This window comes from Burkholderia sp. AU44665 (assembly GCF_030504405.1).
Classification (GTDB): Bacteria; Pseudomonadota; Gammaproteobacteria; order Burkholderiales; family Burkholderiaceae; genus Burkholderia; species Burkholderia semiarida.
Map to the genome: position 1 here is coordinate 225491 of NZ_JAUJRI010000005.1, position 55976 is coordinate 281466.

Genomic DNA, 55976 nt, shown 5'->3' on the forward strand with positions numbered 1-55976 from the left:
TATCGGCCACGGCGATCGCCAGCGCGCCGCCCGAACCGCCCTCGCCGATCACCGTCGTGATGATCGGCGTCTTCAGCTCGGCCATCACGTACAGGTTGCGACCGATCGCCTCCGACTGGCCGCGCTCTTCCGCGCCGATGCCGGGGTACGCGCCCGGCGTGTCGACGAACGTGAAGATCGGCAGCCCGAACTTCTCGGCCAGACGCATCAGGCGCTCGGCCTTCCGATAGCCTTCCGGACGCGGCATCCCGAAGTTGCGCGCGGCGCGCTCCTTCGTGTCGCGGCCCTTCTGGTGACCGATCACCATGCACGGATGGCCGCCGAAGCGCGCGAGACCGCCGACGATCGACAGGTCGTCCGCGAACGCGCGATCGCCATGCAGTTCGTGAAAATCGGTAAACAATTCCGCGACGTAATCGAGCGTGTACGGACGCTGCGGGTGCCGCGCGATCTGCGAAACCTGCCACGGCGTCAGGTTCGCGTAGAGGTCCTTCGTCAGTTGCTGGCTTTTCTTCGACAGCCGCTCGATTTCTTCCGAAATATCGACAGCCGAGTCGTCCTGCACGAATCGCAGCTCTTCGATCTTGGCCTCGAGTTCGGCGATCGGCTGTTCGAAATCCAGAAACGTGGTCTTCATGTGTTCGAATCCTTGGGTCTTGCGGCAGCGCGTATTCTACCCGCGCGAGCGGCGCGCAAAACCGGCTCTCAACTATTGATGTTCAAAATTCGATAGCCTGCACTCAGGCGTCGACGTCGGGCGCATCGAGGCTGCGCCACATGTACCAGGTCGCGACGGTGCGCCACGGCTCCCAGTTGGCCGCGACCTCGCGCGCCTCGCTGCGCGTGACGGGTTCGCCGCTGAAGTAATTGACGCTGATCGCACGGATCAGGCCCGGGTCGTCGAGCGGCAGCACGTCCGGCCGCGACAGGTTGAAGATCAGGAACATCTCGGCGGTCCAGCGGCTGATGCCGCGGATCTGCGTGAGTTCCGCGATCACGTCCTCGTCGTCCATCGACGTCCATTTGTCGACGTGCAGCGCCCCCGACACGAAATGCTGCGCAAGATCGAGGATGTATTCCGTCTTGCGCTTCGACAGCCCGCACGCGATCAGCCTGTCAGCGCCGAGCCGGATCACCGGTTGCGGCGCGAGCTTCGGGCAGGCGTCCTCGATGCGCGCCCACAGCGACTGCGCGGACGGCACCGAAATCTGCTGGCCGACGACCGAGCGCGCGAGCGTGACGAACGGGTCGCCGCGTTTCACGAGATGCGCGGGACCGAACTTCGGAATCAGCTTCTTCAGGATCCGGTCGCGCTTGACGAGGTCCGCGCATGCCTTGTCCCAATAGGCGGGACGCACGACGACCTCCTCGCCCTCCGCTTCGGACGCACGTGTCTTGCGGGCCGCGTCGGCGGCCGGCGGCGCGGCCGCCGGCTGCGCATGACCGTTCAGCGCGCCGTTCGGCACGGCGCGCGTCGCGTCCGCCTTCGCCGCCGGTACGCGCTTGGCTGCCGGACGCGCGGCGACCGGGGTCGCGCGCCTGACCGGCGCTTTTCTGGCCGTTGCCATCTTGCCTCCTACCTGACGGATCGGTCAGTGGAACGCACCGCGCTCATACGCGACGCCATTCGGTCGATCCGCCCGGTTTGTCTTCAAGTGCGATGCCGGCTTCGAGCAATTCCGCCCGGATCCGGTCCGCTTCGGCATAGTCCTTCGCTTGCTTCGCCGCGACGCGCGCGGCGATCTTCGCTTCGATCTCGTCGGCCGCGAGCCCGCCCGCCTGCGCGGCGCCGGACGCCTGCTGCAGGAACGCGCGCGGTTCGCGGCCCAGCAGGCCGAGCAGGCCCGCCAGCTGTTTCAGTTGCCGTGCGAGCGACGCGTCACGCGTGCGGTTGACTTCACCCGCCAGCTCGAACAGCGTCGCCACCGCGACCGGCGTGTTGAAATCGTCGTTCATCGCGGCCGCGAAACGCTGTGCGTGCGCCTCGTTCCAGTCGAGCGCGAGCGTGTCGGGCTCGACGTCCTTCAGCGCGGTGTACAGACGCGTGAGCGATGCGCGCGCATCGTCGAGATGCACGTCGCTGTAATTGAGCGGCGAACGGTAATGCGTGCGCACGATGAAGAAGCGCATGACTTCCGCGTCGTAACGCTCGAGTACTTCCCGGATCGTGAAGAAGTTGCCGAGCGATTTCGACATCTTCTCGTTGTCGACCTGCACGAAGCCGTTGTGCATCCAGTAATTGACGAACGTCTCGCCGGTCGCGCCCTCGCTCTGCGCGATCTCGTTCTCGTGGTGCGGGAATTGCAGATCCTGCCCGCCGCCGTGGATGTCGAAATGATTGCCGAGCAGCGAGCAGCCCATCGCCGAGCATTCGATGTGCCAGCCCGGACGGCCCATCCCGTACTTCGACGCCCACGACGCGCCTTCCGGATCTTCCGGCTTCGCGCGCTTCCACAGCACGAAGTCGAGCGGATCCTGCTTCGCATCGTTCGCGGCGACGCGCTCGCCCGCGCGGAGATCGTCGAGCGACTTGCCCGACAGCTTCCCGTAGCTCGCGAACTTGCGCACCGAGTAATTGACGTCGCCATCGGCAGCCTGATACGCGTAGCCGTTCGTCTCGAGCGTCTCGATCATGCCGAGCATCTGCGGGATGAACTGCGTCGCGCGCGGCTCGATGTCGGGCCGCTGGATGCCGAGCGCGGCCTCGTCCTCGTGCATCGCGCCGATGAAGCGATCGGTCAGCGACTTGATCGTCTCGCCGTTCTCGACCGCGCGGCGGATGATCTTGTCGTCGATGTCGGTGATGTTGCGCACGTACGTGACCCGGTAGCCGATCGCACGCAGCCAGCGCTGGACGAGGTCGAACACGACCAGCATGCGCGCGTGGCCCACGTGACAATAGTCGTAGACGGTAATCCCGCATACGTACATCCGCACTTCGCCGGACTGGCGCGGCACGAAAACTTGCTTGTCACGCGCGAGCGTGTTGTAGATGCGCAGTGATTCCATAGAGATGAACCGTGAGCCGAAGGAAACCGCCCTGGCGAAGCTCGCCCAGCATGTGAAACGGACGGACCATCTGCTGCGGCGCCGGGCCGCGCGTCCTCGTTATCACATGGGGCGGTCAGGCTGCAAGCACAGCGGTGACGGCCACGAGAGGCTAAGAAAGACTGTCTGCCGCTCGCCGGAACGCGCAGACGTTTTGTTAGAATGGCTCGGAGTATAACATTCCGATTTACGCCTATGAAACCTCATCGCGGCCGCGCGCCGAGCGCTGCGACCCTCGTTGCGACCACCGTCATGGGCGTCGCGCTGACGCTTTTCGCGGCACCCGCGGCGCATGCGCAGAAAGCCCCGGCGGTCGCCGACGGCACGCCCGAAATCGACGCGTCGATCGGCGGCAAGCAGTGGAAGCAGGCGCTCGCGCAGCTCGACGCGCGCATCGCGTCGAACCCGCACGACGTGCAGGCGCAGTTCAAGCGCGGCACCGTGCTGGCCCGCCTGAACCGCGACGACGACGCGATCCAGCAGTTCGTCGCGATCACGCAGGCGTACCCCGAGCTGCCCGAGCCGTACAACAACCTCGCGGCGCTCTACGCGAAGCACGGCCGCTATGACGAAGCGCGCACCGCGCTCGTCACCGCGACGCAGTCGAACCCGAGCTACACGCTCGCGTACGAGAACCTCGGCGATCTCTACCTGCGCCTCGCGGCCGAATCGTACAAGCGCGCGCAATCGCTTGGCCGCACGAGCGGCGCGACCGCGCAGCGCCTCGCCGATCTGCAGAAGATCGTGTCGCCGTCGAAAGCCGCGCCGAACGCGCGCGCGACGACGCCCGCCACGCGCGATTACACCGAGCGCGCCGCCGCGAACGTGAGCACCACCACGCTGCCGATGTCGCCGACGTTCCAGTTCAGCGGTCCGTCGGGCGCACTGGCGGCGCCGTACGTCGCGCCGTCGCGCTAAGCGGCGCGGCCTTCCTTCCCTCCCAACCTGAGGATCGCAATGAAACGTCTGTTGCTGGCGCTTGGCGGCGCCGCCCTTCTCGCGACCGCGCCCGCATTCGCGCAATCGGCCACCGCGCACCCCGTCGTGCAGCTGAAGACCTCGCAGGGCGACATCCGCGTCGAGCTCTACCCGGAGAAGGCGCCGAAGTCGGTCGCCAACTTCCTCGATTACGTGAAGGCCGGCCAGTACAACGGCACGATCTTCCATCGCGTGATCAAGGGCTTCATGATCCAGGGCGGCGGCTACAAGACCAACTTCGAGGAAAAGCCGACCCGCGCGCCGATCCCGCTGGAGAGCCGCAATGGTCTGAAGAACCTGACGGGCACGATCGCGATGGCCCGCACGAGCGATCCGAATTCGGCCACCGCGCAGTTCTTCATCAATACCGTCGACAACAGCGGCCTCGACTACCCGAACCCGGACGGCAACGGCTATGCGGTGTTCGGCAAGGTCGTGTCGGGTCTCGACGTCGTGAAGAAGATCGAAGGCGTGGCGACGACCTCGCGCGGCCCGATGCAGGACGTACCGGCGCAACCGGTCGTGATCGAATCGGCGAGCATCGTCTCGAAGTAAGCACCTGCCGGCACGTCCGGCGCCTCACGCGGCCGCGTCGCACGACCGGCCGCGTGCCATTTAAACTGCCTCACCGAAGGAATTCATCATGGTTGAACTGCACACGAACCACGGCGTGATCAAGCTCGAGCTCGACGCCGCGAAGGCACCGAAGACGGTCGAGAACTTCCTGAACTACGTGAAGAAGGGCCATTACGACGGCACCGTGTTCCATCGCGTGATCAACGGCTTCATGATCCAGGGCGGCGGCTTCGAGCCGGGCCTGAAGCAGAAGCCGACCGACGCGCCGATCGACAACGAGGCGAACAACGGCCTGAAGAACGACAACTACACGATCGCGATGGCGCGCACGAACGATCCGCACTCGGCGACCGCCCAGTTCTTCATCAACGTGAACGACAACGACTTCCTGAACCACTCGTCGCCGACGCCGCAGGGCTGGGGCTACGCGGTGTTCGGCAAGGTCGTCGAAGGCCAGGACGTGGTCGACAAGATCAAGGGCGTCAAGACGGGCAACGCCGGCTTCCATCAGGACGTGCCGACCGACGACGTCGTGATCGAAAAGGCCGTGGTGGTCTGACGCACCCGCCGTTACGGAGGCACTTCGATGTTGCAGGAGAGTCCGCCGCGAAGCGTCTCCGCGGGCGTGCCGGGCGAGCGCGAGTACGCGCAAGCCGCACGCCCGTTCCTGTTTCTGTCCGATCTGCACCTGAGCGAGGCGATTCCGAAGACGGTCGCCGCGTTCGAGCATTTCGTCAAATACACCGCCGACAGCGCCGATTCGGTGTTCATCCTCGGCGACCTGTTCGAATACTGGATCGGCGACGACGTCCTCGACGACGATCCGTTCGCCGCACGCATGGCCGCGCTGATGCACACGTTCTCGGAACGCGGCATCGCGCTCTACGTGATGCACGGCAACCGCGATTTCCTGCTCGGCCGGCGCTTCATGAAGGCCGCCGGCGCGATGCTGCTGCCCGACCCTTCGCTGATCATGGCGTTCGGCCAGCGCATCGTGCTCGCGCACGGCGACGCGCAATGCACGGCCGACCGCGGCTACCAGGTGTTCCGTCGCTTCGCGCGCAACCGCGTCGCGCAATGGCTGTTTCTCGCGTGGCCGTTCCGGTGGCGCCGCGCGCTCGCGCAGCGCATGCGCTCGAGCAGCGAAGCGGGCCGCATGCGCCCTGCGTCGGCCGTGTACGACGTCACGCAAGAAGGCGTGGCCGCGCTGTTCCGGAAGAGCCGCGCGAGCGTGATCATTCACGGCCACACGCACCGCCCCGCGCGCCACGCCGAGCCGGGCGGGATCCGCTGGGTGCTGCCCGACTGGGATCTCGATCACGGCACGCCGCGCGGCGGCTACCTGCGCGTCGACGCGGAAGGCATCCACGCGATGCCGCTCGACTGACGCCGCCGCTGCCGTCGCACTGACGGCAGCGACCGGCGTCGATCGCGTTCGTTACGTCTGGCGTTCGACCGTCTTGCCTTCGAGCACCGCCGACAGCCTGCGCAGGTCGAGGCGCGCCGCGTCGGCGCCCTGCAGCGTTTCCAGATGCGTGCCGAGCCGCTCGAGCGCCGCGACGATCTCGTCGACGCGGCGGCTTTCCTTCGCCGCGTGATCGATCAGACCGTGAATCGCGAGCGACATCGGATCGTCGGCGTTCGGCGTGATCCCGTATGCGCTGAACGCCGCACGCTCGGCCTGCGGCTTCGGCTGCGCCGGCATCACGATGCGCGCCGGATTGCCCACCGCCGTGCCCCCCGCCGGCACCGGCTTGACGACCACCGCGTTCGAGCCGATCTTCGCGCCCGCGCCGACCGTGAAACCGCCGAGCACCTTCGCGCCGGCACCGACGATCACGCCGGCCTCGAGCGTCGGGTGGCGCTTCGCGCCGCGCGTGAGCGACGTACCGCCCAACGTCACGCCCTGATAGATCGTGCAATCGTCGCCGATGATCGCCGTCTCGCCGATCACGACACCCATGCCGTGATCGATGAACACGCGCCGGCCGATCGTCGCGCCGGGATGGATCTCGATTCCGGTCAGGAACCGGCCGGCCTGCGACACGAACCGCGCGAGCCAGTAACGTTTCGCGCGCCAGCATGCGTGCGCGAACCGGTGCAGCACGAGCGCGTGCAGCCCCGGATAACAGGTCAGCACTTCCCACGCACTGCGAGCGGCGGGATCCCGCTCGCGAATCGTTGCAACGTCTTCGCGCAGTCTCGTGAACATGATGTGATCTGGGAAAAGGCCGGCGCGCATCGCCGGCAATGCCGGCCGTTATCGCGCCGGGTCATTTGCTTATGACGTCCGGCGATTGTAGGGCCAGTCGCGCCCGGCCGCACGCGGCCGCGCGTTCACCCCGCCGTCGGCGCGGGTATTCGACCGGGACGCTTGCCGTGGCGGCGTTTGCAGGGTGTGTCGGTCGGGAGAAATAGAAGCTTCGACGCTTCCGGTGGGTCGAGGCACGGCCTGCCACCGGATTCCCCGCGCCCGGCAATCGGAGCGTCGGCCGCTTACGCGTCGCCGCCCGGCTGGTTCGACTTCAGCAGGATGTGCTTCGCGATGCCGCGCAGGATGTTGACCTCCTCGCGCTCGAGGCCGGTGCGCGCGAACAGGCGCCGCAGCCGCGGCATCAGCTTCTTCGGATTGCGCGGATCGAGGAAGTCGAGCGCGATCAATGCGTTCTCGAGGTGCACGTACATCCGCTCGATCTCGTCGCTCTGCGCGAGCGTGCCGGCTTCGGCCGGCGGCTGCGCCGACGGCTCGCTCGCCTGTTCGAGAAACGCGACGCGCAACTCGTATGCGAGCACCTGCACGGCCTGCGCGAGGTTCAGCGAACTGTAGGCCGGGTTGGCCGGAATATGCGCGAGCGCGCTGCACTGGTCGACATGCTCGTTCGCGAGACCGGTGCGCTCGTTGCCGAACACGAGCGCGATGTCGCCCGCGCCGACCTGCGCGCTCGCCTGCGCGGCGGCCGCGCGCGGTGCAAGACGCGGCGGCCCGTATTCGCGCGTGCGCGCGGTCAGCGCGATCGACCAGTGAACGCCGGACAGCGCTTCGCCGAGCGTCGGCACGACATGCGCGGACGCGAGGACGTCGTCCGCGCCGCTGGCCATCGCGATCGCGTCGGGGTCGCGCTGCACGTGCGGCACGCGCGGCGCGACCAGCACGAGGCGCGAGAAGCCCATCGTCTTCAGCGCGCGGGCGGCTGCCCCGACGTTGCCGGGGTGGCTCGGCTCGACGAGCACGAAGCGGGTGGACGTGAAGCCGCCGGACGGCGGCGCGGACGAGGCCGCGCCCGATTCGGACGGCGCGGCGGTGTTCTGCGGGGTTTCCACTAAGATACGACTCGGTTCATCAGAATGGCCGTATGGTATCGCCATCGCCCCCGCAAACCCACTCGTCCGGACGGCCAGTGGGGGTTTCCCCGCATGCAGATCGCCTGAAACCGCCGAAAATCGGGTAAAATCATGCCTTTACGCGTTGCGCCCGGCGCAGCGCGGGTCGTACCCCGCTCTTTGTCAATTCGCGTCTCACCTCGCCCCGGCACGCTTGCGCCGTTCCGGGCGGTTGTCCCACTTCGTGGCGGCCCGTGCCGCCGGCTACAGGATCCAGGCTCATGCATCCCATGCTCAACATTGCTGTCAAGGCTGCGCGCCGCGCCGGACAGATCATCAATCGCGCGTCCCTCGATCTCGACCTGATCGAGATCCGCAAGAAGCAGCAGAACGACTTCGTCACCGAAGTGGACAAGGCCGCCGAAGACGCGATCATCGAGACGCTGAAGACCGCCTACCCCGATCACGCGATCCTCGCGGAGGAATCGGGCGAATCGGAGAACGAATCCGAATTCAAGTGGATCATCGATCCGCTCGACGGCACGACCAACTTCATCCACGGCTTCCCGTACTACTGCGTCTCGATCGCGCTCGAGCACAAGGGCGTCGTCACGCAGGCCGTCGTCTACGATCCGAACAAGAACGACCTGTTCACGGCCACCCGCGGCCGCGGCGCGTACCTGAACGACCGCCGCATCCGCGTCGGCCGCCGCGACCGCCTGTCGGACGCGCTGGTCGGCACGGGCTTCCCGTTCCGCGAGAAGGACGGCCTCGACGCCTACGCACGCCTCTTCACCGAAATGACGCAGGCCTGCACGGGCCTGCGCCGCCCGGGCGCGGCGGCGCTCGATCTCGCGAACGTCGCGGCCGGCCGCCTCGACGCGTTCTTCGAGCAAGGCATCAACGTGTGGGACATGGCGGCGGGCAGCCTGCTGATCACCGAGGCCGGCGGCCTCGTCGGCAACTACACGGGCGACGCCGATTTCCTGCACCGCCACGAGATCGTCGCCGCGAACCCGAAGATCTACGCGCAGATGATCCCGATCCTGAACCGCTACAGCCGCGTGCATCCGGCAGCGGAGTAAGCCCGGGCCGCGCCCGCGTGGCGCGGCTTTCGCGCAAACCGCTCGCGCGACATCGTCACGATAGCGCGCCGATCGTCTGGCGCACGGATAAATCTTCCGTGCACACGGATCGCTTCGTGCGCCTATCCTGAAGTTGCTCGCGTGGCGCGTGCCGGTCGGCGTGTTGCCGCTCGCTCCGCTTCTGCCGCAACGACGGCGAATGGTTTGCGTCCGGCATGCCCGCGCGGCGAACGAGGCCGCCGGCATGCCGGCCCCGCCTGTATCAACACCGCCACGGCGCCGTGGCAATCGCATCCGAGTCCCCATGTTACGGCTAAGCGAAATCAAACTCCCCCTCGACCACCCCGAGAGCGCACTCGAGGCCGCGATTCGCGCGCGCCTCGCTGAGCTCGGCGTGGCGCCAGACGGGTTGCTCCGTTACACCGTGTTCCGCCGCGCGCACGACGCGCGCAAGCGTGCCGACATCAAGCTCACGTATATCGTCGACGTCGAAGTCAAGGACGAGGCGGCCGCGCTCGAGCGCATCGCCGGCAAGCCGCATTGTGGCGTGACGCCCGACATGACGTACCACTTCGTCACCAAGGCGCCCGAGCACGCCGATTTCCTGCGCCCGGTCGTCATCGGCATGGGTCCGTGCGGGCTGTTCGCGGGGCTGATCCTCGCGCAGATGGGGTTCCGTCCGATCATCCTCGAACGCGGCAAGGCCGTGCGCGAGCGCACCAAGGACACCTTCGGCCTGTGGCGCAAGAGCGTGCTCAATCCCGAATCCAACGTGCAGTTCGGCGAAGGCGGCGCGGGAACGTTTTCCGACGGCAAGCTGTACAGCCAGATCAAGGATCCGAACCACTATGGCCGCAAGGTGCTGGACGAATTCGTCAAGGCCGGCGCGCCCGACGACATCCTGTACCTGAGCCGCCCGCACATCGGCACGTTCCGCCTCGTCAGCATGGTGGAAAAAATGCGTGCGTCGATCCACGAGCTCGGCGGCGAAGTGCGCTTCGAAACCCGTGTCGACGACATCGAAATCGACCAGGGCAAGGTGCGCGCGCTCAAGCTGTCGAACGGGGAAACATTGCGGTGCGACCGCGTGGTGCTGGCCGTGGGCCACAGCGCGCGCGATACGTTCCAGATGCTGCACGACCGCGGCGTCTATATCGAAGCCAAGCCGTTCTCGCTCGGGTTCCGGATCGAGCATCCGCAAGGCGTGATCGATCGCAGCCGCTTCGGCAAGTTCGCGGGCCACAAGCAGCTCGGCGCGGCCGACTACAAGGTGGTCCACCACGCAAGCAACGGGCGCGCGGTCTACAGCTTCTGCATGTGCCCGGGCGGCACGGTGGTCGCCGCGACCTCGGAGCCCGGCCGCGTGGTCACCAACGGAATGAGCCAGTATTCCCGCGCCGAGCGCAATGCGAACGCGGGCATCGTCGTCGGCATCACGCCGGACGACTATCCGGGCGGCCCGCTCGCCGGCATCGCGTTCCAGCGTAAATGGGAAACGCGCGCGTTCGAACTCGGCGGCGGCGATTACCGCGCGCCCGGCCAGCTGGTCGGCGACTTCATCGCGGGCCGGCCGTCGACGTCGCTCGGTGCGGTGGAGCCGTCGTACAAGCCCGGCGTGACGCCGACCGATCTCAGTACCGCGCTGCCGGACTACGTGATCGAAGCGATCCGCGAAGCGCTGCCCGAGATCGACAAGAAGATCGCCGGCTTCGCGATGCACGATGCCGTGCTCACCGGCGTGGAGACGCGCACGTCGTCGCCGATCCGGATTCGGCGCAAGGACGACTACCAGAGCATGAACGTCGAAGGCCTGTATCCGGCCGGCGAAGGCGCCGGCTATGCCGGCGGCATCTATTCGGCGGCGATCGACGGTATCGAAGTCGCGCAAGCGGTCGCGCTCAGCCTGACGTCGGGGCACGCGTCCTGATTAGCGGCACGGGGTCGGCGCGCGCAGGCTCGCCAGCCGAGCGCCGCCGGGCCTGCCCCGCTCGTTGCAACGCTTCGGAAGGGCGAAAGACGCGCCGCCCACGGCCATGCGCCCTTCTTCGGTGCCTCGTGGCAAGCGCTCGCGAGCGACCGCGCGAATTCGGCTGCCACTGCACGACAGCGCCGGCAGTCGACCAAACGGCCAACTTCGCGCGTTCACGTCGATGCCACTGGTAAACTCGGGCAACCCAAGCAACAACTTCATGCCTGACCTATGACCACGCTGTCGCCCGAAGCCTTCGCAGGCCACACTCCAATGATGCAGCAGTACCTGCGCCTTATCTGACGCGGGTCAGCGAAAAAACCTACGCCAAGACTTACGCCTGCTGTTTTGAGAAGCCATTAGCTCAGTCCATCAAGAATCTAGATTCTGGACAAACCCACGGCCGGCCATTACCGATGAAGAAGATGTAGCGAGTGCCTTGTTCTGAAATCGAATTTCTAGCATCCGGCCTTCGCAAGAAACGAATTTTAACCGCCTTAGCAACAACACCCACCTCTGCTTTCAGGGTTGCACTTTCCGGGCTTCCTTCGACTGCTTCAAGGCGACCAAATCTGTATCCAATTGCCATGTAGAAGTGGGCAACCGCGACAACGAATAAGCAAATACCCGCGCCCCCAAACGCTATTCCTCCTACTGAATCACCAGTGATGCCAAAGTACGCAATAGCGCGCTCCAATGCATAGCTACCCAGCAAGGTAGATCCCAGGCCCATGATCGCGTAAGCATTTGCGCGTGACTCTGGTCTCATTTGTAGCCTCACTGAACCGTGATTGATAATTTCAAGAAGCACACCGCCCCCTGATGCGTCCCTGGCTATCGACGAACCCAAACAGTCATAATCTAGGCGATCTAGTAGAGTCGTCCAACGGGAAGTGGTCGCGTTGCGCGTCGTCGCCCCCCGTTTCACTCGGACACGTCCTCGATAGCCTTCAAAATTATTTGCTGGTCGTCAATTACACTCTCATCTCCGGAAAAGCGGGACATTTCCATATGTCCATCGTCGAACACGTCGATCTCGATACGCTCACCGGGCACAGTTATCGAGATCAGAATGGTGTCCGGGCGATGCCAGCCCAATGTATAAAAGAGGCGGCGTTCGTCCAGGTTGCTAAGCAATTCGTACAAAGGATGCGTCATATATCCTCCGTCACGGTCAGCAGATCACGACAAAGCCGAAAATGACGCGGTAGATCGATTCGTTCACGTAGCGGTCTCCGGTCGACATATCGAGGAAATGGACAGAACGTCCGATGCTCGATCAATGAACCCCTACAGTCACAATCTAGACTGTCGACCGCAACTGGCGTGTCGGGGTTAGCACTATGTGGCGGGTTGTGCCCGCAGCGCTACGCGCGTGAGGCAGGACAGGCCCCTGACGCTGCCGAGTCCCCCTACAGCTGGCCAAACGGCCAACTTCGCGCGTTCACGTCGATGCCACTGGTAAACTCGGGCAACCCAAGCAACAACTTCATGCCTGACCTATGACCACGCTGTCGCCCGAAGCCTTCGCAGGCCACACTCCAATGATGCAGCAGTACCTGCGCATCAAGGCCGATCATCCGGACACGCTCGTCTTCTACCGGATGGGCGACTTCTACGAGCTGTTCTTCGAGGATGCGGAAAAAGCGGCACGCCTGCTCGATCTGACCCTCACGCAGCGCGGCGCGTCGGCCGGCACGCCGATCAAGATGGCCGGCGTCCCGCATCACGCGGTCGAGCAATATCTGGCGAAGCTCGTGAAGATGGGCGAATCGGTCGCGATCTGCGAGCAGATCGGCGATCCGGCCACGTCGAAGGGCCCGGTGGAGCGCAAGGTCGTGCGCGTCGTCACGCCCGGCACGCTGACCGATGCCGCGCTGCTGTCCGACAAGAACGATGTCTACCTGCTCGCGATGTGCACCGGCCACAACAAGCGCGGCGTCGCGGTCAACATCGGCCTCGCGTGGCTGAACCTCGCGAGCGGCGCGCTGCGGCTCGCCGAAATCGAGCCCGAGCAGCTCGCCGCCGCGCTCGAACGCATCCGGCCGGCCGAAATCCTGACGCCTGACGGGGCAACCGACGCCATTCCCGCCGGCGCGGGCGCAACCAAGCGCGTGCCGGCCTGGCACTTCGACATCGCATCGGGCACGCAGCGTCTGTGCGACCAGCTCGACGTCGCGAGCCTCGACGGTTTCGGTGCGCATTCGCTGACGAGTGCGTGCGGCGCGGCCGGCGCGCTGCTGCTTTATGCCGCGGCCACGCAAGGCCAGCAACTGCGGCACGTGCGCAGCCTGAAGGTCGAGAACGAAACCGAATACATCGGGCTCGATCCGGCCACGCGCCGCAATCTCGAACTGACCGAGACGCTGCGCGGCACCGAGTCGCCCACGCTGTATTCGCTGCTCGACACCTGCTGCACGACGATGGGCAGCCGCCTGCTGCGTCACTGGCTGCATCATCCGCCGCGCGCATCGGTCGCCGCGCAGTCGCGCCAGCAGGCAATCGGCGCGCTGCTCGATGCGCCGGCCAGCGCGAGCCTCGATGCGCTGCGCAGCGCACTGCGCCAGATCGCCGACGTCGAACGGATCACCGGGCGGCTCGCGCTGCTGTCCGCGCGCCCGCGCGACCTGTCGAGCCTGCGCGACACGTTCGCCGCGCTGCCGGCGCTGCGCGAGCGCATCGGCGCGATCGTCGCGAACGCGGATGCGCTCGCGCGCGTCGACGCGGCGCTCGCGCCGCCCGCCGAATGCCTCGACCTGCTGACGAGCGCGATCGCCACCGAGCCGGCCGCGATGGTGCGCGACGGCGGCGTGATCGCGCGCGGCTACGATGCCGAGCTCGACGAGCTGCGCGACATTTCGGAGAACTGCGGGCAGTTCCTGATCGACCTCGAAGCGCGCGAGCGCGCGCGCACCGGCATCGCGAACCTGCGCGTCGAATACAACAAGGTGCACGGCTTCTACATCGAGGTCACGCGCGGCCAGACCGACAAGGTGCCCGACGACTACCGCCGTCGCCAGACGCTGAAGAACGCGGAGCGCTACATCACGCCGGAACTGAAGACCTTCGAGGATAAGGCGCTGTCCGCGCAGGAACGCGCATTGGCGCGCGAGCGCGCGCTGTACGACTCCGTGCTGCAGGCGCTGCTGCCGTTCATCCCCGAATGCCAGCGCGTCGCCTCGGCCCTCGCCGAGCTCGACCTGCTCGCCGCCTTCGCCGAACGTGCACGCGCGCTCGACTGGGTCGCGCCCACCTTCACCGACGAGATCGGCATCGAAATCGAACAGGGGCGCCATCCGGTCGTCGAAGCGCAGGTCGAGCAGTTCATCGCGAACGACTGCCGGTTCGGCCCCGAGCGCAAGCTGCTGCTGATCACCGGGCCGAACATGGGCGGTAAGTCGACGTTCATGCGGCAGACCGCGCTGATCGCGCTGATGGCGTACGTCGGCAGCTACGTGCCGGCGAAGTCGGCGTGCTTCGGCCCGATCGACCGGATCTTCACGCGCATCGGCGCGGCCGACGATCTCGCAGGCGGCCGCTCGACCTTCATGGTCGAGATGACCGAGGCCGCGGCGATTCTCAACGACGCGACGCCGCAAAGCCTGGTGCTGATGGACGAGATCGGCCGCGGCACGTCGACCTTCGACGGCCTCGCGCTCGCCTGGGCCATTGCGCGCCACCTGCTGGCGCACAACGCGTGCTACACGCTGTTCGCGACGCACTACTTCGAGCTGACGCAACTGCCGGCCGAATTCCCGCAAGCGGCCAACGTCCATCTGTCGGCGGTCGAGCACGGCCACGGTATCGTGTTCCTGCACGCGGTCAACGAAGGCCCGGCGAACCAGAGCTACGGTCTTCAGGTCGCGCAGCTCGCGGGCGTCCCGGCGCCGGTGATCCGCGCCGCACGCAAGCACCTCGCGTATCTCGAACAGCAGTCGGCCTCCCAGCACACGCCGCAACTCGATCTCTTCAGCGCGCCGCCGGCGGCCGTCGACGATCTCGAATGCGCGGATGCGCCGGCGCTGCCCGACACGCCGCATCCGGCGCTCGAAAAACTGCGCGACATCGATCCCGACGATCTCAAGCCGCGCGAGGCGCTCGACCTGCTGTACGAACTGCGCACGCTGGTCCGGTCGCACGATGCCGACGGGCACGCGTAAGCGCATTGCGCGGGGCGTGCCGGCCCGCGCCGCCACCGCGCTCGTCGCGGCGGTTGTTGCGTTCGCGCAGGCCGGGGCGCTGGCCGCGCCGCCCAAGCGCAGCGCCGCGCCCTACTCGTTCGCGGTCGTGTCGGGCGTCATCAACGCCCCGGCGGACGAACCGGCCGCGCAGCGGCTGCTCGATGCGATCGCACGGGAGCGCAACCTCGCGTTCGTCGTCTATGCGGGCGATCTCAAAGGCTCGAAGGAAGCATGCCGCGACACGCTGTATTCGCAGCGCGGCGCGATCCTGGATTCGGCGCGCGTGCCGCTCGTGTTCATTCCCGGCCACGACGACTGGATCGCCTGCAACACCGCGGCGGGAGGCGGCTACGACCCGGTCGAGCGGCTCGATTTCCTGCGGCAGACGCTGCTCGCCGATTCTGCTCTGCCCGACCCGCGTGCGCTGCAGATTACGCGGGAGAGCGAAGTCGCACGGTTCAGGCCGTATCGCGAGAACGCCCGCTGGATGCGCGACGACATCGTCTACGTCGCGCTCAACGTGCCGGCGCCGAACAACCATTATTTGACGGCGGGCGGCCGCAACGGCGAATTCGAGGACCGCGTGATCGCGAACAGCTTCTGGATCGACCACGCGGCCGAATATGCGAAGCGGCGCGAAGCGCGCGCGATGGTCGTGATTTTCGAAGGCGATCCGCAGTTCGAACGCTATGAACGCGCGGAGCGCTTCGCGTGGCTGCGCTTCAACCGGCCGCGCGTACGCGACGGCTTCCGCGAGCTGAAACGAACGCTGGTGAAGGCCGCGGGGGCGTTCCGGGGCCCGATACTGGTGGTGCACGCGAGCGGCGAACCGCTGGCGAACGGCTTTCTGATCGACCGTCCGCTGCATGGCGACGACGGTGAGCTGGTAGGAAACGTGACGCGCGTCACGATCGGACCGCGCCATCCGGCGAATCAGTGGGTGAAGGTAAGCGTATCGCCGGCACGGCAGACGATCTTCAACGTGAGCCTGCAGGAAGTACCGAAGAACCTGCCGGTGCCGCCCACGCTGCCGCTCGTGCCGCGCGACGACGTGCCGCTGCCGCAGATGCCGGAAATCCCCGCGCTGCCGGCGCTGCCCGATGCGTCGTCGGTCGCGCCGCCGTTGCAGGGCGACGGCGCCGCACCGGGCGGCGCGTCGTGGCCTGCACCGCCCCCTGCATCGGGGCCGGTGCCGGGCCTGCCGGCAAGCTCAGTGCAGGGTGCGCCCTGACGGCGCCTCGCCGTCTTCGTCGTCGTCCTCGTCGACGATCTCGAGCCCTTCCGCGCCATGCGCGTGCTCGTGCTCGATTTCGTCTTCGGTGGCTTCGCGCACGTCCTTCACGGTCAGCGCGAAACGCAGCGCCATGCCCGCCAGCGGGTGGTTGCCGTCGAGCACGACCTTGTCTTCGGCGATATCGGTGACCGTATAGATCAGCGAGTCGACTTCCTCGTCACCGTCTTCCGGCGTGCCTTCGAACTGCATGCCCACTTCGAGCGGCTCGGGAAAACGGTCGCGCGGCTCGATCTTCACGAGTTCGGGATCGTAGTCGCCGAACGCGTCCTGCGGCTCGAGCTGGATCTGCGCCTGGTAGCCAGCCTCGTGGCCGTCGAGCTGTTCCTCGATCTTGGGGAACGTGCCATCATAGCCGCCGTGCAGATAGACCATCGGCTCGTCGCTTTCCTCGATCAGGTTGCCCTGTGTGTCCGACAGCTTGTAAGTGACCGACACGACGGTGTTTTTTGCGATTTTCATCCAATTCTCCCAAATACAAGTCTCATTATACGATGCGCAACCGGTCTCAAGCCGAACCGCGGCAAGCCGCTGCCGCCCCGCTCGGCGCGCCGCCCCCCGATCTTCCCACGCCGCTGCTCGGCGGCCTTACGCCGGCGCAATTCATGCGCGGCTACTGGCAAAAGAAGCCGCTGCTGATCCGCCAGGCGATTCCCGGCGTCGCGTCGCCGGTCACGCGCGATGCATTGTTCGAGCTCGCCGCCGACTATGACGCGGAATCGCGATTGATCACCCATTTTCGTAACAAGTGGCAACTGGCGCACGGTCCGTTCGAATCCGACGCGCTGCCCGCCGTTACGCGCAAATCCTGGACCCTGCTCGTGCAGGGGCTCGATCTGCACGTCGACGCGGCGCGCGCGCTGCTCGACCGCTTCCGCTTCATCCCCGACGCGCGGCTGGACGACCTGATGATCTCGTATGCGACGGACGGCGGGGGCGTCGGCCCGCATTTCGATTCGTATGACGTATTCCTGCTGCAGGTCGAGGGCCGGCGCCGCTGGCGGGTCGGCGCGCAGAAGGATCTGTCGCTGCAGCCGGACGTGCCGCTGAAGATTCTCGAAAACTTCGAGCCGAGCGACGAATGGGTGCTGGAGCCCGGCGACATGCTGTATTTGCCGCCGCACATCGCGCACGACGGCGTCGCCGAGGGCGAGTGCATGACCTGTTCGATCGGATTCCGGGCGCCGTCCGCGGGCGAGCTGGGCGCCCAGTTCCTGTACTACCTCGCGGAGCGCGGCGGCCTGCGCGACGCGGGCGGCGACGATCTCTACCGCGATCCGAAGCAGCCGGCCGTCGATGCGCCCGCGCAACTGCCGCCGGCCATGGTCGAACGTGTCGCCGAGATCGTCGACGCGATCCGCTGGCGCAAGCGCGACGTCGCCGAATTCCTCGGCTGCTACCTGAGCGAGCCCAAATCGAACGTCGTTTTCGACCCGCCCGAGCGCCCGCTGTCGGAGGCGGCGTTCGTCGCGCAGGCGTCACGCCGCGGCGTGCGTCTCGACAGAAGGGCCGCATTGATGTATAACGCGCGCTCGTACTTCATTAATGGCGAGGAAGGACCACTCGAGCAAGCCGATGAATGGCTGCCCGAACTGGCCAATCAACGCCAGATGGAGGCGAAACGGTTTGTAACACTATCCCGGGTTCCCTCGATGACAGCCTTGTTGCACGAGTGGTATCGTGCGGGCTGGATACGGGTCGGATGCCGGAATTAGTGTGAGTCGCCCCGTATGCCCGTACAGATCAAATTCTGTATGGGAAAGACAACGTATTGACCCCGCATTTGTCGACGGTCGATAGGAAAGTGCATATAATTTCCGCCCAAGCCGTAGGGAAGATTCACGCTCTAAGAAGTGCATCTCCACCAGCGGCCCAGGTCGGTGTTGGAGCACATTACCGGTATTGTTTCGCGCTGTTGCTTACCTTTAACCATAAAAGGACGTGATCATGAAGAAATCCCTCCTCGTAGCTTCCCTGTTGGCTGCTGTTGCACTGGCTGCTTGCAACAAGAGCGCTGATCAAGCTGCTTCGTCGGCTGCAAGCGACGCGGCTGCTGCTGCTTCGTCGGCTGCTTCGGCAGTTGCTGGTGCTGCGAGCGACGCTTCGGCTGCTGCTTCGTCGGCAACGGCTGCTGCGAGCGACGCTGCTGCTGCAGTGGCGTCGGCTGCTTCGGCAGCGACGGCTGCTCCGGCTTCGGGCGCAAGCCAGTAAGCCTTCAGCGTCAGCTGAAAAAAAACCGGCCCGAGGGCCGGTTTTTTTACGTCTGCCGCTTTCGAATCGAGCGCCCGGCAGTCGCTTCGGGCCGCCGCGGCGGCCCCGCGCTGCTCATCCGAGCGTCAACCAGCCGAAGCCCGCGTCCTGCGAGGCCACGATCACGTCTTCCCCGTCCGTCCCGAGCACGCCGCCAAACGCCTGGCGAGCCAGTTCCGGCAGATTGTTCTGCTGGCTCAGATGGGCCGCGACCAGGTGCTGGAGACGGCTGCGTTCGAGCGACGCGAGGATGTCGGCCGCCGCGTCGTTGCTCAGGTGGCCGTGGTTGCCGCCGATCCGCGCCTTCAGCGACTGCGGATAGCGGCTGGCGGCCAGCATCGCGGTATCGTGGTTGGATTCGAGGACGAGCGCGTCACAGCCGCTCAAAACGGCCGTGATGTGCGGCGTGGCCATCCCGACGTCCGTCAGCACGCCGAGCCGGCGGCTTCCGTCCATGAACACGAACTGGAGCGGTTCCCGCGCATCGTGGGGAACCGTATAGGGCATCACGGCCAGATCGCGTATCGCGGCCGTCTCGTCGCCCCACAGCACGTGCAGATCGACATCGGCCTCGTCCGCGCCGACCGCGCGCGCGGTGCCCCAGCTCATGTAGAGCGGCAGCGACGCGCGGCGCGCGAGCGTCAGCGCACTGCCGACGTGGTCGCTGTGTTCGTGGGTAATGAGGATCGCATCGAGATCGGCGATGCAGAGATTCAGTCGGCCGAGCCGGCGCTCGACCTCCTTGGCGGAAAAGCCGCAGTCGAGCAGCACGCGGGTGGTCGTCGTGCCGCTCGAGGCCTCGACGACCAGCGCGTTGCCTTCGCTGCCGCTTCCGAGGCTGGCGAATCGCACGCGTTCAGTTCAGTTGCGCGTGCAGCAGCGAGATGATCCGCTGCGCGTCCGACGAGTTGTCGATCTGGCCATTCGCGCCGATCACCGCGACCTGCGTGCCGCCGGTGCCTTGCGCGCGCACGTTGACGAGGAACTCCTTGCCCGGCTTCGCCGCCGACGGGCCGCCGTAGAACAGCTTGCCGAACAGGCCGTCACGCTTGAGCTCTTCCATCGAATTCGCATAGCGCACGGTGTACACGCCCTTCTCGCGGTCGCGATTGTCGACCGTGAAGTTGGTCCGGTCGAGCGCGAGGCCCACACGCAGCCAGGCGCGATCGAACGACTCGGCCAGTTGCAGCGTCGCCGCGCCGCCGCTCGTGTCGCTGACCTGCGCCGGCGCCGTCGCGGGGCGCGCATCGGTCAGCAACTGCTTTGCCTGCGCGTCGGTCAGGCCGAACTTCTGCATCAGCTTCGACAGGAACACGGCTTCGAGCACCGGGTTGCGCGGCCGCTCTTCCCAGCGCGACGACGTGCCGCCCTGCGGGCCGACCATCATTTCTTCCATCGCGCTGTGCGTGATCGAGATGTCGGTGTTGCCGTCCGGCGTGCGGTTCACGAGCGTGCGGAAGCGGTCGCGCGTACCCGACGAATACGCGAAATCGATGACCTTGCCGATCGTGCGGCGGAACCAGTCGTCCGGAATGTTCGCGCGGTTCTCGGCCCAGTCGGTGGCCATGATGCCCGTCGACGGCGCATCGGTCTTCAGCGAGAAGCCGTTCTCCTGCCAGAATTCCTTCAGGATCGGCCACAGCTGCTCGGGCGTGCGGCCGTCGACGACGAGCCAGCGGCGGTCGCCGTCGCGCTCGATGTGCATGCCGAGCGGATCCTGCGCGCTCGGGATGCCGTCGGTCGCGTTGCCGGCCTTCGTCGTGGCCCGCGGCGGCAGCGTGCCGAGCCCGGCGTTGGTCGGCGGCGCGACGAACTGCTGCGTCGTCGGCACCGGCTTCAGGTCGCTCGGCACCGCGAGCGGCGGCGCCGAACCGGTGTTCTTGTAGTTGACCCGGTCGGGGGCCAGGTAATCGTTCAGCGTATCGCAGCCAGCGAGCGCGCCCAGCGCCAGCGCCACCACCGACAACTGGATGGCGCGAGAGGAAAAGGCGAAACGTTTCATGAAATCCTTCGTCTTGCTAGAACGCTCGTCAGGAGCGGCGCCGGACGGAGCCGGCCGGTGCGGGTTGATCAGGGGTCGAGCCGGCGGCCGCAGGACGCGGCCGCCTTGCCATCAGAGAACGCCGGCCTCGACGAGGGCCGAACGCACGGCATCGTGGCAGCGCTCGTCGAGCGCCGTGAGCGGCAGCCGGATACCGCCCTGCATCTTGCCCATCGCCTGCAGCGCCCACTTCACCGGGATCGGGTTCGCTTCGATGAACAGGTTCTTGTGCAGCGACAGCAGCTTCATGTGCAGCGTGCGGGCCGTCTGCACGTCGCCGGCCAGCGCCGCGCGGCACAGCTCGCTCATCGCGCGCGGCGCGACGTTCGCGGTCACCGAGATGTTGCCGTGGCCGCCGAGCAGCATCAGCGCAATCGCGGTCGGATCGTCGCCGCTGTAGATCGCGAAATGCTTCGGCGCGGCCTTGATCAGGTGCGCGGCGCGATCGATGTTGCCGGTCGCTTCCTTCACGCCGATGATGCCGGGGACTTCCGCGAGGCGCAGCGTCGTCTCGTGCGCCATGTCCGCGACCGTCCGGCCCGGCACGTTGTACAGGATCACCGGCAGGTCGACCGCTTCGGCGATCGTCCGGAAGTGGCGGTACATGCCTTCCTGCGTCGGCTTGTTGTAGTACGGCACGACCTGCAGCGTCGCGTCCGCGCCGACGGCCTTCGCGTGCTTCGTCAGCTCGATCGCCTCGGCGGTCGAATTGCCGCCCGCGCCCGCGATGATCGGGATGCGTTTCGCCGCATGCTCGACCGCCGTGCGGATCATCAGGATGTGCTCTTCGACGTTGAGCGTTGCCGACTCGCCGCTCGTACCGACGACGACGAGCGCATCGGTGCCTTCCGCGATGTGCCAGTCGATCAGTTTGCGAAACGCCGGCAGGTCGAGACTGCCGTCTTCGAGCATCGGGGTGACGATCGCGGGGATGCTGCCGCGGATTTGAATGCCGTCTTGGGTGCCGTTAGCCATGAAACGCGATTGATTGTGTACCGGTAAACGTTGAGATTGTAGCGGATTAGCCGGGCAGTTCGTAACGTGGAATTCCCGCCCCCGCCTTCGGGGTCGCGCCCTCGCGCACCGCGCAAAGACGCTGGACGAACGCCTCGCGCGGCGCGGCGACGAAACCGTCCTCGTATGCGACCACCCGCAGGTGCCCGCGCACGGCGTCCAGCAACTCGCCCGGGGCGAGCAGGAACGCGGGGTTGGACGGCTTTCCGACCGTTTCGTTTCCTTGCGCGAAGGTTTCGTAGACCAGCACACCGCCCGGCGCCACGGCATCGAGTAGATGGGGCCAGAGCGGGCGATGCAGATAGTTCGTGACGATCACGGCCGCGAACCGCTCGTCGGCCGGCAGCGGCCATGGCGCGCCTTCGAGATCGGCCGCGCGGGCGTCGACGCCGGGAATCGCGCGCAACGCGGCCAGTGCGACCGGATCGCGGTCGAGCGCGACGACCGGATGGCCGCGCGACGCGAACCAGCGTGCATGGCGGCCGCCGCCGGCGGCAACGTCGAGCACCGCACCGCCGGCCGGCACGAGCCGCGCCCATTGCGCGACCCAGCGCGACGGCCCGGCCGGGCCGACGTGGCTGCCTGCGGCGGCGATGACGGATTCGCTCATGCGCCGGATCAGTTGTACGACAGGCCCATCGCGTCGCGCACGTCGCGCATCGTTTCCGTCGCGTACTTGCGCGCCTTGTCGCAACCGTCCGCGACGATCGCGCGCAGCAGCGACGGATCGTCCATGTACTTCTGCGCGCGCTCGAGCATCGGCTGCTGTTCGCGCAGGATGCCCTCGACGACCGGCTGCTTGCAGTCGAGACAGCCGATGCCCGCCGAGCGGCAGCCCTTCTGCACCCACTCGTGCGTCGCTTCGTCCGTGTAGACCTGGTGAAGCTGCCACACCGGGCACTTGTCGGGATCGCCCGGATCGGTGCGGCGCACGCGCGCGGGATCGGTCGGCATCGTGCGGACCTTCTTCGTGATCGTCTCGGCGTCTTCGCGCAGGCCGATCGTGTTGCCGTACGACTTCGACATCTTCTGCCCGTCGAGGCCCGGCATCCGCGACGCCTCGGTCAGCAGCGCCTGCGGCTCGACCAGGATGATCTTGCGCGCGCCTTCGAGATAGCCGAACAGGCGCTCGCGGTCGCTCATCGACAGGCTTTGCGATTCCTGCAGCATCGCGCGCGCCTGTTCGAGCGCCTCGTCGTCGCCTTCCTGCTGATACGCGTTGCGCAGCTCGTGATAGAGCTTCGCGCGCTTGCCGCCGAGCTTCTTCGCGGCTTCGAGCGCCTTCTCCTCGAAACCGGGCTCGCGGCCGTACAGGTAGTTGAAGCGGCGCGCGATCTCGCGCGTCATCTCGACGTGCGGCACCTGATCCTCGCCGACCGGCACGAGCGAGCCGCGATACAGCAGGATGTCGGCGGCCATCAGCACCGGGTAGCCGAGGAAGCCGTAGGTGGACAGGTCCTTGTCCTTCAGCTTCTCCATCTGCTCCTTGTAGGTCGGCACGCGTTCGAGCCAGCCAAGCGGCGTGCTCATGCCGAGCAGCAGCGCGAGTTCCGCGTGCTCGGGCACCTTGCTCTGGATGAACAGCGTCGCCTGCGCCGGATCGATGCCGGACGCGAGCCAGTCGATCAGCACGTCCCATACGTTCTTCTCGATGACCTCGGGCGTCTCGTAGTGCGTCGTCAGCGCATGCCAGTCGACGACGCAGAAGAAGCACGGGTACTCGGACTGCAGCTTCACCCAGTTTTTCAGCACGCCGTGGTAATGACCGAGGTGCAGCGATCCGGTGGGTCGCATGCCGGAGAAAATACGTTCTGGGAACATGATTGTCGTTAGAAAAGCGAGGCGAAGGGAGACAGGATGGCGCTCAGCACGGCATAGCCGACATTGACGAGCGGACGCAGCCAGAAGTTCGTCAGCACGCCCGTCGTGACGAGCACGAGGACGATGATGAAACCGTACGGCTCGATGCGCGACAGCGCGATCGATTGCCTGGTCGGCAGCAGCGCCGCCAGGATGCGGCCGCCGTCGAGCGGCGGCAGCGGAAAGAGGTTCAGCACGCCGAGCACGAGGTTTGCGCTGACGCCGGCCAACGCCATGCGCGTGAAGAACGGCTCGTCGACGCCGACGGCCGGCAGCACGAGGGTCAGCACGCCCCAGACGAGCGCCTGCACGAAGTTGCAGGCCGGGCCCGCGAGGGCGACCCACAGGCTGCCCCAGCGCGGATTGCGCAGGTTACCGAACGACACCGGCACCGGCTTCGCATAGCCGAACAGGAACGCGCCGCCGGTGAGGAAGTACATCGCGAGCGGAATGGCGATCGTGCCGAGCGGATCGATGTGACGCATCGGATTGAACGACACGCGCCCCATCGCATAGGCGGTATTGTCGCCGAGCAGACGCGCGGCATAGCCATGCGCGGCCTCGTGCAGCGTGATCGCGAAGATCACGGGTAGCGCGTAGACGGCGATGGTCTGTATCAGGGAAGCATCCATATCGCGTTATTGTAACAAGCGCACTCGCGCAAAAATGGCACGGCGCGTCATGCGGCCGAGAGCCCGAAGGGTTCGAGGGAGCCGCGCCCCGCGCGGATGAGTTCGGGCGCATCGCCGGTCAGGTCGATCACCGTCGACGGCTCGCGCGGGCACGCGCCGCCGTCGATCACGAGGTCGACCTGTTTCTCGAGCCGCGTGCGGATTTCCTCGGGATCGTTCAGCGGTTCGTCGTCCGGCGGCAGGATCAGCGTCGTGCCGAGCAGCGGCTGGCCGAGCGACTCCAGCAGCGCGAGCGTGATCGCGTGATCGGGCACGCGCAGCCCGATCGTCTTGCGCGACGGGTGCGACAGCCGGCGCGGCACTTCCTTCGTCGCCTGCAGGATGAACACGTACGGGCCCGGCGTCACCGACTTGATCTGCCGGTACTGGCGGTTGTCGACCATCGCGAAATTGGCGAGCTCCGACAGGTCGCGCACGAGCAGCGACAGATGCTGCTTTTCGTCGAGGCCGCGAATCCGGCGCACGCGCTCGACCGCGTCCTTGTCGTCGAGATGGCACGCGAGCGCATAGCTCGAATCGGTTGGCATCGCGATCACGCCGCCCTTGCTGACGATCTCCACCGCCTGCTTGATCAGGCGCGGCTGCGGATTATCCGGATGAATCCTGAAGAACTGGGACATGGGGACACGTAAAGAGGGAGAAGTCGGATGCGCGCAACGGCGGCGACACGGGCGGCCCGAAGCCGCCCGGCGTCAGAGCCAGCGCTCCCAGACCGGCGTCAGGTCGGGCGGCAGCGGCGGCAGGCTGCCGAGCTCGATGCGGCCCTCGCCCGGCGCATGGAAATCCGAGCCGCGCGATACTTCGAAGCCGAAGCGGCGCGCGACGTCCGCGTATTCGCGGTACTGGTCGGGCGTGTGGCTGCCGGTGATGACCTCGATCGCGCGGCCGCCGAGATCGATGAACTCGCCGAAGAACGCGTCGAATTCGACCGGCGTATAGCGATAGCGGCCCGGATGCGCGACCACCGCTTCGCCGCCTGCCGCGCGGATCCAGCCGACCGCGTCGGACAGCGACGCCCAGCGATGCGGGACGAAGCCGGGCTTGCCGTCGCCCAGCAGGCGGTCGAACACGTCGGACGTCGACTCGGCATGGCCGTTTTCGACGAGAAAGCGGGCGAAGTGCGTGCGCGAGATCAGGTCGGGATTGGACACGTATCTCAGCGCGCCTTCGTAGGCGCCGGGAATGCCGAGCGTCGCGAGCTGCTCCGCGATCGCCAGCGCGCGCGCCGCGCGGCCGTGGCGCGTGCGGTACAGGCCATCGACCAGCGCCGGATGGGTGGGATCGATGTTCAGACCGACGATGTGCACGGTGCGCGACGCCCACGTGACCGAAATCTCGACGCCGCTCAGGTAGCGCATGCCGAGTGCTTCCGCCTCGCTGCGCGCCGCCGCCTGGCCGCCGATCTCGTCGTGGTCGGTCAGCGCCCACAGGGTCACGCCGCCCGCATGCGCGCGGCGCGCGACGTCGGCAGGCGGCAGCAACCCGTCGGAAACATTGGAATGGCAGTGGAGATCGGCGTTCATTATCAGCATCGCAGGTAAGGCCTCATTCTACTGCAACGCCGCAATTGCGCCGCCCGCGTGCCCTGCCGCCGGCGCCACGCGCCTACGCGCAGAACGCCTCGATCAGCGCCGCGATCTGCTCGGGCTGGTCGTGATGCACCATGTGGCCGGCATCCTCGACGAGCTTCTCGCGCCAGTCGGGGAACGCATTGAAGCGCGCCTTGAATTCGGGCAGCGGGATGTCGCCGGCAAGGTGCGCGAGCGTCGGCGAATTGACGGCCTCGACGTGCAGCACCTTCGCACGCACCTGCTTCCAGATCGCCATGACTTCGTCGAGCCGGTACAGCAGCGGGCCCGGCATCTTGTGCGCCGGGTCCGCCAGCAGATGGTAGAGGCCGTCGTCGCCGCGTTTCGACCAGTGGGCGGCCAGAAACGCGGCGCGGCGCGGGTCGAGCCTCGGATTGGTCTTGATCAGGCGCGCCGCCACGTCGTCGAGCGAGGCGTACGGCCGCAGCGCGGGCGGCTCGCGCAGTTCGTCGAGCCACCCGCGCAGCCGGCGCGGCGCCTGGTCGGCTCGCGCCGGCGCGAGCCCGAAACCTTCGAGGTCAACGACGCGCCGCACGCGTTCCGGCCGCGCGCCGGCATACAGGCACACGACGTTCGCGCCCATGCTGTGTCCGACCAGGTTGATCTCGCCGGTCGGTGCGTAGCGGTCGACGAGCGCATCGAGGTCGCCCAGGTATTCGTGGAACCAGTAGTGACCGCCGCCCTGCCTCGCGACCGGCCAGTCGGACAGCCCGAAGCCGCGCGCGTCGGGCGCGATCACCTGCCAGTCGCCCGCGAGCGCATCGACGACGAACTGGAACGACGCCGCGACGTCCATCCAGCCGTGCAGCATGAACAGCGTCGGCGCGTCGGGCCGGCCCCAGCGCCGCACATGCAGCCGGACGCCGCGCACCGTGACGAAATCGGAAACAGAACTCGAGGCACTCATCGCAGCCGCCAAAAAAAGAATGGTCGTTCGATTATAGCGGCGACGCTCCGGTTCCGGCGGCCGGCAATCGAGGTGCCGCTCTAGCGGCGAGGTCGTTCGAGGGCCGGGCGGCAGACACCATCGGCGAGACACGCGAGCCGGCCCACGACCACCCGGACACGGCCGAACGCGATCCGGCTAATGCGCGGTGCGCCCGTCCGCCGCGTCCTGCGCGGCCAGTTCGTCGAGTTCGGCCTGCTCGAAGCCGGCATCGCGCCGCGCATCGAAATTGAACGGGCCACGCAGCCGCGGCGCGTGGTACTGCTCGGCGAGCTGCCGATAGGTCGGCACGGGGTCGCGCCCGGCTGCGTCGCACAGATGGCGGAACCAGCGGTTGCCGATCGCGACATGGCCGATTTCGTCGCGCAGGATCACGTCGAGGATCGCGGCCGACGCATCGTCGCCCGCCTGCACGAGCCGCGCGCGGATCGGCGGCGACGCGTCGAGCCCGCGGGCCTCGAGCGTGCGCGGCACGAGCGCCATGCGCGCCAGCACGTCGCCCTTGGTCCGCTCGCACATCTCCCACAGCCCGTTGTGCGCGGGAAAATCGCCGTATGCATGCCCGAATGCCGCGAGACGATCGGACAGCAGCGTGAAGTGATAGGCCTCCTCGGCCGCGACCTTCAGCCAGTCCGCGTAGAACGCGTCGGGCATGCCCGCGAATCGCCAGACCGCGTCGAGCGCCAGGTTGATCGCATTGAACTCGATATGGGCGAGCGCGTGCAGCAGCACGGCGCGCCCTTCGGGCGATCGCATGCTGCGCCGCTGCAACTCGCGCGGCTCGACGAGCGGCGGCCGCGCCGGGCGCCCGGGCAGATCGGCCGGTTCGCGCAGTTGAAGCGACGGCACGATCGCGGCCTGCCCGGCCCGCAGCGCATCGTGCAGCGCGCGTACCTGCGCGGCTTTCGCCGCCGGCTCGGCAGCTCGCAGCGCATCGAGCGCCACGCTGCGCACGCAGGCGGGCGCCGTGCCGAAAGAAGAAGACGCGATGCTCATAAACGGGGACACCTTGCGTACGCGGCGTGGGAGCACAGGCACGCGACGGTTTACAATATGCGTTTGTTCCGCGGCGCCAGGCGCCGGGCAAACCGGACGCGCCATTCTACCGGCGCCCGTCATCGAAGATCACCAAGGAGACTCCGTGACGATCTACAAGCTGGGCGATACGGCCCCGACGATCCACGAAAGCGTATTCGTCGCCGATACGGCGGCCATCATCGGCAAGGTCGTGCTCGAGGAAAACGCGAGCGTATGGTTCGGCGCGACGATTCGCGGCGACAACGAGACGATTGCGGTCGGCGCCGGCAGCAACGTCCAGGAAGGCGCGGTTTTGCATACCGACCCGGGCTTTCCGCTGACGATCGCCGAGAACGTGACGATCGGGCACCAGGCGATGCTGCATGGCTGCACGATCGGCGAAGGTTCGCTGATCGGGATTCAGGCGGTGGTCTTGAATGGCGCGGTCATCGGCCGCAACTGTCTGGTTGGTGCCGGCGCCGTCGTGACGGAAGGCAAGACGTTCCCGGACAACTCGCTGATTCTCGGCGCACCGGCGAAAGTCGTGCGCGAGCTGTCGGCCGAAGACATCGCGCGGCTGCGCGCAAACGCGAAGACGTATGTCGAGCGGCGCGCGCATTTCAAGGAGCAACTCGTGCGGATCGGGTGATTCGCACGGATTTCAAGGAAGAAGAGTGAGCGACCAGTTACAGAAATTCATGTTCAATGCGGCGCCCGTGCGCGGCGAGATCGTTTCGCTGCGCAACACGTGGCAGGAGGTGCTCGCCCGCCGCGACTACCCTGCCCCCGTGCGCACGGTGCTCGGCGAGATGATGGCCGCGTGCGCGCTGCTGTCGGCGAACCTGAAATTTCACGGCACCCTGATCATGCAGATCTTCGGCGACGGGCCGGTCCAGATGCTGGTCGTCCAGTGCGGGTCCGATCTGTCGATGCGTGCGACCGCGAAGTTCTCGGGTGACGCCGCGCAGACGATCGGCGACGACACGCGCTTCGCATCGCTCGTCAACGCGAGCGGCCACGGCCGCTGCGTGATCACGCTCGACCCGGCCGACAAGCTGCCGGGTCAGCAGCCGTATCAGGGCATCGTGCCGCTGAACGGCGTCGACGGCCCGCTGGAATCGGTGTCGCAGGTGCTCGAGCAGTACATGCGCCACTCGGAACAGCTCGACACGCGGCTGTGGCTCGCCGCCGATCGCGACCGCGCGGTCGGCATGCTGCTGCAGAAGCTGCCGGGCGACGGCGGCATCGTGCCGCGCAACGCCGAAACCGATATCGACACGTGGGAACGCGTGTGCACGCTCGGCGGCACGCTGTCCGCGAAGGAACTGCTCGAGGTCGAACCGGAAGTGGTGTTCCGGCGGCTGTTCTGGCAGGAAAACGTCCAGCACTTCGAACCGGCCAGCACGCGCTTCCAGTGCTCGTGTTCGCGCGAGAAGGTCGGTGCGATGCTGCGCATGCTCGGTCGTGAAGAAGTCGACAGCGTGATCGTCGAGCGCGGCCACGTCGAGATCCACTGCGAATTCTGCAACCAGCGCTATGAATTCGATCCGGTCGACGTCGCGCAACTGTTCGCGGCGCCCGGTGTCGAAACCGGTATCGCGCCCGCGACCGACCAGCGTCACTGAGCCGCGCGTGGGCCGAGCGCCCGTGCCCGCCACCGGCGTGGCACGGGCGCATAATGACGCACGAGCGCCGCATGCGCGGCTCAGGCGCCGGAGGTTCGGCCTTCGGCACAAGCCGCTTTCCACGGTCGGCGCACCGCAGGAGAAACACATGAATCGCCGCCCCTTTTGCGCCATCCGCACCATCGTCCTGACGAGCATGGCCGCCGGCACGCTCGCGCTTGCCGGCTGCGCGATGCCGCCGCCGACTTCCACGATCCTGAGCCGCCTGCCCGAACCGGGCGCGTCGGGTGGTCAGCCGCCCGTGTTGTCGAGCGCCGAACGCAAGCGCTACGACGAGATCGATCAGCAAGTCCTGCGCGAGCAGAACAGCGCGATGGCGGCGGAAGCGGCCGCGCGCGCGTGGGCTTATTACTCGCCGCCGCCCGTGACGGTCTACGGCGGATATTACGGCGGCGGATGGGGCAATCGCTGGGGCTCGGGCATCGGCTACGGCTACCCGGGCTGGTGGTGGTGAGCAGGCATCGCCCGATCGATTGACGACTGGCAGGAAATAAAAAAGCGCGGTATTTCCCGCGCTTTTTCAATGGGTTCGAGGTATCGCGCTCAGTGATGCGCGGCCTTGCCCTTGTCGCCGCCATGATGCCGCGACGGCTTCGCGATCGACTGCGGATTCGGCACGACCCGCACGGGCGCCGCCGAGACGGTACCGCGCGTCGACGTATTCGCCGGCGTGTTGTTCGTCGGCCCCGCAGGCGCGTTCGGCGATACGAACTGCACGAATACTTCGCCGTCCTTGACCATGCCCATCTCGTAGCGCGCACGCTCCTCGATCGCCGCGGTGCCGCTCTGCAGATCCTGCACTTCGCCGGCGGTGCGCTCGTTGCGCAGCTTCTCGTCCGCGTTCTTCCGGAGCTGGTCGTCGAGCTGCTGACGCAATTCATGCACCCGCAGCCAGCCGCCGTGTCCCCACCATAGGGGGTACTGAATGAGCGCCAGCAAGGCAATCAGGACGACAGTGACAAGCCGCATGTAAGAGACGCAGATATAAGAAGCGCCGCTCCGCGCACAGGCACAGAGCGGCGTCGAGATGACGAACCCGATAGTAGCGCGTTAGCGCAGGTTATAGAAAGCCGATTTACCCGGGTAGCTCGCGATGTCGCCGAGGTCTTCCTCGATGCGCAGCAGCTGGTTGTACTTCGAGATACGGTCGCTGCGCGACAGCGAACCCGTCTTGATCTGGCCGGCATTCAGGCCGACCGCGATGTCCGCGATGGTCGAATCTTCGGTTTCGCCCGAGCGGTGCGAGATCACGGCCGTGTAGCCCGCGCGCTTCGCCATTTCGATCGCCGCGAACGTTTCGGTCAGCGTACCAATCTGGTTGATCTTGATCAGGATCGAGTTCGCGATGCCCTTCTCGATGCCTTCCTTCAGGATGCGCGTGTTCGTGACGAAGAGATCGTCGCCAACGAGCTGCACCTTCTTGCCGAGGCGGTCGGTCAGCAGCTTCCAGCCGTCCCAGTCGCTTTCGTGCATGCCGTCCTCGATCGACACGATCGGGAACTTGTCGGCGAGCGTCGCGAGGTAGTCGGTGAATTCGGCCGACGACAGTTGCAGGCCTTCGCCCGCGAGCTGGTACTTGCCGTCGTGGTAGAACTCGGATGCCGCGCAGTCGAGCGCGAGCAGCACGTCTTCGCCCGCACGGTAGCCGGCCTTCTCGATCGCCTGCAGGATCGTCGACAGGCACTCGTCGTTGCTGCCGAAGTTCGGCGCGAAACCGCCTTCGTCGCCGACCGCCGTGCTCATGCCGCGGTCGCTGAGGATCTTCTTCAGCGCGTGGAACACTTCGGCGCCGCAACGCAGCGCTTCACGGAACGTCGGCTGGCTGACCGGGACGATCATGAATTCCTGGATGTCCAGGCTGTTGTTCGCGTGCGCGCCGCCGTTGACGATGTTCATCATCGGCACCGGCAGCTGCATCGCGCCCGAGCCGCCGAAGTAGCGGTACAGCGGCAGGCCGGCCTCTTCGGCGGCGGCCTTCGCGACGGCCATCGACACGGCCAGCATCGCGTTCGCGCCGAGGCGCGACTTGTTGTCGGTGCCGTCCAGCTCGAGCAGCGTTTTGTCGAGGAACGCCTGTTCCGACGCGTCGAGGCCCATGATGGCTTCGGAGATTTCGGTGTTGATGTGCTCGACCGCCTTCAGCACGCCCTTGCCGTTGTAGCGGCCGGCTTCGCCGTCGCGCAGCTCGATCGCTTCACGCGAGCCGGTGGACGCGCCCGACGGCACCGCCGCGCGGCCCATCGTGCCCGATTCGAGCAGCACGTCGCATTCGACGGTGGGGTTGCCGCGCGAATCCAGAATCTCGCGGCCGATGATATCTACGATTGCACTCATGGGTTTCCTCTGAGAATGACGATGGATTCTTCAAACTGCGACGGCGTGCGTGCCGGAACCGCTTTCGCTACAGACGCGCGAAGCCGTCGCAAGGTTCATTCGATCTTTAATTGAAATCGTTTTCCAGGAACGGATTGCGCTTCACCGCCTGGTCGAGCGTGACGAGGGTCTCCAGCAGCGCGCTCATCCGGTTCAGCGGCACCGCGTTCGGGCCGTCCGATTTCGCCTCGGCCGGATTCGGGTGCGTTTCCATGAAGAGGCCCGCGACGCCCGTCGCGACCGCCGCACGGGCGAGCACCGGCACGAATTCGCGCTGGCCGCCCGAGCTCGTGCCCTGCCCGCCCGGCAACTGCACCGAGTGGGTCGCATCGAACACGACCGGCGCGTTCGTCTCGCGCATGATCGCGAGCGAACGCATGTCCGACACGAGGTTGTTGTAGCCGAACGAGACGCCGCGCTCGCACGCCATGAAGCGGTCTTCCGACAGCCCGGCTTCACGCGCCGCGTCGCGCGCCTTGTCGATCACGTTCTTCATGTCGTGCGGCGCGAGGAACTGGCCCTTCTTGATGTTCACGGGCTTGCCCGAGCGCGCGCACGCATGGATGAAATCGGTCTGGCGGCACAGGAACGCCGGCGTCTGCAGCACGTCGACGACCGACGCGACCTGCTCGATCTCGTCGATCGAATGCACGTCGGTCAGCACCGGCAGGCCGAGCTGGCGCTTCACCTCGCCGAGGATCCGCAGCCCCTCGTCCATTCCGAGACCGCGAAACGACTTGCCCGAGCTGCGGTTCGCCTTGTCGTAGGACGACTTGTAGATGAACGGAACGTTCAGCTTCTCGCAGATTTCCTTCAGGCGGCCGGCCGTGTCGATCGTCATTTGCTCCGATTCGACGACGCAGGTACCCGCGATCAGGAAGAACGGCTGGTCGAGACCGACCTCGAAATCGCACAGCTTCATGCTTGCACTCCGCGCGCTTGCTTGTTGGCGAGCGCGGCTTCGACGAACGACTTGAACAGCGGATGACCGTCACGCGGCGTGGACGTGAATTCCGGGTGGAACTGGACGCCGACGAACCACGGGTGCATCGAACGCGGCAGCTCCATCATCTCCGGCAGATCCTCGCTCGGGGTACGGGCGCTGATGATAAGGCCGCCGGCTTCGAGCTGGGGCACGAAGCGGTTATTGACTTCATAACGGTGGCGATGGCGCTCGTTCACGTCCTTGCCGTAGATTTCCTCGGCCATCGTGCCCGGCTTGATCGGGCAGCGCTGCGAACCCAGACGCATCGTGCCGCCGAGGTCGGATTCCTCGGTGCGCGTCTCGACCTTGCCTTCGCGGTCGTACCATTCGGTGATCAGCGCGACCACGCGCTCCGGCGTGTCCGGATCGAATTCCGTGCTGTTCGCCTGCTTCAGGCCGACGACGTCGCGCGCGAATTCGATCACCGCGAGCTGCATGCCGAGACAGATGCCGAGATACGGCACCTTCGACTCGCGCGCGTAGCGAACCGCGGCGATCTTGCCTTCCGTGCCGCGACGGCCGAAACCGCCCGGCACCAGCACGGCGTCGAGATGCTTGAGGCTGTCGACGCCGTTCGTCTCGAGCTCTTCCGAGTCGATGTATTCGATGTTGACCTTGGTCGACGTGTGGATCGACGCATGGCGCAGCGCCTCGATCAGCGACTTGTACGACTCGGTCAGGTCGACGTACTTGCCGACCATGCCGATCGTCACTTCGTGCTGCGGGTTTTCGAGCTTCTCGACGAGCGTCGACCACATGCTCAGGTCGGCGTCCTTCGGCGACAGCTTCAGCTCCTCGCAGATGATCCGGTCGAGGCCCTGGTCGTGCAGCATCTGCGGAATCTTGTAGATGCTGTCGGCGTCCCACACGGAGATCACGGCGTCTTCCGGCACGTTCGAGAACATCGAGATCTTCTTCGATTCGTCGTCGGGAATGCGGCGATCCGCGCGGCACAGCAGCACGTGCGGCAGGATGCCGATCTCGCGCAGCTTCTGCACGCTGTGCTGGGTCGGCTTCGTCTTCAGCTCGCCGGCCGTCGCGACGTACGGCACGAGCGTCAGGTGCACGAAGCACGCGCTGTTGCGGCCGAGGCGCAGGCTCATCTGGCGTGCGGCCTCGAGGAACGGCAGCGACTCGATGTCGCCGACCGTGCCGCCGATCTCGACGATCGCGACGTCCGGCTCGCCGCAGGTGGCCGATGCCGCCCCGCGCTCGATGAACGCCTGGATTTCGTTCGTGATGTGCGGAATGACCTGCACGGTCTTGCCGAGATAGTCGCCGCGGCGCTCCTTGCGGATCACCGATTCGTAGATCTGGCCGGTCGTGAAGTTGTTGGCCTTGCGCATCTTCGTGCTGATGAAGCGCTCATAGTGGCCGAGGTCGAGGTCGGTCTCCGCTCCGTCTTCCGTCACGAACACTTCGCCGTGCTGGAACGGGCTCATCGTGCCGGGGTCGACGTTGATGTAGGGATCGAGCTTGAGGAGGGTGACTTTCAGACCGCGCGATTCGAGGATCGCGGCGAGAGAGGCGGCGGCAATACCCTTGCCGAGGGAAGAAACTACGCCGCCGGTGACGAAAACATATTTGGTCATCGCTGGATGCTCGCGGGAAAAACGGATTATACCGTAAAGCCCGCCCTTTTCTCAGCAATTGACGCGATGATCGCGCCCTTTCGTACCGCCCCGCGCGGCGGTGCGCGCCGGCGCGAACCGGCCGGCCGGTCGGCGCCACGCGCATGCGCCGGCGGGCGCTCGGCGCACCGGACGAAACGTCAGGCGCGCCTCGCGAGCGGCGCGCCGGCCTGCGAAATGCCGCCCGAAATGCCGCCCTCTTCCGCCTTCAGCGAATTCAGCATCCGCTGCAATGCGCGGGCGGTCTCGATCGGCCGCTCCATCGGGAACAGATGACTGCCTTCCAGCCATTCGATGCGCCCGCGCGTCGCACGGCGCGTCGCATCGAGCCCGACCTGCCGCACCTCGCGCGAGCGCGTGCCGGCGAGAAAGCCGAGCGGCACCGGCGCGCCGTGCGCGAGCCGCGGGCCGAGCGTGTGCGGCAGCGTCCGGTAGATCAGGTATTCGACCTGCCGGTCGAACGCGAGCGCGCGTGCGCCGTCGGGGCCGGCCTGCGGGATGCCGTAGTCGATATAGTCGGCGAGCATCCGTTCGTCCCAGCGCGCGAACGCGGGCTTCTCGCGGAAGTGCCGCCAGACTTCGTCGCGGCTCATCCAGCGCGTGCGCCGGTTGCGCGTCGCCGCGGCCGGCGACAGCCGCTCGTCGAGCCCCGCCCACTGGCTCGCGCGCAACGCGCCGGCACGCCAGCCCGCGATGATCGGCGAATCGATCATCACGACGCCGCGCACCCACTGCGGCTTCTTCAGCGCGGCCATCAGCGACAGGTAGCCGCCGAGCGAATGGCCGACGAGCCAGACCGGGCGCTCGTAGCGGCTGCCGATATCGTCGAGCAGTTGTTCGACGAGATGCGGCCAGTCGCGCGTCACCGGGTAGCGGCGGTCGTGGCCGATCCGTTCGATGTAGCGCAGCTCGTAGTCGTCGGCGAGTTCGGCGAAGATCGTCCGGTACGTCGACGCCGGGAAGCCGTTCGCGTGCGAGAAGTGGAGGATGTCCTTCAAATGCCGGTGTCTCCTTTGTCGACGAGAGTTAGCGCTTTAGCGCCTACTCTCGTCCCATGCTTCGCGGTGGAGGAGAGTGAGTGCTTTAGCCCTTGCTCCCGCCCCATGCTTCGCGGTCGACGGGAGGGGGTGCGTCGGCGCTTATGCCATTCCCATGCGTCATATTTCTGTCGGAACCGGGCCTCGGCACGGCACGCCGGCACCGGGCCGCCCGTCCCGATACGCCGGCCGTCGCCACGCTTACCGGTCCATCCAGTACCGGCGCCGTTCGTCGCGATAGCGCGCGAATGCGAACCCGCCGCCGGCCGGCGCGACGTCGAACCGCACGGCGCCGTCGCGATCGGTGCGCGGCAGCGGAATCCCGCGCGCCTCGTAGCGGGCGAGCACGGTCCGATGCGGATGCCCGAAACGATTGCGATAGCCTACAGGAAATACCGCGACGCGCGGCCCGACCGAATCGAGGAAAGGCTCGACCGACGACGTGCGGCTGCCGTGATGCGGAACGACCAGGATCTGCGCGGGCAGCGCATCGCGCGCATCGGCCACCAGCCGGCGCTCGGCGGCCGCCTCGATGTCGCCCGTCAACAGGGCCGACGTGCCGCCCGCGTCGATGCGCAGCACGCACGATTGCCCGTTCGACGAACCCGTGCCCACCCCGTCCGGCGGCCACAGCATCGTAAAGACGACGCCGTCCCAGGTCCAGCGCTGCCCGGCCGCGCACGGCAGCCGATCGGCCACGCCGGCCGCCTGCGCCTCGCGCCACAGCCGGTGCCGCGGCGCAATGCCGGCCAGCAGCTGGCGCACGTCGGTCGCCGCATAGACGGCCGAAGCACCGCCTGCATGATCGGCATCCGCATGACTGAGCACGAGCGAATCGATCGCCGCGATGCCGCGCGCCCGCAACGCCGGCGCGACGATCCGCGTACCGGCATGCGTCGATTCCGCGCCGGGCCCCGCATCGAACAGCAAGATCCGCCGCGCGGTCTCGACCAGTACCGCCGCGCCCTGCCCGACGTCGAGCACGGTCAGCCGGAAGCCGCCCGCCGGCGGCGCGTCGGGCGCCGGCGCGACGAGCGGCAGCCACGTGAGCGGCGCCGCCCAGCGCAACGGCCAGCCGCGCGGCATCAGCGCCCAGGCGACGCCCACGCATGCCAGCGCCAGTACCGGCCACTCGGGCATGCGCAGCCAGAGCACGCCGGCCGGCCAGTCGGCCAAGTGCCCGAGCAGCGTCATCATCGGTGCGAGCGCCGCATGGGCCAGCATGAACGCACCGGCATCGAACGGCGCCGGCAACGCGATGCCGGCCAGCACGACGGGCGTGACGACCGAGCTGACCCACGGAATCGCGAACGCATTGCCGAACGGGCCCGACAGGGAAACCTGCGCGAACCATGCGGCGGTGAGCGGCGCGAGACCGATCGTCACCGCGTACTGCACGCGCGTGGCCTCGGCGATGCGGCGCCGGCAGCGCGTCGCCCACCCGCGCAATCGCCTCCGCAAGCCGGCCGTGCGGCTTTCCGCGCCCGTTTCGTCGTTCTCGTCGATCCCGTCGTTCTCATCGAGTTCGCGCACCGCGCGCCAGCCGGCGACGGCCTGCAGGATCACGGCGACCGCGCCGAACGACAGCCAGAATCCGGCCGACAGCACGGCCCACGGATCGGCGAGCAGCACGCCGCCGAGCGCCGCGCACAGCACCGCGGAGGTCGGCACACTGCGGCCGGCCAGATACGCGACGCCGCCGCCCGCGATCATCCACCACGCGCGCTGTGCCGGCACGTTGAAGCCGGCGAGCGCGGCGTAGCCCGCAGCAGCGACCAGCGCGGCAAGCGCGGCCGCGTACGGCGCCGGCAACACGAGCGTCGCGGCCCGCGCGCGCCAGCGCATGCGGCGCCAGACCATCGACACGAGCCAGCCGGCGATCGCGCCGACCAGCCCGACATGGAGACCCGAAATCGCGACCAGGTGGCTCGTGCCGGTGTTGCGCAGCACGCGCCAGTCGTCGTCACCGATGCCCGACTGGTCGCCGATCGCCAGCGCGGCGACGATGCCGCGGTGCGCCGCATCGGTGCCGAGCACCTCGCCGATGCGTGCCCGCAGCGCGTCGCGCACCCGGTCGATCGATGCACGCCATCCCGCCGCGCGCGCATCGAGCAATACGGCCCGACGCGGCGCACTGACATAGCCGATCGCGCGAATGCCCGCCGCGAGCCACGCCGCCTCGCTGTCGCGCACGCCGGGATTGGCCTCGGCATGCGGACGCTTGAGACGCACGACGAAACGCCAGCGCTGGGCCGCCCGCAAATCGGGAAGCGCATCGCGTGTCGCGGGTGCGCCGTATGCGCGCCACGACAAGCGGATCAATGGCGGAAAACGGGCGAGCCCCGCATCGTTCGATTCGACCGCGAACAGCAGCCGCGCCCCCGTCTCGTCGACGACCGGCAATCCGCGGATCACACCCGTGACGACGATGTCGCGCCCTTCCCACTCCGGCGGGAGGCCGTCGTCGAGCCGCCACTCGGCCCGCGCGGCCGCATAGCCGAACCCCGCGACGCAGGCCGCGAACACACACAGCATCCAGCCGCATGCCACGACCGCACGCGTGCGCCGTCGACGCATGCACCACGCGCCCAGCGCCGCGCAGCCCGCGAGCACGGCTGCTCCGACCGTCCATGCGATCGCCCCCGGCAACGCCGCCTGCCGCTGCAGCACGACGACGCCGAGCGCGAACGCGATCCACCACACGCGCATTCCGCCTCCTCGTCGACCCGGCGCCAGCCCTGCCCGGGCGGCGCCTTCCGGCAACGATTATGCGGACGAAAGTGCGAGTCGCGGCAGCGCGGCGAGCGCGTTAGCCGAAGTGCATACAGCCAGTTCGCCAGTATCGAGCCCGCGCAATTCGGCGAGCACGCCGCCGATGCGCGGCACCTGGTCGGGTGTGTTGCGGGATTTGTATGCCCATTCGGGCGCGATGTCGGGCGCGTCGGTTTCGACGACGAGCGCGTCGAGCGGCAACTCGGTGGCGAGCCGGCGGATCTGCCGCGCGCGCGTGAAGGTCACGTTGCCGCCGAAGCCGAGATGCAGGCCTTGCGCCAGATACGCTTCGGCCTGCTGGAAACTGCCGTTGAACGCATGCGCGATGCCGCGCCGCACGCCGAAACGGCGCAGCCCGGCCAGCACGCGGTCCTGCGACTTGCGCACGTGACACAGCACCGGCAAGTCGAATTCCCGCGCGAGCCTGAGCTGGCCCTGGTAGAAGAACTGTTGGCGCTCTTCATCGAGCCCCGGCACGAAATAGTCGAGCCCGATTTCGCCGATCGCGACGAAACGCGGATCGTCGAGACTCGCCTCGATCTCCATGCGCAGCCGGTCGAGATCGGCGTCGCGCGCCTGCGGCGTATACATCGGATGGATGCCGAGCGCATACGCCGCGCCGGGCGTGCGCTGCGCGAGTTCGCGCACCGTCGTGAAGTTGTCGCGCCCGATGCTCGGGATCACGATGCGCGACACGCCGGCCGCGCGCGCGGCGTGCGCGACCGCGTCGCGGTCGGCGTCGAATTCGGCGGCATCGAGATGGCAATGCGTGTCGATCCACATGGCAGCGGTCCTGCACCGTTGTATCGTGCCGGGGCGAACCCGGCACGGCCAATGGCGTGGCTTTTTTACACCGGCAGCGCCGGCTCCTCGTGCAACACGCCGTCGCGCAGCCGCATGATGCGGTCGCAGCGCGCGGCGAGATCGGGGTCGTGCGTGACGATCACGAAACTCGTTTCGAGCGTCTCGGACAGTTCGAGCATCAGGTTGAACACAGTGTCGGCCGTCGTGCCGTCGAGGTTGCCGGTCGGCTCGTCGGCGAGCACGCACGCGGGCTTCGTGACCAGCGCACGCGCGATCGCGACGCGCTGCCGTTCGCCGCCCGACAATTCGCCCGGCCGGTGCTTCGCACGCGGGCCGAGACCGACGCGTTCGAGCATCGCCTGTGCCTGCCCGCGTGCGTCCTCGGTCGTCATCCGGCGGATGCGCAGCGGCATCGCGACGTTGTCGAGCGCCGTGAACTCGGGCAGCAGATGATGGAACTGGTAGACGAAGCCGAGCGCGCGGTTGCGCAGCTCGTTGCGCTCGCGCTCGGCGAGCTGCGTAAACGGCTTGCCGAGCAGCGACACTTCGCCGGCGCTCGGCTCGTCGAGCCCGCCCAGCACGTGCAGCAGCGTGCTCTTGCCGGAGCCCGACGCCCCGACGACCGCGAGCTTCTCGCCGCGCCGCACCGTCAACTCGGTGTTGTTGAGCACCTGCACGTTGAAGCCGCCCTGCACGAACGCCTTCGTGATCCCGCGCGCCTGAAGCACGTATTCCTGCATACCTGCCGAATCCTGTCCGTTGTGTTGTTGTCGTGAATCCGCGAATGCGGCCGCGCGGTCATTCATAGCGGAGCGCCTCCGCCGGCTTCACCTTCGCGCCGCGCCAGCTTGGATAAAGCGTCGCGACGGCCGACAGCGCGAACGCGATCAGCCCGATCCGGATCACGTCGCTCGCGACGAGTTCGGACGGCAGCTCGCTGATGAAGTACACCGACGGCGGCAGGAACTGCACGCCGAACAGGTGCTCGATCATCGGAATCAGCCACGGGATGCTCCACGCGATCAGGCAGCCGAGCGCGACGCCGGACGCGGTGCCGACGAAGCCGATCGTCACGCCCTGCACGACGAAGATCTTCATGATCGACCCCGGCTGCGCGCCGAGCGTGCGCAGGATCGCGATGTCCGCCTGCTTGTTGGTCACCGTCATCACGAGCGACGACACGAGGTTGAACGCGGCCACCGCGATGATCAGCGTGAGGATGATGAACATCATCCGCTTCTCGATCTGCACGGCCGAGAACCAGGTCTTGTTCTGCTGGGTCCAGTCGCGGATGTACAGGCTGCCCGACAGCGTATGCGACAGCTCGAGCGCGACCTGCGGCGCCTTCTGCATGTCGGTGAGCCGCAGCCGCACGCCGGTCGGCGCGCTCATCCGGAACAGCGCCTCGGCGTCGCGGATATTGATCATCGCGAGCGTGCTGTCGTATTCGTAGTGGCCGGACTCGAACACGCCGACGACCGTGAACTGCTTCAGGCGCGGCATCATGCCGGCCGGCGTGATCGAGCCTTCGGGCGCGACCAGCGTGATCTTGTCGCCGACCGTCACGCCGAGGTTGCCGGCGAGCGCGTCGCCGAGCACGATGCCGAACTGGCCGGGCACGAGCGCGGCCAGCCGCCCCGCCTTCATGTCCTTGCCGATGTCCGACACCTGCGGCTCGAGCGACGGCTCGACGCCGCGCAGCATCACCCCGCTCACCGCATCCTGGCGCGTGAGCAGCGCCTGCGCGTCGACGTACGGCGCCGCGCCGATCACCGACGGATTGCGGCGCGCTTCCTGCGCGGTCAGTTGCCAGTCGGGCATCGAACCCGTCGGCGAGAACACCTCGACGTGCGCGAGCACCGACAGCATGCGGTCGCGCACTTCCTTCTGGAAGCCGTTCATCACCGACAGCACGACGATCAGCGCCGCGACGCCGAGCGCGATCCCGAGCATCGACACGAGCGCGATGAAGGAAATGAAGCCGTTGCCGGTCGTGCGTTTGCCGGCGCGCGTGTAGCGCCAGCCGATCTGCCATTCGTACGGAAGTTTCAAGCGAATCCTTTCTGCTGGTTACGGCGGACAGGCGAACCGCGGCCGGACCGCCGCCGGGTCGTGGCCGGTAGCGGCCGGCCCCCGGCACGGTCGAAAAACGGCCACCGGACGCGAACGGGCCGTCAGCCGGCCCGATCACGCGCGCAGTTTGCCATACAATGCGCACCATCATGCACGACCGACGCCTCCATTTTCTCGTTCCGTTCGCGCTGCCGTCGGCGGCCGATGCGGCCTCGTCCCTGCACACGCTGGACAGCCCCGCGCTTCAAAAGTTGCTCGCCCGCGCAAGCCTCGTCGAGCGCGTGGCCGGCGAGGACTTCCAGCGCACGCTGCCGCACGAGCGCTGGCTGGCAAGCCGGTTCGGCGCCACGCAGGGCAACGCCGCGGACGAGGCGCCGCTCGCGCCCTACATGCTGCTGGCCGACGGCGGCGACCCCGGCACGCACGCGTGGGCATGCGTCGAGCCCGTGCACGTCGAAATCGCGCACGATCACCTGGTGCTCGTCGATCCGGCCGCCCTCGCGCTCGACGACGGCGACGCGGCCGCGCTGCTCGCGGTCGCGCGGCCGCTGATCGAGGAGCTCGGCGTGCGGCTCGAAGCGCCGAACCCGGCGCGCTGGTACCTGTCGAGCGACCAGCTCGCGCGCCTCGCCGGCGCCGCGCCGCTGCGCGCCAGCGGCCGCAACATCGAGATCTGGCTGCCGCACGAGGCCCATACGGGCGAGCGCTCGCGGATGTGGATGAAACTGCAGAACGAAGTGCAGATGGCGTGGTTCCAGCATCCGGTCAACGAAGCCCGCGAGGCGCGCGGCCTGCCGGCCGTCAATTCGATCTGGTTCCATGCGCAGGGCACGCTGAAGCCGGTCGGCAAGCCGTTCGCGCGCGTGCTGTCCGCATCGCCCGCCGCGCTCGGCCTCGCGCGCGCCGCGCACACCGAAGCCGGCCGCCCGCCCGCGACGTTCGGCGCGCTGCCCGCCGCCGACGGCGCGACGCTCGTCGATCTGCCGGCGCTGACCACCCCGTTCATCGAGCAGGACTGGGCGCGCTGGCACGACGGCCTCGCCGCGCTCGAGCGCGACTGGTTCGCGCCGGCGCTCGCCGCGCTGCACAACGGCGAGCTGGCGAGCGTCGATTTCACGCTGTGCGGCGACACGAGCTCCGTGACGCTGCACGCGACGCGCGGCGACCTGCGCAAGTTCTGGCGCCGCCGCGCGCTCGCCTCCCTGTTCGAATGACCAGCCACCCCGTATGACCCGGATCGTTACCCGCCCCGTCGCGCCCGCCGACGCCGAAGTGCTCGCGCGCCACGGCCTGCACCCCGTCCTCGCGCGCCTGTACGCGTCGCGCGGCGTGCAGTCGCCCGCCGACATCGAGACCGCGCTCGCGCGCCTCGTTCCGCCCACCGAGCTGAAAGGCTGCGCCGAGGCGGCAACGCTGCTCGCCGACGCGATTGCCGACAAGCGGCGCCTGCTCGTCGTCGCCGACTACGACTGCGACGGCGCGACTGCCTGCGCGGTCGCGGTGCGCGGCCTGCGGATGTTCGGCGCGCAGATCGACTACCTGGTGCCGAACCGCTTCGAATACGGCTACGGCCTCACGCCGGAGATCGTCGAACTCGCGGCCGCGCGCAAGCCCGACCTGCTGATCACCGTCGACAACGGGATCGCGAGCGTCGCCGGCGTCGAAGCCGCGAACGCGCGCGGCATCGACGTGCTCGTGACCGACCACCACCTGCCCGGCGACGCGCTGCCCGCCGCGCGCGCGATCGTCAACCCGAACCAGCCCGGCTGCGCGTTCCCGAGCAAGCACCTCGCCGGCGTCGGCGTGATGTTCTACGTGCTGCTCGCGCTGCGCGCCGAGCTGCGCCGCCGCGGCGCGTTCGCGAGCAAGGAAGCCGAGCCGCGTCTCGACGGCCTGCTCGACCTCGTCGCGCTCGGCACCGTCGCCGACGTCGTGCGGCTCGACGGCAACAACCGCGTGCTCGTGGCGCAGGGCCTGCAGCGCATCCGCAACGGCCGCATGCAGCCGGGCGTCGCCGCGCTGTTCCGCGCCGCCGCGCGCGAAGCGCGCACCGCGTCGGGCTTCGATCTCGGCTTCGGCCTCGGTCCGCGCCTGAACGCGGCCGGCCGGCTGTCCGACATGTCGCTCGGCATCGAGTGCCTGATCACCGACGACATCGGCCGCGCGTGGGATCTCGCGCAACAGCTCGACGTGATGAACCGCGAACGTCGCGAGATCGAGGCCGGCATGCAGCAGCAGGCGCTCGCCGATCTCGCCGACGTCGATCCGGCCGACGCGTGCACGATCACGCTGTTCAATCCCGCGTGGCACCAGGGCGTGATCGGCATCGTCGCCGGCCGGCTCAAGGAGAAATTCCACCGTCCGTCGTTCACGTTCGCGCACGCCGACGACGAAGGCCGGCGCGTCAAGGGTTCCGGCCGGTCGATCGCGGGCTTCCACCTGCGCGACGCGCTCGATCTCGTGTCGAAGCGCGAACCGGACCTGATCGTCGCGTTCGGCGGCCATGCGATGGCGGCCGGCCTCACGCTCGACACCGAAAACGTGCCGCGCTTCGCGGCCGCGTTCGAGGCCGTCGCGCGCGAATGGCTGTCCGACGACGCGCTGGCCCGCGTGATCGAGACCGACGGCGAGCTCGAGGATGCGTACTTCACGCCGCAGTTCGTCGGCCTGCTGGACGAAGCCGTGTGGGGGCAAGGGTTTCCGGCCCCGCTTTTCTCGGGCGAATTCGACGTCGTGTCGCAGTCGCTCGTGAAGGAAAAGCACCTGAAGCTGCAGCTCGCGCGCGGCCGCCAGCGCTTCAACGCGATCTGGTTCAACCACACCGAGCCGCTACCGGCGCGCGCGCTGGTCGCGTACCGGCTCGTCGCCGATACGTGGAACGGCGTCACGCGCGTGCAGCTGATCGTCGAACACGCGGCCGGCTGAGCCGGCGACCGTCCCGCGACGCGCCGCCGCACGCATGCGCGCCGCGTTGGACGGGCCCTCCACGCATGCGCGAGCACCGTTTGCGTCACCGGGCAAGCTTGCCGATCGGCTATAATTCCGCTTTTTTACGAAGCCGGAACAGCGAACGATCATGGAAGCGGAACGTCTCAACGCGATCGAAAGCTCCCTGCTCGACCTGCGCAATCGCGCGGGCGAGCTTCGGGGGTATCTTTGACTACGACGCCAAAGCCGCGCGTCTGACCGAAGTCAACAAGGCACTCGAAGACCCGAACGTCTGGAACGATTCGAAGAACGCCCAGGCGCTCGGCCGCGAGAAGAAACTGCTCGAAGGCGTCGTCATGACGCTCACCGCGCTCGATAGCGACCTGCGCGACGCGCTCGACCTGTTCGAGCTGGCACGCGAGGAAGGCGACGAGGACACGCTTCTCGCGTCGGAAGAAGACGCCGCGAAGCTCGAGGCGCGCGTCGGCGACATCGAGTTCCGCCGGATGTTCTCGAACCCGGCCGATCCGAACAACTGCTTCATCGACATCCAGGCCGGCGCCGGCGGCACCGAGGCGTGCGACTGGGCGTCGATGCTGCTGCGCCAGTACCTGCGCTACTGCGAACGCAAGGGCTTCAAGGCCGAAGTGCTCGAAGAGTCCGACGGCGACGTCGCCGGCATCAAGAACGCGACGGTCAAGGTCACGGGCGAATACGCGTACGGCTTCCTGCGCACCGAAACGGGCATCCACCGCCTCGTGCGCAAGTCGCCGTTCGACTCGTCGGGCGGCCGCCATACGTCGTTCTCGTCGGTGTTCGTCTATCCGGAAATCGACGACTCGATCGAAGTCGAGATCAACCCGGCCGACCTGCGCATCGACACGTACCGCGCATCGGGCGCGGGCGGCCAGCACATCAACAAGACCGACTCCGCGGTGCGGATCACGCACATGCCGACCGGCATCGTCGTGCAGTGCCAGAACGACCGCTCGCAGCACCGCAACCGCGCGGAAGCGATGGCGATGCTGAAGTCGCGCCTGTACGAAGTCGAAATGCGCAAGCGCCAGGCCGAGCAGGACAAGCTCGAATCGAGCAAGACCGATGTGGGCTGGGGCCACCAGATCCGCTCGTACGTGCTCGACCAGAGCCGCGTGAAGGACCTGCGTACGAACGTCGAAATGAGCAACACGCGTGCGGTGCTCGACGGCGACCTCGACGACTTCATCAGCGCGAGCCTCAAACAGGGCGTGTAAGCGCCGCGGCGCGGCCTGCCCCGCGCCGCCCTTTCCGTTTGCGTTGCCGCACCCCACTCCGAATTCCGACCATCATGACCGAACCGACCCAAACGCAGCCCGCCGTCACGGCGGACGAAAACCAGATCATCGCCGAGCGCCGCGAGAAGCTGCGCGCGTTGCGCGAGCAAGGCGTCGCCTATCCGAACGACTTCCGGCCCGAGCACCACGCAGCCGACCTGCAGGCGAAATTCGCCGATTCGGACAAGGCCGCGCTCGAAGCGAACCCGGTCGAGGTGTCGGTGGCCGGCCGCATGATGCTCAAGCGCGTGATGGGCAAGGCGAGCTTCGCGACGGTGCAGGACGGCTCGGGCCAGATCCAGTTCTTCGTGACGCCGAACGACGTCGGCGCCGACACCTACGACGCGTTCAAGAAGTGGGACCTCGGCGACATCGTCGCCGCGCGCGGCGTGCTGTTCCGCACCAACAAGGGCGAGCTGTCGGTCCAGTGCAAGGAGCTGCGCCTGCTGTCGAAGGCGCTGCGTCCGCTGCCGGACAAGTTCCACGGCCTGTCCGACCAGGAAATGCGCTACCGCCAGCGCTACGTCGACCTGATCGTCACGCCGGAAACGCGCGACACGTTCCGCGCCCGCACGAAGACGATCGCGTCGATCCGCAAGTTCATGGACAACGCCGACTTCATGGAAGTCGAGACGCCGATGCTGCACCCGATCCCGGGCGGCGCGGCCGCGAAGCCGTTCGTCACGCATCACAATGCGCTCGACATGCAGATGTTCCTGCGCATCGCGCCGGAGCTGTACCTGAAGCGCCTGATCGTCGGCGGCTTCGAGCGCGTGTTCGAGATCAACCGCAATTTCCGGAATGAAGGCGTGTCGCCGCGGCACAACCCGGAATTCACGATGATGGAGTTCTACGCCGCGTACACCGACTACCGCTGGCTGATGGACTTCACCGAGCAACTGATCCGCCAGGCGGCGATCGACGCGCTCGGCACCGCGACGATCCAGTATCAGGGCCGCGAACTCGACCTCGCGAAGCCGTTCCATCGCCTGACGATCACGCAGGCGATCCAGAAGTACGCACCGGACTACACCGACGGCCAGTTGTCGGACGACGCGTTCCTGCGCACCGAGCTGAAGCGCTTCGGCGTCGACGTGTCGCAGCCGGCGTTCCTGAACGCGGGCATCGGCGCGCTGCAGCTCGCGCTCTTCGAGGAAACGGCCGAAGCGCAGCTGTGGGAACCGACGTTCATCATCGACTACCCGGTCGAGGTGTCGCCGCTCGCACGCGCATCGGATACGGTGCCGGGCATCACCGAGCGTTTCGAGCTGTTCATGACCGGCCGCGAGATCGCGAACGGCTTCTCGGAGCTGAACGATCCGGAAGACCAGGCCGCGCGCTTCAAGAAGCAGGTCGAGCAGAAGGATGCAGGCGACGAGGAAGCGATGTTCTTCGACGCCGACTACATCCGCGCGCTCGAATACGGGATGCCGCCGACCGGCGGCTGCGGGATCGGCATCGACCGTCTCGTGATGCTGCTGACCGACAGCCCGACGATCCGCGACGTGCTGCTGTTCCCGCATCTGCGCCGCGAGGACTGACAGCCGCAACCGCGTGTGCGCCGCGCCCCGTGGCGCGCACGCGTCGCCTTTGTAACGACGCGTAAATCCCGCCAGCCGGCGTCCGCCGGCCTTCGATCCTCCCCCGTTTTATTCCCTCGTCGCGACGCCCTTCTGCGGGTTTTCCCGGAAACCGCCGCCGACACCCCGCTGCAATTCGTTACACCTTGATACGGCGTGCCCCGGGGCCGTGGACGACACTCCTGTTGCGTCACCACGCATGACCACGGGACCAGAACGAGGCGCAGGAACGCCGAGTCTGATCGCTCCCGAGCGTGGGATCCAGCTCCGGCGCCACGCGCCGATCCGGATCGACATTGGAGAAAAAAATGGACAACCAGAATCAGACCACGCCGCAAAAGCAACGCCTCCACCCGCTGATCGCCACCGCGGCCGGCGCCGTCATCGTCGCCAGCCTCGCGGCGACGGCAGCGATCACGGGCGTCTTCCCGAAAGCCACCAGCAGCAGCGAACAGAACGGCCAGACCCAGGCCGCGCTGATCGCGTCTCAGCCGGCGGTCGATACGGCCGCGGCCGCCAGCGCCGCGCTGGCCGCGCAAGCGCAACGACAGGCCGCGGAACAGGCCGCCGCGCAGCAGAAGGCCGCCGTCGCGCAGGCCGAGCCGAAGCCCGCGCCGCGCCCGGCTGCGCCGCACCGCCGTCACACGACCGCCCCGCAGCCGCCGCAATATGCGCAGCAGCCGTCGGCGCCTGCGCAAGCCTACTGCCAGAGTTGCGGCACGGTCGTCTCGATCACGCAAACGCGCACGCCGGGCCAGAGCTCGGGCATCGGCGCCGTGGGCGGCGCGGCGGCCGGCGGCCTGCTCGGCAACCAGTTCGGCCACGGCAACGGTCGCACCGCGATGACGATCATCGGCGCGCTGGGCGGCGGTCTCGCCGGCAACCAGGTCGAGAAACAGGTCCGCGCGGAAACCGACTATCAGGTGCAAGTGCAGATGGAAAGCGGCGCGATGCGCACGTTCACGTATCGCAACCCGCCGCCGTTCGGCCAGGGCCAGCGCGTGCGGATCGAGAACGGCACGCTGGTCGGCGCGTAAGCTCCCGATCGCGTCATCGCCGGCGTCGCTACCCCCGCGTCGTGCGCGGGCACTTCGCCCAAAACGAAAACGGCTCGCGAGCAGGCGCTCACGAGCCGTTTTTCATTGGCGCGGCGTAAACCATTGCAGCGTACGCCGTGGCCGGCCGGGTCGGTCAGTCCTCGTCGTCGAAGTCGGATTCGTCGATCCAGTGCGCCTGGATCGCCTCGAGGATCTTCTCGCCCGAGTGCGCCGGATCGTCGTCGAAGCCGTCGAGCTCCAGCACCCATTGGCGCAGGTCGACGAAGTTGATCCGCTGCGGGTCGATGTCCGGGTGCTTGTCCGCCAGCGCAAGGGCTATTTCACGCGAATCGGTCCATTTCATCGCCTGCCTCCGGTTTCGGTCAGTGATTTTCCTTCGCGTGGTTGATCGAGTACTTCGGAATCTCGACCACCAGGTCCGAATCTTCCTTCACGATCGCCTGGCACGACAGGCGCGACGTCGGCTCGAGGCCCCACGCCTTGTCCAGCAGATCGTCCTCGTCCTCCTCGGACGGCGCGAGATCGTTGAAGCCTTCGCGGATCACCACGTGGCACGTCGTGCATGCGCACGACTTCTCGCATGCGTGCTCGATCTCGATCCCGTTGTCGAGCAGGTTGTCGCAGATACTCTTGCCGGGCGTCGCGTCGATCACCGCGCCATCCGGGCACAGTTCGACGTGAGGCAGCACCACCAGTTGAGGCATGTCCGTTCCGTCAGTCAGGGTGCGGCGCCAGGCGCCGCGTGGTTCATTAGCGCGCGGGCCGTGGCCGGCCGATGCGCGGTTCGTGGGTTCAGATCTCGTCGAGCCGGCGGCCCGACAGCGCGCGCTTGATGCTCTTGTCCATCCGGCGCGCCGCGAATTCGTCGGTACCGTCGGCCAGCGCCTTGGTCGCCGCTTCGATCGCATTCGTATCGTCGCCCTGCGCGACCGCGCGCAGCGCGGCAGCCAGCGCGTCGACCTGCGCGCGCTCGCCGGCATCGAGCAGTTCGCCGTCGGCCGCCAGCGCGGCCTGCGTCGCCTCGAGCATCCGCTCGGCCTCGACCTGCGCTTCGCGCAGCGCACGGGCGCGCATGTCGATTTCGGCGGTCTTGAAACTGTCTTCCAGCATCTTCGCGATGTCGTCGTCGGCGAGGCCGTACGACGGCTTCACGACGACCGATGCCTCGACGCCCGACAACTGCTCGCGCGCAAACACCGACAACAGGCCGTCCGCGTCGACCTGATAGGTCACGCGAATGCGTGCGGCACCCGCCGTCATCGGCGGAATGCCGCGCAACTCGAAGCGCGCGAGCGACCGGCAGTCGGCGACGAGCTCGCGCTCGCCCTGCACGACGTGGATCGCCATCGCGGTCTGGCCGTCCTTGAAGGTCGTGAATTCCTGCGCACGCGCGATCGGAATCGTCGAGTTGCGCGGAATGATCTTCTCGACGAGGCCGCCCATCGTCTCGACACCGAGCGACAGCGGAATCACGTCGAGCAGCAGCCAGTCGTCGCCGGTGCCGCGATTGCCCGCGAGCAGATCGGCCTGGATCGCCGCGCCGAGCGCGACGACCTGGTCCGGATCGAGGTTCACGAGCGGCGGCTGGCCGAAATACTTCGCGACCGCGTCGCGGATCACCGGCATGCGCGTCGCGCCGCCGACGAGCACCACGCCCTTGATGTCGGCCGGCGTGACCTGTGCATCGCGCAGCGCCTTGCGGGTCGGCGTGAGCGTACGCTGCACGAGCGGCTCGACGAGCGACGCGAACGTGTCGTGCGAAATCGTCTGCACGAGGTGTGCGCCGCTCGACAGCGTCACGTCGAGCGCCGCCTCGGGCGCGGACGACAGCGCTTCCTTCAGCACGCGCACGCGATCGAGCAGCAAGCGCACGTCCTCGGGCGCGAGCGTCTTCGCGTCGATACCGGCCTGCGCGAGCACGTGATCGAACAGCGCATGGTCGAAGTCGTCACCGCCGAGCGCGGAATCGCCGCCCGCCGCCAGCACTTCGAACACGCCCTTCGTCAGCTTCAGGATCGACAGGTCGAACGTGCCGCCGCCGAGGTCGTACACCGCGTACAGGCCTTCGGCCGCGTTGTCGAGACCGTAGGCGATCGCCGCGGCGGTCGGTTCGTTCAGCAGGCGCAGCACGTTGAGGCCGGCGAGGCGCGCGGCGTCCTTGGTCGCCTGGCGCTGTGCGTCGTCGAAGTAGGCGGGCACCGTGATCACCGCACCGACCAGCTCGTCGCCGAGCGTGTCTTCCGCGCGATAGCGCAGCGTCGCGAGAATCTCGGCCGACACTTCGACCGGGCTCTTCACGCCGTCGATCGTGCGGATCTGCACCATGCCAGGCGCGTCGACGAATTCGTACGGCGCGTTCGCCGCGCCTTCGACCTCGGCCTTGCCGCGGCCCATGAAGCGCTTGACCGACACGATCGTATTGCGCGGATCGGTCGCGGCCTGCTCCTTCGCTTCGTGGCCGATGCGGCGGCCGCCCTTCTCGAGGTAACGGACCACCGACGGCAGCAGCAAGCGGCCGGCTTCGTCCGGCAGGACTTCGGGCACGCTGTTGCGCACGGCGGCGACGAGCGAGTTCGTCGTGCCGAGATCGATCCCGACGGCGAGTCGCCGCTGGTGCGGCGCCGGCGCCATGCCCGGTTCGGAAATTTGCAGTAAAGCCATCTTGGTTCGTTCGGGCGCTCGGCCCGTTTGCTGCGCGTGCCGCGAGGCACGCGGTTAAGTTTCGAGGCGCTCGATCTGCGCGCCCACTTCCGACGCGACCCGTTCGATGAACATCAGCTGACGCACGGCTTCCGCGGCGGCCTGGTCGGCACCGCTGTCGAGCAGCGTGCCGAGGCGCTCGACGCGCACGCGCTTCTCGTCGCGCAACTCGGCGAGCAACGCGTCGAGCGCGTCGACGTTGCGGGCGGCCGCGGCATCCTCGATGCCCTCGCGCCACTCCATCTGCTGCATCAGGAACGCCGGCTCCATCGCCGTGTTGTTTTCCGCGCCGATATCGACGCCGCGCAGCGACAGCAGATAGGACGCGCGCTTCAGCGGATCGCGCAGCGTGCGGTACGCCTCGTTCGCGCGCGTGGCCCATTGCATCGCGATGCGCTTTTGCGCATCGCCGGCCGCCGCGAAGCGGTCCGGGTGCACCTGCGTCTGCACCGTCCGGTAGGCGGCGTCGAGCGCCGTCTCGTCGAGCGCGAATTGCGCCGGCAGGTGAAACAGGTCGAAATGGCTGTCTTTCAGCGAAACCATCGTCGCGTTCAATTCCGGTTCGTCGCGCGGCAAACGCCGCACATTAAAAAGGCGGCCCGTGCCGCCTCTTGCCCGCATCGCGCGGAGGGAGCCGCGTCACACGCGGAACGATTCCCCGCACCCGCACTCGTCCTTCACGTTCGGGTTGTTGAACTTGAACCCTTCGTTCAGGCCTTCGCGGGCGAAGTCGAGCTCGGTGCCGTCGATATAGGCGAGGCTCTTCGGATCGACGACGACCTTCACGCCATGGCTCTCGAACACCTGATCCTCGGGAGCCAGCTCGTCGACATACTCGAGCTTGTACGCGAGCCCCGAGCACCCGGTCGTGCGAACGCCAAGCCGCAGGCCCACACCCTTGCCGCGGCGGACGAGGTATTTCTGGACGTGTTGTGCTGCTTTTTCGGTCAGTGTAATTGCCATGATGTCCTTGCCGCGGGGCGCCTGGACGACGCACCGCGTTCCTTCACAACGCTCGATGCCGCTCAGGCTGCTGCCTGATCGCTTTCCTTGGTGTCGTGGCGCTTCTTGTAGTCGGCCACGGCTGCCTTGATCGCGTCTTCCGCGAGGATCGAGCAGTGAATCTTCACCGGCGGCAGCGCGAGTTCCTCGGCGATCTGCGTGTTCTTGATCGACAGTGCCTCGTCGAGCGTCTTGCCCTTCACCCATTCGGTGACGAGCGAGCTCGATGCGATCGCCGAACCGCAACCGTAGGTCTTGAACTTCGCGTCTTCGATCACGCCGTCCGCGCCGACGCGGATCTGCAGCTTCATCACGTCGCCGCACGCCGGCGCGCCGACCATGCCCGTGCCGACCGTGTCGTCGTCCTTCGCGAACGAACCGACGTTGCGCGGGTTTTCGTAGTGATCCAGAACCTTGTTGCTGTAAGACATGACTCAGACTCCTTGACTCGTTACGTCTGCGTGCGTCAATCCGCCCGCGGTTGCATTCAATGCGGTATCAGTGCGCGGCCCATTCGATCGTCGACAGATCGATGCCTTCCTGGTGCATTTCCCAGAGCGGCGACAGTTCGCGCAGCTTCGCGATCTTGCTGTTCAGCAGATCGATCACGAAGTCGACTTCCTGCTCCGTCGTGAAGCGGCCGACCGTGAAGCGGATCGAGCTGTGCGCGAGCTCGTCGTTGCGGCCGAGCGCGCGCAGCACGTACGACGGCTCCAGCGACGCCGACGTGCACGCGGAGCCCGACGACACCGCGACGTCCTTGATCGCCATGATCAGCGACTCGCCTTCGACGAAGTTGAAGCTGATGTTCAGGTTGTGCGGGACACGGTGGTCCATGTCGCCGTTCACGTAGGTTTCCTCGATCTGCGACAGGCCGCGCAGCAGCTTGTCGCGCAGCATGCGGATGCGCTCGTTCTCGGTCGCCATTTCCTCGCGCGCGATGCGGAACGCCTCGCCCATGCCGACGATCTGGTGCGTCGGCAGCGTGCCCGAACGCATGCCGCGCTCGTGACCGCCGCCGTGCATCTGCGCCTCGATGCGCACGCGCGGCTTGCGGCGCACGTACAGCGCGCCGATGCCCTTCGGGCCGTACGTCTTGTGGGCCGAGAACGACATCAGGTCGACCTTCAGCTTCGCGAGATCGATTTCGACCTTGCCGGTCGACTGCGCGGCATCGACGTGGAACACGATGCCCTTCTCGCGGCAGATTTCGCCGATCGTCTCGATGTCCTGGATCACGCCGATCTCGTTGTTCACGTGCATCACCGACACGAGGATCGTGTCCGGGCGCAACGCGGCCTTGAGCACGTCGAGATCGATCAGGCCGTCTTCCTTCACGTCGAGGTAGGTGACTTCGAAACCGTCGCGCTCGAGCTCGCGGCACGTGTCGAGCACGGCCTTGTGCTCGGTCTTCACCGTGACGATGTGCTTGCCCTTGCCCTTGTAGAAATTCGCGGCGCCCTTGATCGCGAGGTTGTCCGACTCGGTGGCGCCGGACGTCCAGATGATCTCGCGCGGATCGGCGTTCACGAGTGCGGCCACCTGTTCGCGCGCTTCCTCGACCGCACGCTCCGCGTCCCAGCCATAAGCGTGGCTGCGCGACGCCGGGTTGCCGAACTGCTCGCGCAGGTACGGCACCATCTTGTCGACCACGCGCGGATCGACGGGCGTCGTCGCGCTGTAATCCATATAGATGGGCAGGTGGAGAGTCTCTTGGGTCATCTGTCGCTCCGGGTATTCTGTGCAGGGACTATGTGCGTTATGGGGTGTGACGGGCGCCTTCGCGCTCACGAACTCGCGATGTTGAACACCGAATTGGGGCCGAGCGGCATCGTGCGCACGGGCTCGGCCGGTGCGGCGACGGGCTCCGGCGCGCGACGGTCGCGCAGCACCGCAGGGGCGCCCTCGCGTGCGCGCTGCTGATCGACGAGATCCTGAAGCGACACCGAATCGAGGTATTCGACCATTTTCTGGTTCAGCGTCGACCACAGCTCGTGCGTCATGCAATGGCCGTCGGGCTGCTTCGAGCCGTCGCACGTGCCTTTGCCGCCGCACTGCGTGGCGTCGAGCGGTTCATCGACCGCGATGATGATGTCGGCAACGGTGACGTCCTGCGCGCGACGCGCGAGGTTGTAGCCGCCGCCCGGGCCGCGCACGGATTCGACGATTTCATGCCTGCGCAGCTTGCCGAACAGCTGTTCGAGATACGAGAGCGAAATCCGCTGGCGCTGGCTGATGCCTGCAAGCGTCACCGGGCCCTGCTCCTGGCGCAGTGCCAAGTCAATCATCGCCGTGACGGCGAAACGGCCTTTGGTGGTGAGTCTCATGGTGTCTAGGGGACTGCAATCTTGACGATTTTGGTCAAGTATAAATATTTGACGATTTTAGTCAAGTATCCATGTCTTCGACAGGGTATTCGCAGACCGCTGAATTTCCCGTGTCGATCAGCGCGCGGCGCGACTGCGCAGCGTGTCCAGCAGGCCCGCGCACGCGCGCTCGACCTGATCGAGCACCTGTTCGAAGCCCTGCTCGCCGCCGAAATAAGGATCGGCCACCTCGGTCTCGGCCGCGCCCGGCGCGAATTCCATCAGCAGGCGCACCTTGTCGCGATGCGCCGGCGGACAGCGCCGGCGCAATTCCGCGAGGTTGGCTTCGTCCATCGCCAGCAGCAGGTCGAAACGCTCGAAATCCGCCGCGCTCACCTGCCGCGCCCGCAGCGCCGACAAGTCATAGCCGCGGGTGCGGGCCGCCGCCTGCGCGCGCGAGTCGGGCGGCTCGCCGACGTGCCAATCGCCGGTGCCGGCCGAATCGATCGCGATCCGGTCGGCCAGCCCGGCCGCGCCCACCTGGTGGCGCATCACGCCTTCCGCCGTGGGCGAACGGCAGATATTGCCGAGACAGACGAAACAGATCGCTACGCGGGTCATCGCACTATCGGAAAACCGCGGCGAACCGCGTGGGAAGAAGAACGCGCCATTATACAAAGGCGCCCGAAATCGCGCCGCCGCGCGAAGCGACGGCGACGTGCCTTACAGCGCCTTGGGCGCAGCGATCACGACGTCGCCGGATGCGGCCGGCAGCGGCTTCGCCGCGTCGTCGACCAGCCCGAACGACACCGCGCGCGCCAGTTCGGCGGACGCCTGATGAGCCGCGAGCGGGCCGCGCGACGGCGCATCGGCCATCGCATGCAGATAGGCAGCCGCCGCCAGCGGAACCACGATTGCCAGCGGCCAGTACATCGATATTGTCTTTTTCATGATGCGTACCTCCTTGACCTCGTACCCCGAAACCCGATTCCGGGGACTACAGCCAAGATTCTATAGATCGCATCTATCGAGATAAATATGCGAATAGCGAACGCACTGTTGCTGCTCACTGAACAGTGTCAGCCGAGGTGGCTTTGCGACGCCGCGTACAGTTCGCGGAACGTGCGCCCGGTCGGTGTCGGCATGTCGCGCGTGTCCATCCAGCCGCCCATTATCGGCAGGCGCCGCAGCATGCCGCCGTTGCCGCCCAGCCGCTCGAGGACGCGCACCGCGAGCTTGGTCGTCAGCGCATACAGCATCGGCCGCCGGGCGAGGAAACCCCACGCGGCGAGCGCCGCCCGCTCGCGCCACGGCCGCAGATGGCGCTCGACCTGCTTCTCGCGCAGCGTGCGCAACAGGTGCGACAACGGAATCCCGACCGGACATACGCTGTCGCATTCGCCGCACAGCGTCGCCGCCTGCGGCAGGTCGAGCGCGCGATCGAGCCCGACGTAGCTCGGCGTCAGCACCGATCCCATCGGCCCCGGATAGACCCAGCCGTACGCATGACCGCCAACCTTCTGGTACACCGGGCAATGGTTCATGCACGCGCCGCAGCGGATGCAGCGCAGCATCTCCTGGAATTCGCCGCCGATCAGGCCCGTGCGGCCGCCGTCGACGAGCACCACGTAGTTGTGCTCGGGGCCGTCCTCGTCGCCGGGCCCGCGCGGCCCGGTCAGCAGCGAGAAATAGTTCGACGTCTTCTGCCCGGTCGCGGAACGCGGCAGCAGCCGCATCGCGGTCGCGAGATCCTCGAGCGTCGGCAGTACCTTCTCGATGCCGGTCACCGCGACATGCACGCGGGGCATGACCGTGCACATGCCCTCGTTCCCTTCGTTCGTCACGATCGCGACCGAACCCGTCTCGGCGAT

Annotated in this window: 55 protein-coding genes and 1 pseudogene (2 of these 56 running past the window's edge); 18 read left to right on the forward strand and 38 right to left on the reverse strand. The window is 67.2% G+C overall.

Translation table 11 applies throughout. The features are described 5' to 3' along the window. From QZM15_RS13895 to cysS, 3 genes are all read right to left on the reverse strand, one after another. On the reverse strand, positions 1-637 hold the 5' portion of the coding sequence (locus QZM15_RS13895) for an acetyl-CoA carboxylase carboxyltransferase subunit alpha (RefSeq protein ID WP_006401892.1). 335 nt of this gene lie to the left of the window's left edge; the window shows 637 of its 972 coding nt (coding positions 1-637); its start codon is at positions 635-637; its stop codon lies beyond the left edge, outside the window. Between the two features lie 103 nt (positions 638-740). After that, entirely contained in the window at positions 741-1568 is an 828-nt protein-coding gene (locus tag QZM15_RS13900; protein ID WP_302106579.1) for a DNA-3-methyladenine glycosylase, read from the reverse strand. Between the two features lie 43 nt (positions 1569-1611). Then, the gene (gene cysS, locus QZM15_RS13905) at positions 1612-3009 is read right to left on the reverse strand and encodes a cysteine--tRNA ligase (RefSeq protein ID WP_302106580.1); all 1398 of its coding nucleotides are present in this window, start codon (positions 3007-3009) and stop codon (positions 1612-1614) included. Between the two features lie 234 nt (positions 3010-3243). Between cysS and QZM15_RS13910 the strand changes: the two genes are divergently transcribed. The 4 genes from QZM15_RS13910 (at position 3244) to QZM15_RS13925 (ending at position 5989) form a co-directional block, all read left to right on the forward strand. After that, positions 3244-3966, forward strand: coding sequence for a tetratricopeptide repeat protein (locus QZM15_RS13910; protein WP_059608914.1), 723 nt, complete (start codon positions 3244-3246; stop codon positions 3964-3966). A gap of 39 nt (positions 3967-4005) precedes the next feature. After that, entirely contained in the window at positions 4006-4581 is a 576-nt protein-coding gene (locus tag QZM15_RS13915) for a peptidylprolyl isomerase (RefSeq protein WP_034188904.1), read from the forward strand. A gap of 88 nt (positions 4582-4669) precedes the next feature. After that, positions 4670-5161 carry a peptidylprolyl isomerase gene (locus QZM15_RS13920; protein ID WP_006483987.1) on the forward strand — a complete coding sequence of 164 codons (492 nt, stop codon included), beginning with the start codon at positions 4670-4672 and terminating at the stop codon, positions 5159-5161. 27 nt (positions 5162-5188) lie between these two features. Further along, positions 5189-5989 (forward strand): UDP-2,3-diacylglucosamine diphosphatase, encoded by an 801-nt coding sequence (locus tag QZM15_RS13925; RefSeq protein WP_226231980.1) that lies wholly within the window; start codon positions 5189-5191, stop codon positions 5987-5989. Between the two features lie 51 nt (positions 5990-6040). Here the strand turns inward: QZM15_RS13925 and cysE are convergent, their stop codons facing one another. Together cysE and QZM15_RS13935 are read right to left on the reverse strand one after the other, a co-directional pair. Further along, complete coding sequence (gene cysE / locus QZM15_RS13930; RefSeq protein WP_059583378.1) at positions 6041-6814, reverse strand: serine O-acetyltransferase; 774 nt, start codon at positions 6812-6814, stop codon at positions 6041-6043. A 284-nt stretch (positions 6815-7098) separates the two neighbouring features. Beyond that, positions 7099-7923 carry an RNA methyltransferase gene (locus QZM15_RS13935; protein ID WP_302106581.1) on the reverse strand — a complete coding sequence of 275 codons (825 nt, stop codon included), beginning with the start codon at positions 7921-7923 and terminating at the stop codon, positions 7099-7101. Positions 7924-8204: 281 nt separating this feature from the next. On the opposite strand from QZM15_RS13935, the gene QZM15_RS13940 reads away from it, so the two are divergent. After that, a complete protein-coding gene (locus QZM15_RS13940; protein WP_059608913.1) occupies positions 8205-9008 on the forward strand; it encodes an inositol monophosphatase family protein in 804 nt (267 codons plus the stop codon). A gap of 304 nt (positions 9009-9312) precedes the next feature. After that, positions 9313-10935 carry an NAD(P)/FAD-dependent oxidoreductase gene (locus QZM15_RS13945; protein ID WP_060310075.1) on the forward strand — a complete coding sequence of 541 codons (1623 nt, stop codon included), beginning with the start codon at positions 9313-9315 and terminating at the stop codon, positions 10933-10935. Between the two features lie 406 nt (positions 10936-11341). Here the strand turns inward: QZM15_RS13945 and QZM15_RS13950 are convergent, their stop codons facing one another. Beyond that, positions 11342-11788, reverse strand: coding sequence for a hypothetical protein (locus QZM15_RS13950; RefSeq protein WP_124863497.1), 447 nt, complete (start codon positions 11786-11788; stop codon positions 11342-11344). Positions 11789-11901: 113 nt separating this feature from the next. Continuing rightward, on the reverse strand, positions 11902-12135 hold the full coding sequence (locus tag QZM15_RS13955; protein WP_302106582.1) for a hypothetical protein: 234 nt from the start codon (positions 12133-12135) through the stop codon (positions 11902-11904). 344 nt (positions 12136-12479) lie between these two features. Between QZM15_RS13955 and mutS the strand changes: the two genes are divergently transcribed. Together mutS and QZM15_RS13965 are read left to right on the forward strand one after the other, a co-directional pair. After that, the gene (gene mutS / locus QZM15_RS13960) at positions 12480-15137 is read left to right on the forward strand and encodes a DNA mismatch repair protein MutS (RefSeq protein ID WP_059583370.1); all 2658 of its coding nucleotides are present in this window, start codon (positions 12480-12482) and stop codon (positions 15135-15137) included. Beyond that, on the forward strand, positions 15118-16389 hold the full coding sequence (locus tag QZM15_RS13965; protein ID WP_302106583.1) for a hypothetical protein: 1272 nt from the start codon (positions 15118-15120) through the stop codon (positions 16387-16389). Before mutS ends, QZM15_RS13965 begins: the two co-directional genes overlap by 20 nt. On the opposite strand, the gene QZM15_RS13970 is transcribed toward QZM15_RS13965, so the two are convergent. Beyond that, positions 16369-16911, reverse strand: a complete 543-nt coding sequence (locus tag QZM15_RS13970) for a peptidylprolyl isomerase (RefSeq protein WP_059583368.1) — start codon at positions 16909-16911, stop codon at positions 16369-16371. The two genes, QZM15_RS13965 and QZM15_RS13970, sit on opposite strands and share 21 nt — an antisense overlap. A 32-nt stretch (positions 16912-16943) precedes the next feature. Between QZM15_RS13970 and QZM15_RS13975 the strand changes: the two genes are divergently transcribed. Both QZM15_RS13975 and QZM15_RS33995 read left to right on the forward strand, forming a co-directional pair. Beyond that, positions 16944-18164 carry a cupin domain-containing protein gene (locus QZM15_RS13975; protein ID WP_302106584.1) on the forward strand — a complete coding sequence of 407 codons (1221 nt, stop codon included), beginning with the start codon at positions 16944-16946 and terminating at the stop codon, positions 18162-18164. A 56-nt stretch (positions 18165-18220) separates the two neighbouring features. After that, positions 18221-18467, forward strand: a pseudogene (locus QZM15_RS33995) (hypothetical protein). 307 nt (positions 18468-18774) lie between these two features. Here the strand turns inward: QZM15_RS33995 and QZM15_RS13980 are convergent. The 10 genes from QZM15_RS13980 to QZM15_RS14025 form a co-directional block, all read right to left on the reverse strand. After that, entirely contained in the window at positions 18775-19551 is a 777-nt protein-coding gene (locus QZM15_RS13980; RefSeq protein ID WP_302106585.1) for an MBL fold metallo-hydrolase, read from the reverse strand. A gap of 4 nt (positions 19552-19555) precedes the next feature. After that, the gene (bamC, locus tag QZM15_RS13985) at positions 19556-20701 is read right to left on the reverse strand and encodes an outer membrane protein assembly factor BamC (RefSeq protein ID WP_059583363.1); all 1146 of its coding nucleotides are present in this window, start codon (positions 20699-20701) and stop codon (positions 19556-19558) included. Between the two features lie 111 nt (positions 20702-20812). Next, positions 20813-21715 (reverse strand): 4-hydroxy-tetrahydrodipicolinate synthase, encoded by a 903-nt coding sequence (gene dapA, locus QZM15_RS13990; RefSeq protein WP_059583362.1) that lies wholly within the window; start codon positions 21713-21715, stop codon positions 20813-20815. 46 nt (positions 21716-21761) lie between these two features. Then, entirely contained in the window at positions 21762-22364 is a 603-nt protein-coding gene (locus QZM15_RS13995) for a bifunctional 2-polyprenyl-6-hydroxyphenol methylase/3-demethylubiquinol 3-O-methyltransferase UbiG (RefSeq protein WP_302106586.1), read from the reverse strand. 8 nt (positions 22365-22372) lie between these two features. Then, positions 22373-23575, reverse strand: a complete 1203-nt coding sequence (locus QZM15_RS14000) for a tryptophan--tRNA ligase (RefSeq protein WP_006487046.1) — start codon at positions 23573-23575, stop codon at positions 22373-22375. 8 nt (positions 23576-23583) lie between these two features. Then, positions 23584-24246, reverse strand: coding sequence for a site-2 protease family protein (locus QZM15_RS14005; protein WP_059583358.1), 663 nt, complete (start codon positions 24244-24246; stop codon positions 23584-23586). 47 nt (positions 24247-24293) lie between these two features. Further along, positions 24294-24926: an L-threonylcarbamoyladenylate synthase gene (locus tag QZM15_RS14010; RefSeq protein ID WP_059583357.1), complete on the reverse strand. Its 633-nt coding sequence runs from the start codon at positions 24924-24926 to the stop codon at positions 24294-24296. Positions 24927-24998: 72 nt separating this feature from the next. After that, the gene (locus tag QZM15_RS14015) at positions 24999-25829 is read right to left on the reverse strand and encodes a 3',5'-nucleoside bisphosphate phosphatase (protein WP_302106587.1); all 831 of its coding nucleotides are present in this window, start codon (positions 25827-25829) and stop codon (positions 24999-25001) included. Positions 25830-25911: 82 nt separating this feature from the next. Next, on the reverse strand, positions 25912-26802 hold the full coding sequence (locus tag QZM15_RS14020) for an alpha/beta fold hydrolase (protein ID WP_059583355.1): 891 nt from the start codon (positions 26800-26802) through the stop codon (positions 25912-25914). Between the two features lie 177 nt (positions 26803-26979). Next, a complete protein-coding gene (locus tag QZM15_RS14025) occupies positions 26980-27837 on the reverse strand; it encodes a ferritin-like domain-containing protein (RefSeq protein ID WP_302106588.1) in 858 nt (285 codons plus the stop codon). Between the two features lie 145 nt (positions 27838-27982). On the opposite strand from QZM15_RS14025, the gene QZM15_RS14030 reads away from it, so the two are divergent. The 3 genes from QZM15_RS14030 to QZM15_RS14040 all read left to right on the forward strand — a co-directional run bounded on the left by QZM15_RS14030 (position 27983) and on the right by QZM15_RS14040 (position 29997). Then, positions 27983-28507: a gamma carbonic anhydrase family protein gene (locus tag QZM15_RS14030; protein WP_034183575.1), complete on the forward strand. Its 525-nt coding sequence runs from the start codon at positions 27983-27985 to the stop codon at positions 28505-28507. Between the two features lie 25 nt (positions 28508-28532). Then, on the forward strand, positions 28533-29483 hold the full coding sequence (hslO, locus tag QZM15_RS14035; RefSeq protein WP_226225024.1) for an Hsp33 family molecular chaperone HslO: 951 nt from the start codon (positions 28533-28535) through the stop codon (positions 29481-29483). 148 nt (positions 29484-29631) lie between these two features. Continuing rightward, the gene (locus QZM15_RS14040; protein ID WP_302106589.1) at positions 29632-29997 is read left to right on the forward strand and encodes a hypothetical protein; all 366 of its coding nucleotides are present in this window, start codon (positions 29632-29634) and stop codon (positions 29995-29997) included. Between the two features lie 89 nt (positions 29998-30086). Here QZM15_RS14040 and ftsB read toward each other — a convergent pair whose 3' ends face one another. The 9 genes from ftsB to QZM15_RS14085 form a co-directional block, all read right to left on the reverse strand. Then, positions 30087-30512 (reverse strand): cell division protein FtsB, encoded by a 426-nt coding sequence (gene ftsB / locus QZM15_RS14045; protein WP_059583348.1) that lies wholly within the window; start codon positions 30510-30512, stop codon positions 30087-30089. An 81-nt stretch (positions 30513-30593) separates the two neighbouring features. After that, positions 30594-31877: a phosphopyruvate hydratase gene (gene eno, locus QZM15_RS14050; protein ID WP_006478406.1), complete on the reverse strand. Its 1284-nt coding sequence runs from the start codon at positions 31875-31877 to the stop codon at positions 30594-30596. A gap of 106 nt (positions 31878-31983) precedes the next feature. Continuing rightward, positions 31984-32838 carry a 3-deoxy-8-phosphooctulonate synthase gene (kdsA, locus tag QZM15_RS14055; protein WP_059583346.1) on the reverse strand — a complete coding sequence of 285 codons (855 nt, stop codon included), beginning with the start codon at positions 32836-32838 and terminating at the stop codon, positions 31984-31986. Further along, positions 32835-34493, reverse strand: coding sequence for a CTP synthase (locus tag QZM15_RS14060; protein WP_034207739.1), 1659 nt, complete (start codon positions 34491-34493; stop codon positions 32835-32837). Before QZM15_RS14060 ends, kdsA begins: the two co-directional genes overlap by 4 nt. 179 nt (positions 34494-34672) lie before the next feature. Continuing rightward, positions 34673-35530 carry an alpha/beta fold hydrolase gene (locus QZM15_RS14065; protein WP_099316556.1) on the reverse strand — a complete coding sequence of 286 codons (858 nt, stop codon included), beginning with the start codon at positions 35528-35530 and terminating at the stop codon, positions 34673-34675. A 240-nt stretch (positions 35531-35770) separates the two neighbouring features. After that, positions 35771-38278, reverse strand: coding sequence for a DNA internalization-related competence protein ComEC/Rec2 (locus QZM15_RS14070; protein WP_302106590.1), 2508 nt, complete (start codon positions 38276-38278; stop codon positions 35771-35773). A gap of 57 nt (positions 38279-38335) precedes the next feature. Next, complete coding sequence (locus QZM15_RS14075; RefSeq protein ID WP_302106591.1) at positions 38336-39124, reverse strand: TatD family hydrolase; 789 nt, start codon at positions 39122-39124, stop codon at positions 38336-38338. Between the two features lie 65 nt (positions 39125-39189). Then, a complete protein-coding gene (gene lolD / locus QZM15_RS14080) occupies positions 39190-39951 on the reverse strand; it encodes a lipoprotein-releasing ABC transporter ATP-binding protein LolD (protein ID WP_179231727.1) in 762 nt (253 codons plus the stop codon). After that, on the reverse strand, positions 39944-41197 hold the full coding sequence (locus QZM15_RS14085) for a lipoprotein-releasing ABC transporter permease subunit (protein ID WP_059583334.1): 1254 nt from the start codon (positions 41195-41197) through the stop codon (positions 39944-39946). Before QZM15_RS14085 ends, lolD begins: the two co-directional genes overlap by 8 nt. A 158-nt stretch (positions 41198-41355) precedes the next feature. Here QZM15_RS14085 and QZM15_RS14090 point away from each other — a divergent pair, with 158 nt between their 5' ends. The 5 genes from QZM15_RS14090 to QZM15_RS14110 all read left to right on the forward strand — a co-directional run bounded on the left by QZM15_RS14090 (position 41356) and on the right by QZM15_RS14110 (position 48076). After that, entirely contained in the window at positions 41356-42432 is a 1077-nt protein-coding gene (locus QZM15_RS14090) for a regulator (protein ID WP_226225018.1), read from the forward strand. Between the two features lie 13 nt (positions 42433-42445). After that, on the forward strand, positions 42446-44143 hold the full coding sequence (recJ, locus tag QZM15_RS14095) for a single-stranded-DNA-specific exonuclease RecJ (RefSeq protein WP_302106592.1): 1698 nt from the start codon (positions 42446-42448) through the stop codon (positions 44141-44143). Positions 44144-44294: 151 nt separating this feature from the next. Further along, a protein-coding gene (gene prfB / locus QZM15_RS14100) for a peptide chain release factor 2 (RefSeq protein WP_099316561.1) occupies positions 44295-45399 on the forward strand; the annotation gives its coding sequence in 2 pieces (ribosomal slippage) (positions 44295-44375 and positions 44377-45399; 1104 coding nt in all). 74 nt (positions 45400-45473) lie between these two features. Beyond that, positions 45474-47000: a lysine--tRNA ligase gene (gene lysS / locus QZM15_RS14105; RefSeq protein ID WP_006478395.1), complete on the forward strand. Its 1527-nt coding sequence runs from the start codon at positions 45474-45476 to the stop codon at positions 46998-47000. Between the two features lie 347 nt (positions 47001-47347). After that, entirely contained in the window at positions 47348-48076 is a 729-nt protein-coding gene (locus tag QZM15_RS14110) for a glycine zipper 2TM domain-containing protein (protein ID WP_059583328.1), read from the forward strand. Positions 48077-48230: 154 nt separating this feature from the next. Here QZM15_RS14110 and iscX read toward each other — a convergent pair whose 3' ends face one another. From iscX to QZM15_RS14165, 11 genes are all read right to left on the reverse strand, one after another. Further along, positions 48231-48440 (reverse strand): Fe-S cluster assembly protein IscX, encoded by a 210-nt coding sequence (iscX, locus tag QZM15_RS14115; protein ID WP_302106593.1) that lies wholly within the window; start codon positions 48438-48440, stop codon positions 48231-48233. Between the two features lie 19 nt (positions 48441-48459). Continuing rightward, the gene (gene fdx / locus QZM15_RS14120; protein ID WP_059583325.1) at positions 48460-48801 is read right to left on the reverse strand and encodes an ISC system 2Fe-2S type ferredoxin; all 342 of its coding nucleotides are present in this window, start codon (positions 48799-48801) and stop codon (positions 48460-48462) included. Positions 48802-48889: 88 nt separating this feature from the next. Beyond that, complete coding sequence (gene hscA / locus QZM15_RS14125) at positions 48890-50758, reverse strand: Fe-S protein assembly chaperone HscA (protein ID WP_226225017.1); 1869 nt, start codon at positions 50756-50758, stop codon at positions 48890-48892. A 54-nt stretch (positions 50759-50812) separates the two neighbouring features. Beyond that, positions 50813-51340 carry a Fe-S protein assembly co-chaperone HscB gene (gene hscB, locus QZM15_RS14130; RefSeq protein WP_006491598.1) on the reverse strand — a complete coding sequence of 176 codons (528 nt, stop codon included), beginning with the start codon at positions 51338-51340 and terminating at the stop codon, positions 50813-50815. Positions 51341-51436: 96 nt separating this feature from the next. Further along, on the reverse strand, positions 51437-51760 hold the full coding sequence (gene iscA, locus QZM15_RS14135) for an iron-sulfur cluster assembly protein IscA (protein WP_011885413.1): 324 nt from the start codon (positions 51758-51760) through the stop codon (positions 51437-51439). 62 nt (positions 51761-51822) lie between these two features. Then, positions 51823-52230, reverse strand: a complete 408-nt coding sequence (gene iscU / locus QZM15_RS14140) for a Fe-S cluster assembly scaffold IscU (RefSeq protein WP_006478389.1) — start codon at positions 52228-52230, stop codon at positions 51823-51825. Positions 52231-52297: 67 nt separating this feature from the next. Then, positions 52298-53521, reverse strand: a complete 1224-nt coding sequence (locus QZM15_RS14145) for an IscS subfamily cysteine desulfurase (protein WP_059583323.1) — start codon at positions 53519-53521, stop codon at positions 52298-52300. A 65-nt stretch (positions 53522-53586) separates the two neighbouring features. After that, the gene (gene iscR / locus QZM15_RS14150; protein WP_006401955.1) at positions 53587-54126 is read right to left on the reverse strand and encodes a Fe-S cluster assembly transcriptional regulator IscR; all 540 of its coding nucleotides are present in this window, start codon (positions 54124-54126) and stop codon (positions 53587-53589) included. Between the two features lie 117 nt (positions 54127-54243). Further along, the gene (locus QZM15_RS14155; RefSeq protein ID WP_059583321.1) at positions 54244-54726 is read right to left on the reverse strand and encodes a low molecular weight protein-tyrosine-phosphatase; all 483 of its coding nucleotides are present in this window, start codon (positions 54724-54726) and stop codon (positions 54244-54246) included. Between the two features lie 102 nt (positions 54727-54828). After that, on the reverse strand, positions 54829-55056 hold the full coding sequence (locus QZM15_RS14160; protein WP_059643905.1) for a hypothetical protein: 228 nt from the start codon (positions 55054-55056) through the stop codon (positions 54829-54831). A 128-nt stretch (positions 55057-55184) separates the two neighbouring features. Further along, positions 55185-55976: the 3' portion of a lactate utilization protein B gene (locus QZM15_RS14165; protein WP_302106594.1), read on the reverse strand. Its footprint extends 621 nt past the window's final position; only the last 792 of its 1413 coding nucleotides appear in the window; its start codon lies beyond the right edge, outside the window — the gene reads right to left on this strand; its stop codon occupies positions 55185-55187.

What these genes read in the sequence shown, in the direction of transcription:
- QZM15_RS14160 (WP_059643905.1), bottom strand. Translation starts at nt 55,056, where the DNA reads ATGAAAAAGACAATATCGATGTACTGGCCGCTGGCAATCGTGGTTCCG.
- hscA (WP_226225017.1), bottom strand. Translation starts at nt 50,758, where the DNA reads ATGGCTTTACTGCAAATTTCCGAACCGGGCATGGCGCCGGCGCCGCAC.
- kdsA (WP_059583346.1), bottom strand. Translation starts at nt 32,838, where the DNA reads ATGAAGCTGTGCGATTTCGAGGTCGGTCTCGACCAGCCGTTCTTCCTG.
- iscR (WP_006401955.1), bottom strand. Translation starts at nt 54,126, where the DNA reads ATGAGACTCACCACCAAAGGCCGTTTCGCCGTCACGGCGATGATTGAC.
- lolD (WP_179231727.1), bottom strand. Translation starts at nt 39,951, where the DNA reads ATGAATGACCGCGCGGCCGCATTCGCGGATTCACGACAACAACACAAC.
- QZM15_RS13915 (WP_034188904.1), top strand. Translation starts at nt 4,006, where the DNA reads ATGAAACGTCTGTTGCTGGCGCTTGGCGGCGCCGCCCTTCTCGCGACC.
- QZM15_RS14060 (WP_034207739.1), bottom strand. Translation starts at nt 34,493, where the DNA reads ATGACCAAATATGTTTTCGTCACCGGCGGCGTAGTTTCTTCCCTCGGC.
- QZM15_RS14010 (WP_059583357.1), bottom strand. Translation starts at nt 24,926, where the DNA reads ATGTCCCAGTTCTTCAGGATTCATCCGGATAATCCGCAGCCGCGCCTG.
- QZM15_RS13975 (WP_302106584.1), top strand. Translation starts at nt 16,944, where the DNA reads ATGCGCAACCGGTCTCAAGCCGAACCGCGGCAAGCCGCTGCCGCCCCG.
- QZM15_RS14015 (WP_302106587.1), bottom strand. Translation starts at nt 25,829, where the DNA reads ATGAACGCCGATCTCCACTGCCATTCCAATGTTTCCGACGGGTTGCTG.
- QZM15_RS13920 (WP_006483987.1), top strand. Translation starts at nt 4,670, where the DNA reads ATGGTTGAACTGCACACGAACCACGGCGTGATCAAGCTCGAGCTCGAC.
- eno (WP_006478406.1), bottom strand. Translation starts at nt 31,877, where the DNA reads ATGAGTGCAATCGTAGATATCATCGGCCGCGAGATTCTGGATTCGCGC.
- mutS (WP_059583370.1), top strand. Translation starts at nt 12,480, where the DNA reads ATGACCACGCTGTCGCCCGAAGCCTTCGCAGGCCACACTCCAATGATG.
- QZM15_RS14000 (WP_006487046.1), bottom strand. Translation starts at nt 23,575, where the DNA reads ATGTTCCCAGAACGTATTTTCTCCGGCATGCGACCCACCGGATCGCTG.
- iscU (WP_006478389.1), bottom strand. Translation starts at nt 52,230, where the DNA reads ATGTCTTACAGCAACAAGGTTCTGGATCACTACGAAAACCCGCGCAAC.
- QZM15_RS13945 (WP_060310075.1), top strand. Translation starts at nt 9,313, where the DNA reads ATGTTACGGCTAAGCGAAATCAAACTCCCCCTCGACCACCCCGAGAGC.
- QZM15_RS13970 (WP_059583368.1), bottom strand. Translation starts at nt 16,911, where the DNA reads ATGAAAATCGCAAAAAACACCGTCGTGTCGGTCACTTACAAGCTGTCG.
- QZM15_RS14020 (WP_059583355.1), bottom strand. Translation starts at nt 26,802, where the DNA reads ATGAGTGCCTCGAGTTCTGTTTCCGATTTCGTCACGGTGCGCGGCGTC.
- fdx (WP_059583325.1), bottom strand. Translation starts at nt 48,801, where the DNA reads ATGCCTCAACTGGTGGTGCTGCCTCACGTCGAACTGTGCCCGGATGGC.
- QZM15_RS13925 (WP_226231980.1), top strand. Translation starts at nt 5,189, where the DNA reads ATGTTGCAGGAGAGTCCGCCGCGAAGCGTCTCCGCGGGCGTGCCGGGC.
- ftsB (WP_059583348.1), bottom strand. Translation starts at nt 30,512, where the DNA reads ATGCGGCTTGTCACTGTCGTCCTGATTGCCTTGCTGGCGCTCATTCAG.
- QZM15_RS14070 (WP_302106590.1), bottom strand. Translation starts at nt 38,278, where the DNA reads ATGCGCGTGTGGTGGATCGCGTTCGCGCTCGGCGTCGTCGTGCTGCAG.
- iscA (WP_011885413.1), bottom strand. Translation starts at nt 51,760, where the DNA reads ATGGCAATTACACTGACCGAAAAAGCAGCACAACACGTCCAGAAATAC.
- QZM15_RS13940 (WP_059608913.1), top strand. Translation starts at nt 8,205, where the DNA reads ATGCATCCCATGCTCAACATTGCTGTCAAGGCTGCGCGCCGCGCCGGA.
- recJ (WP_302106592.1), top strand. Translation starts at nt 42,446, where the DNA reads ATGACCCGGATCGTTACCCGCCCCGTCGCGCCCGCCGACGCCGAAGTG.
- QZM15_RS13955 (WP_302106582.1), bottom strand. Translation starts at nt 12,135, where the DNA reads ATGACGCATCCTTTGTACGAATTGCTTAGCAACCTGGACGAACGCCGC.
- QZM15_RS14075 (WP_302106591.1), bottom strand. Translation starts at nt 39,124, where the DNA reads ATGTGGATCGACACGCATTGCCATCTCGATGCCGCCGAATTCGACGCC.
- cysS (WP_302106580.1), bottom strand. Translation starts at nt 3,009, where the DNA reads ATGGAATCACTGCGCATCTACAACACGCTCGCGCGTGACAAGCAAGTT.
- QZM15_RS14040 (WP_302106589.1), top strand. Translation starts at nt 29,632, where the DNA reads ATGAATCGCCGCCCCTTTTGCGCCATCCGCACCATCGTCCTGACGAGC.
- QZM15_RS14145 (WP_059583323.1), bottom strand. Translation starts at nt 53,521, where the DNA reads ATGACCCAAGAGACTCTCCACCTGCCCATCTATATGGATTACAGCGCG.
- QZM15_RS13900 (WP_302106579.1), bottom strand. Translation starts at nt 1,568, where the DNA reads ATGGCAACGGCCAGAAAAGCGCCGGTCAGGCGCGCGACCCCGGTCGCC.
- lysS (WP_006478395.1), top strand. Translation starts at nt 45,474, where the DNA reads ATGACCGAACCGACCCAAACGCAGCCCGCCGTCACGGCGGACGAAAAC.
- iscX (WP_302106593.1), bottom strand. Translation starts at nt 48,440, where the DNA reads ATGAAATGGACCGATTCGCGTGAAATAGCCCTTGCGCTGGCGGACAAG.
- QZM15_RS14090 (WP_226225018.1), top strand. Translation starts at nt 41,356, where the DNA reads ATGCGCACCATCATGCACGACCGACGCCTCCATTTTCTCGTTCCGTTC.
- QZM15_RS13910 (WP_059608914.1), top strand. Translation starts at nt 3,244, where the DNA reads ATGAAACCTCATCGCGGCCGCGCGCCGAGCGCTGCGACCCTCGTTGCG.
- QZM15_RS14005 (WP_059583358.1), bottom strand. Translation starts at nt 24,246, where the DNA reads ATGGATGCTTCCCTGATACAGACCATCGCCGTCTACGCGCTACCCGTG.
- cysE (WP_059583378.1), bottom strand. Translation starts at nt 6,814, where the DNA reads ATGTTCACGAGACTGCGCGAAGACGTTGCAACGATTCGCGAGCGGGAT.
- bamC (WP_059583363.1), bottom strand. Translation starts at nt 20,701, where the DNA reads ATGAAACGTTTCGCCTTTTCCTCTCGCGCCATCCAGTTGTCGGTGGTG.
- QZM15_RS14110 (WP_059583328.1), top strand. Translation starts at nt 47,348, where the DNA reads ATGGACAACCAGAATCAGACCACGCCGCAAAAGCAACGCCTCCACCCG.
- hscB (WP_006491598.1), bottom strand. Translation starts at nt 51,340, where the DNA reads ATGGTTTCGCTGAAAGACAGCCATTTCGACCTGTTTCACCTGCCGGCG.
- dapA (WP_059583362.1), bottom strand. Translation starts at nt 21,715, where the DNA reads ATGGCTAACGGCACCCAAGACGGCATTCAAATCCGCGGCAGCATCCCC.
- QZM15_RS13995 (WP_302106586.1), bottom strand. Translation starts at nt 22,364, where the DNA reads ATGAGCGAATCCGTCATCGCCGCCGCAGGCAGCCACGTCGGCCCGGCC.
- QZM15_RS14155 (WP_059583321.1), bottom strand. Translation starts at nt 54,726, where the DNA reads ATGACCCGCGTAGCGATCTGTTTCGTCTGTCTCGGCAATATCTGCCGT.
- QZM15_RS14025 (WP_302106588.1), bottom strand. Translation starts at nt 27,837, where the DNA reads ATGAGCATCGCGTCTTCTTCTTTCGGCACGGCGCCCGCCTGCGTGCGC.
- QZM15_RS13965 (WP_302106583.1), top strand. Translation starts at nt 15,118, where the DNA reads ATGCCGACGGGCACGCGTAAGCGCATTGCGCGGGGCGTGCCGGCCCGC.